The sequence below is a fragment of the Paenibacillus sp. FSL R5-0527 genome (assembly GCF_038008055.1).
Lineage (GTDB): Bacteria > Bacillota > Bacilli > Paenibacillales > Paenibacillaceae > Fontibacillus > Fontibacillus macerans.
This window is the reverse complement of record NZ_JBBOYI010000001.1, coordinates 2,617,814-2,675,484: the sequence shown is the minus strand read 5'-3', so window position 1 is coordinate 2,675,484 and position 57,671 is coordinate 2,617,814. Positions and strand designations below refer to the sequence as shown.

The following is a 57,671-nucleotide window of genomic DNA, read 5'->3' as shown; positions in this document are numbered from 1 at the left end:
ATGAAGCGGTGGACCGGACGCGCAACGTCCTGCAGCAACTGCAAATCCCCGTCTACCGGGAAAAAAGCAATCAGGGACTCGTCCGCACGATCGTCGTCCGCTGGGGGTTCCAGTCGGAGCAGCTCCAGGTCACGCTGGTGACGGCAAGCGACAAGCTGCCCCGCCAGGCCGAGCTGATCAAAGCGCTGCGGCTGGCGATGCCCGATCTGACGAGCATTGCGATGAACGTCAACCCGAAAAACACTTCGCTGGTCTTCGGCAACAAGACGGTGATCCTGTGGGGCGAAGACAGCATCCAAGAGTCGCTGGGCGACCTGGAGTTTACGTTGTCGCCCCGGGCCTTTTTCCAGTTGAATCCGATTCAGACGGTGAAGCTGTACGAGACGGTGCGCGCCGCCGCCGGGCTGACCGGCCGGGAAACAGTCGTCGACGCCTATTGCGGCACCGGCACGATCGGCCTGTGGCTGGCGCCTTACGCCCGGGAGGTGCGCGGGATCGAGTCAATCCCCGAGGCCGTCGAGGACGCGAAAGCGAACGCGGCCCGCAACGGGCGGGACAACGCCGCCTTTTACGCCGGCTACGCCGAGGAGCTGCTGCCCCGCTGGGTGAAGAGCGGCTTCGCGCCGGACGTCATCGTCGCCGATCCGCCGCGCACCGGGCTCGCTCCCCGCTTCCTCGAAGCGGTGCTGCGCACGAAGCCGAAGCGCTTCGTTTACGTCTCCTGCAACCCTTCCACCCTGGCGAAGGATTGCAAGGTGCTGCTGGACGGCGGTTACGCCATTGATTGGGTGCAGCCGGTCGACATGTTCCCGCAGACGAGCCATGTGGAGTGTTGCTCACTGTTGGTCAGGAAAGACTAATAGTTGAGGTGTATTGGCGGAAATAGTAAAGAGGGGCGATACGCCCCTCTATTTTTCTGCCCTAATATGTACTGTCAGTCATGCAGTTAATGACGTAGACGTTAGCGGACTTTCCACCTCGCTTTATGTCTATTTGACTATGTACAGTAATCAAGCCCTCGTCATTGAACTCTTTAAGGACACGTTGAACGGTTCTTTTCGATACATTGCTTTGCTCAGCTATCTCAGCTACCTTGAGCCAACAAACACCAAAATAGGTACGCGAATTAAGTTGCAGAGTATTGAGAACAGATTCCATTGACGAGGTAAGTTCATAAATTTCATAAATCTTGGAGATAGTTTGGTTAAGTTCTTCTTCGTTGTTAAAGGTTTGGTAGCGTCTATAATCATGCCAATACTTTTCTGTTCTTTTACGAAATAACCTAGGTTGTAAATTACTCATGACTACCTTTTTCCCTTTCTTTTTTAAGTAGTTTGAGTGTTTTGAAATTGATTATCGTTGTTATTGTACAAAGTATTGCTACTGCGATTGAAATAATAATGATTAATAGATTCAACATAATCACCCCTGAGTCAAGTTTTTCTATTCATCAAATACAGTATCACACACTTAGAAAAATGACAAATTCTGGATATTTACAATACGTTTTTTCTATTGTATAATACAGCTTTTTCATTTTAAGGGGACTCAAGAAGGAATAATGTGCGTCAAACACCATTTCAGAAAAATTTTGTGCGTAGCAGTCGAGGGTAAACTCTGCCGCACTAACAAAAACCGATTCATTCGACACCCGGTAGGTCTAATTAGAAGCCCTTAAAGCCCCTTAGAGCAATTAAAAGAGCCGCCCATGTTTGGGTGGCTCTATGTTTATTCTTTGCCATTCTGTCAGTTTTACTGAATTAAGTTACCTCAATCATAGGTATTTGCCTTCAACCTACCCCAAGAAACCATCAACTACTTTTTGAATTTCTCTCTTCCAAGCAGGAGCATGTGCATTTCTAGGAATTAAACATGTGTCCAGTACCCTTCTGAACTCTTTATTGTCATAGCGGTTCGTAACATATTTTTCCATCATTAAAATGAATTGCTTTAGTGTAATCGGTACAATGTTAATGAAATCTGGTTCGTCTCCTGTGTACCAAACGCCAACACGGAATGTTTCTGCTGTATTATTATCAATGGAACGTGCTAAGAACAATCCGTAAACAGGTTTTCCACTTGCCGCGGCGACCTTTGCTTTTTCTTTTGCAACGTGCCTACGGACTGGTTCGCCTTCTGCGGCTTCTTGGCGTGATGAAGTTGTTAGAGTTACCTCCACTACCAGAACATAGTCCTCAAATTCGAATATCAAATCGGGACCGCCACCGGGGGCACAACCTAACGGGAAAAAGTCTTGGTCAACCTTAAATCTCCTTGCTTCATGCGGTTTGTTTACAAGTTGATTAATAGCTAGAAACGCTCTCCATACCGCCCATTCCAAGTATGCAGGTTCGTCTTCAATATCAATATCATACGTTTCTTCATCAATCGGTTGCTTATCAATCTTTTTGAGATAAGCAATAATTTCCTTTACTTGTTCCTCTTCATCTTGTTGGGACGCATAATTCTTTTCTAGGACTTGTTGGTATAATACCTCAAGTCTAAGTCGTACTTGATTCAAATCAGCAACTTCTTGCGTCTCTGGTATAGTCGGTACTAATGCTTCATCCATACCGGAGTCAATGAGAAGTTGACGGAATCTAACGATTTCTTCTCTAGCCGTAATTTCATTATCAGTTGGAAGTTGAGAACCGTTCCAAAGACGAGTTAGATATTCTTTGCCGTTTTCTTTACCGATAATCCGACGGTCAACTGAAATGATTGCGTTGATTATTGGTAACTTTTTATCACTAAGAATAAGCCGTTTTCCCTTTAATGAGACAAGTCCCGTTAATCGTGGGTATCTGAAATTCACGTCAGCGTAATCCTTTAGCGAATCCCTTTGTAAACCAACACTAGCGGCAATACGTTCTAACAAGGCGTTATCCACTCTACGTTTTGCAACTCTACCTGTGACCGCATTTCTTTCGGCTCTAAATTCAAGGATTTTTTCAACAACTTCATCAACAGACTTGTGGTCTCGATAAATTTGCACTATCCCCATTTCAACTTTGCTTAAGCCTTCCGAGTTTTCAAGTGAACCCAACCTTTGAAGCACTTGTAAGATAAAAATAAATGGGTTAAAACTTTCTTCGCCGTTAGTCGGTTCAATCACAGAAGGAATCTCATATGCAAGTAATGCTCTTAGCATACATTCTTGTTGTTCCTGAACTGTTTCGGCGTTTATCATTCTTTGACCACTTGGCGTAATCTCATAAGCGCGACCAGTCAACCCGTACTCTGGATTTTCAGCCACAACTTCTAAAATTGCAGGGTCTTTTTCGTCCGGTCTTAAATCTCTTTTGAATTTATGCGTGATAAATCCAAGTTGAGATAAGCAGGAACGCCATTTACGTCCCATATCGCTGTAATCTCTCTGCTTGTTTGCAATTTCAATAACGCCTGCTCTATCAAGTTCATCAGCAAATAAACGCTCTTGCGATTTACCGATGATATTACCGTTTAACGTATTCTTAAGTACAATCAAACCTTCACGTATTCGTAAAGGATTTCTTACAGTTGTATTACCAAAATGCCACGGAGAACTCATACGGCACACCTCGACAATTGTTTAGTATCCGACAAAAATGTACTCTTGTACTTCATTGTTGTTGTCGTCAACTTTATGACCTTGATTTCCAAACGAATATCTATGGTCAATCTGGTTGACTTCAACTTTATCTTTATATTTACAAAGAAGTTCAATCATTTCTTCCATTGAAGGGAACGCATTTGAAGAATAGGAAACCATTATGATGCTATCCTTGTGTTTAGCAAATAACTTGTCAAATGCATCGTAAGCACCGACCTTTGTTCCAAAAGGCGTAGGATACTTCTTGAATTTTTTGGTTTTTGTATCCTGTTGGATTTCCAAACCTTCCCACCGTTTCGATAGCCCTTCAACAAAATGATAGCGTCTCGTGTACTCGTTATCACTCAACGGGCTGTAATACGGTGGGTCGATATAAACTAAATCAGCGTGTCGTCTAAGTTCCATAGTATCCCTATTAGTGGATATGTTTTGTTTGCCGTTATCAAATACTGCATTATTGTACGCTTCAACGGATTCAAGGAAATGTTCTTTCAAACTTTTTTGTAAATCCTTACGTCCATCATCATATCGATACCCGACGTAAGTAAAAATCCCCCTAGGTCTTCGTTTCAAGCAAGCACGAGTTAAAGCCGCGATTGCCAACGCTCTTTTATAAGGGTCTTGCAACTTTTCAATTCGTGCTCTCAAATCGTCTATGAAAATGTTTTCTTCGTCAGAAAAATAAAGACCCTTGAATGTTTCATAAACAAATCCATTACCGTCGCCTTCTTTTAGCAAGAAATTGACGTCTTTTTCGTCTAGGGTAACGGAATTGTTTTCAACTATCGCTTTTGTTACGTTAGCAGAAAACGTCATAAAGTCATTCGAATAAACGGTTTTACCTTTCGTCTTAAACATGTAGCTTACTACGCCACTACCACTAAATGCGTCCAACACCGAATCGAATCGGAACTGAGAAGCAATATCCCAAATACTATCAAGTAAATTGTTCTTACTGCCCATATATCTTGTGCCGGGGAATCGGTCTAACTGCGTATTTGGAATTTCCGGTTTTACAACCTTGAAACTCCTTCTACGTGGTTGTGCCACTACCAATACGTCTTGTCCGTCACGTTTACTTGCATCCGAATTGATATAACGCTTCGTCTTGTGAACTTCAATTTTGTAATCACGGTATAACTCGTAAACTAATGGATGATTCGAGTTAGTCAGAACAACCGTACAACCCAATTCGTAAAGTCGATGAACTTCATTTGCTAATGCAACGTGGTCTTCTTCGTAAAAGAACTCCTTCGTATAACGTTTGAAATCCGAATAAGTAGAAATCGGAAGGTAAGGAGGGTCTAAATAAATGAAATCATCCGGTTCGGCGTAGTTGTTCAGAACTTCCAAATAATCGCCTTCAACGATTGTGGTATCAAATAACGCAGAACTTGCCGCTTTAAGCCCCTCAACATCACAGAAATTAGGGTTCTTGTATTTGCCAAATGGAACATTGAACTGACCTTTTTTATTTACACGGTATAGCCCGTTAAAGCAAGTTTTATTCAAGAATAGGGTTCTTGCCGCACGTTCAATATGGCTTAAATGCGTCGGGTCTTGGCTTCGAATGGAGTAGAAAAATTCCTCTTCATTTACAAAACCCCCAAGACATTCGATTAGTTCATTAACATTATCCCGAACAGTTTTATACAAGTTTACTAAATCGGGGTTAGTATCTGATATAACTGCGTTATCCGGTTGCAAGCCAAAGAACATCGCGCCCCCACCGAAAAAAGGTTCAATGTATTTGTTGAATTTATTCGGAACATGCCGTGCAATTTCATTCCAAAGTTGTTGCTTTCCGCCTGCCCATTTTAATATTGGTTTGGCTATCGGTTTTTCAATCTGCTGAATAAGTAATTGTTGTTTCGGGACAGCCATTATTTATTACCACCTTTATATTCATTCCGTACCGCACTCACAAAATCTATTCTATCACTTGTAAACATCAACTAGAATCCGAACAAACAAACTTTTTTTAAACTCCGTAAATAAATCAATATAACACTTTGAAAATAAGTATGCAAATAAGTAAGTCGCCTTATAAGCCCCTGTACGTACAACGTCGATTCAAAAAAAATTTGTACGGAGCAGACGAGGGTAAACTCAGGCAAGTCAACCAGAAGCGAATCACTAGGCACTGGGTGGGGTCTATAATCCGCCCTAGAAGCTGAACAGAGCCGCCTTCTTACTTCCGGGTGGCTCTGCATAGCTTTGACCGTATAAAGCCGCTCAACGGCTCTCAGACTGTTTCAGTCACTTGTGTTACTTCTTGCTTTCTCCGATTGAGTTCGCGATAAAGTGACCCCTTACTTACACCTGTCATTTCCTCAATTTGTGTTACCGTAAATTCTCCGCTCGCGTGTAGCTTGATTGCTTTGTCTAGCTTCTTCTTATCCGTCATAGGGCGACCGCCCTTACGTCCACGTGCTCTAGCGGCTTCTAGTCCTGCTACTGTACGTTCATGGATGATTGATTTCTCGAACTCTGCAAAGACAGCCATCATGCCGAACATTGCCTTTCCTGCCGCTGTAGAAGTATCTATGTTATCGGAAAGGCTTACGAACTCAACGCCTTTCTTTTTAAGTAGGTCAAGTGTTGCTATTAGCTTTAGTGTCGAACGTGCTAAGCGGTCAAGTTTGTAAACAATGAAAGTGTCACCTTCACGAAGCATGTCGATAGCCTTTTCAAGTTCGGGGCGGTCATCTTTTCCGCCGCTTGCTTTCTCTGTGAATATTCGGTCATAACCGAACTTTGCCAATGCGTCCATTTGCGAATCGAGTGACTGGTCAGCGGTAGATACCCTTGCGTAAGCTATTCTCATATTTCTCTCGTTCCTCTCGTTTATGTATCTTTAATAAGATTGTATCATAAACGTACTATTTCGTAAATTAGATTTCGAAACGAGTTTCGTAACCGATATTCTTACATAATTGCCTTGAAAACAGACACAATGTGGACTGTTCCATAAACAATCGTTTACGTACCATGATTTTGAATTGAGTGGAAGTTAAAGAGGGGGCGAGAGCAGTATTCCTACGGGTACTGTTCCCGAAGGGGGCGGAATCATCACAATTAGAGGTGAAACCTAACTTTGTCTGTCCTTTTACTGGTAAACGTTTTGGGTCAATGAAAGCCTTGATAAAGGCGGCTGTGTCGCACTTGGTGAAATCAGAGCAGAGGAGAATGGAGAATGTAAAGAAGTGATGGTAAAGCTTTACTTCAATTCAGCCGCCGTTACTTAACTGCCAACGATATTCAACTGTCTTGCTGTACTACTTCTTCTCAGTTCATTCTCTATTCTTATAAGGTAAGTTATTAGGGGAGCAAAATGCCTAGGTTTTACCTAGGGAAAATGAGTATGAAAGGGAAATATATTTCCTTGAATCTCCTATTTGAGGGAAAATAAATTCCATGTACAGGGAAATATTTTTCCTTGTGTATGGAATTTATTTTCCTCTACTGATTAGTTACCCTCGCCAAGTATCTGTTCTAAGGCTTCAAGGCTGAGTCCTTTACGCTCTTGCTTGGCTTCTCGTACTTGTTGTGCCCTCATTTCTTCTTGGCTCATACCCTTTTTGTCTTTGATTGACCGTTCCTCATACACGATAGGTTTCTGTCCGGTCTTTAGATAATCTTCGACTTTGCAAAGTACATCGCAATCAGCCATGAAGAAGGCTCTCGGGTTGAGTTTCTTCGAGTCGTAGCATACAAAGAACGCTTCAATGTGCTTTTTCATGGTGGGTTTTTGTTCGGCTCGATCAAGGTCTCGATAATGGTGCTGTAATTCCTTAATGCAATCCGTCACTGTTTTTCCTTCACGATTCTTTGTACGATGCTTTTTTCCTGTTGCTTTTCGGTACTCACTGAGGAAGTGACTCTCAAACTCTGGATATGACCATAACTGCACATCATCGGGTAAGGCGGTCTCAGTTGGTTCAGGCTTGGCTTTATTGGTCTTTGGTTTGACTTGTCTAGTTCCAACGTAAGCCTTCCCATCAGCTTGAAGTACTTCGCTAAGGTAATTGCGATATGCTGTCAGAATCGTCTCACGATGGCTCTCAGCGGCGCTTTTAAGCCTAGCGGCATAATTATGTTCTACTACTTTTACAGCGGCTGTAAAAGCTTGTAGAAGGCTATCCGCTTTTTGTCCTTTGTATAACTCAGTGTTAGCAATGACTTCATTTTCAGCATGACTGAGAAACACAAACGGATTGTTTTCAGGACGGTCAGTAATACTGAAAACGAACTCACCCCTGTCTCCGCCCTGCATGGAAAAGGTTTCAATAAATCCGTATTCCATCAACCGTTTGGCGTAATTCTTTACTGTCTTGTCATCCTTGTTCCCAAAAACTCTTTTTAGAAGGAGTCTTGGCAAGGCTACTTTTGTTGGAAGTTGGGCTTGAGCAGTATTAACCCGATTCATAATAAGCCCAAGTAGCTTCAATGAATCCCCTGTTAGGCGGCTACAACAAGCTACTTCATTTTCTAATCTAAAGTGCCCGTTATGGTACAGTATGAATCTGCCTGTCATCATCTCCGCCCCCTTCTTTGGATATACGCTGAAACGGATTCCCGGCTTATCATGTACGAGCAGGTCTTACCTTCACCAAACTTAACAGCGTCAAGCTGACGGGCTTGTATTGCTCGTAGAATTGTTCTTTGGCTGACTCCTGCAACCTTGGCGGCTTCTTTTCGGGTGTAAAACTCTTTCATGGTCTGTTCCCCCTTGGAATGGTATAAGTTAGTGACAGCAGAGGGTAAAAAAATAACCCTCTCGTGCTAGTAATCGTTGCAACCTATTGTTCAGTTGCAGTGGGAATTTCCTATAATGAGGGTACACGTTCCTTCTTATTGCCCCTGCCATGACTCAGCAGGGGCTTTCTTGTGTTCATTACCGTTCGGGCGGCTAGTCATTGTCAGGAAAGAGCCTATCAACGTCATAGTTCATTTCCCGTAGAAATGCCTTTAGGTCAGACTCTTCAATCCAGAATGGATATTTACCTACGCCCCGAATATTGCCGGGGATTCGTTCAACATGTAGCTTACCTTGCTTAACCCATCCGTAGACTGCATCTTCGCTTACCATTCGACTACGACTGTGAGCAGATAGCTTATATGCAATTTGCGAGACCGTGTAATACTTCCCCATGACCTAGCGCCTCCCCTCATTGATTGATTGCTCTACGAACGCTCTTAAATCGGCTTCCCGAACTCTCCAAAGCGTCCCGGCTAACTTCATTGCTTTAATCCGCCCTTCACCAAGCCATTTGTAGCAAGTATTCATATCAATGCTCAACAGCTTTGCGACTTCATCGGCGGAATACAAGCGACCTAGATACGTTTTCATGTCTTCCATTATTGCTGACCTCCCGTAGTGTTATTGAGGATGAAGTTCCTGAGACTTTCCTGAGGAATCCTAATTGAGCCACCGACTTTGCAACTTGGGAGTTGTCCGTTATGACACATGCCATAAACCGTTGTATAGGATAGTTGCAGTATGTCCATGACTTCACGGATGGTGAATAAGCGTTCCATGATGACCGCCCCTTTCGGTTGTGAAATTGTTACATACACAATATAAGGAAGCGGATTGCAGGATTAACAAAAGCGCGTAGAAATATTGAAGAATCTTTAATTATCCGATAAACACGGGACATTTAGTTCAGTAAGGGGAGAGAGAACGAAGGTAACTAATTTTTCAGCTTTATTGCACTTTGTGGGAACTTCGTTATCGTTAAATCTGTTGATTTCATCTGCAAATAGACATAATTACGGCTGTCATTTAATAAGAAGATTCAGGTTATGCCGATTGAAAAAAAATATTCATCCAACCGCAATTTTTTCCCCTCCCGGCGCGATGGTTACTGCGAACACGCTCAAGGGGGAGCAGAAAATGAATGTAGAACGCACTTATGATGATGGAGCAATATTCCTAGACTTGTTTATGCCGCTCGTGTACTCGGAAATTGACAGACTGCTAGAACAAGAAGCCAATTCCCAGTATAATGAAGGCAACGCCAATACATCTCATAGTGAAGGAGCGGCGTAACTATGAGATGTGCAGTTTATATTCGTGTTTCTACAGATAAAGAAGAGCAAAAAACGTCATTACAGAATCAAAGAAGCTTGTTCTACGAGTACCTTGAAAAACAAGGGTGGGATGTGTTTGATTTCTATATTGACGTTGAGAGTGGAACAACTGGTAAAAGAGAAAATTTGCAACGTCTGATAAAGGATGCCAAGGAGCGTAAGTTTGACGTTATCGCGGCAAAAGAATTATCACGACTTGCTCGGAATGGTGGTCTCTCTTATCAAATTAGGGATATAGCGATGGAGAACCGTATTCATATTGTCACTTTAGACAATGCAATCAACACGCTTGAGGGTAAAGGGGAAATGTTCGGGCTATACGCTTGGATGTACGAGCAAGAATCACAGCGAACGTCCACTCGAATTAAAGCCGCCCTCAGTAGTAAAGCAAGAAAAGGTGAGTTCAAGGGTTCGGTTCCGCCTTACGGGTACAGGCTGAACAGCGGAAAGCTTATTCTTGCGGAGGACGACACGCCCAACAATGTAAAGCGGATATTCCGAATGTACTTGGAGGGAAAAGGATTCGATGCAATCGCACGAACTTTGACTCGTGAAGGATGTCCAACACCTGCCCAAGTTGTCGGCAAGAAAAATGCAGGGCTATACTGGCAGGGTACTTCTATCAAGAAAATCTTGACTAACCCACATTATGTCGGAGACTTGGTTCAAGGAAGGCAGACAACAGTTAGCGTCACGTCAAAAGTACGTGAAGAAATTCCAAGGGAAAAGCAAATCGTTACTGAAAACGCCCACCAAGCCATAATCTCAAGGGAAGACTTTGAAGCTGTCCAACAATATATGAAGGGGCGAAAGCGGCAAAAAGCTAAGCCCAAAGCTAAGAAGCACCTTTTCACAAACTATCTTTTCTGTGCAGATTGTGGAAAGGCACTATGGTATGTTCAGTATCGCAAAGGCTATGTTTGCGGCAACTACTATAAGCACGGAAAGCATGTTTGTAGTCAGCATAGCGTGAAGGAAAAGGAACTCATTGAGGTTATCCTAACCGACATTCGTAACAATGCTCAGATGCTTAATGAGAACGAGATTATGGGGCGGCTTGAGGTAAAGACCTTACAAGCAAGAAAGCAAGCAGAAAAGCAAATACAGTCTTTACAAAGACGCATTGAAAAGCTAAAGGAACAAAAGACAGGTTTAATCAGACTGTTGGCGAGTGGTACGATTACTGAGATAGAGTATAAGGAAGCAACAGAGAGCGGAAATGCTGAACTGTACAGCCTACAGGAGCAGTTAAAAGGCTTCCAGTCTCAACAAGGGAATAAAAGTACAGGGGAAAGCATTGCTCGATTGAAGAAAGAACTCAAGCATTTCATGAAGCTTAAGGAACTTACTCCTGAAATGGTACATCGTTTGGTCGAAAGGATTGAAGTTCAAGCGGATGGTTCGGTAAACATTCATTACAAGTTTGCCGCCACCGCTCTTCTTACGGCTTAAAATACAGTGACCGACACTCAAGTCATGTGGAGTGCTCAGTGTTACTAACTTTGCGGGGGAAAGAGTAATCCCCCGCTTTATCACGCCCCTATATTCCCGATATTTAAGGGGCGGGCTATGTTGTAGTGAATCTTGATGTTACCGTCGACTTGAACTTCGATCTTATGAATGAGTTTTTGGATGACTTGTTTCAGCACCTGCTCGTCATGAATGTCCAGTTTCGCTATTTTATTGATTTGACGTTGAAAATCTTGCAGATTGCGTTCTGTATCTTTCTTTGATTCGAGAATTCTTTCCAACTCAACCTTACGTTCAGTTAACCGCCTACGTTCGGCTTCGATGGCTTCGTTGGTAGACCTAAATTGCTCAATACCAACAACCTTCTGTTGAAACAAAGTGAGTAGGGAGCGGAATTCACTTTCCAATTTGGCAAGTTGATTATTAACTCCTTGTAGCTCTTTCGTATAAGAGTTTTGATGGATTGCAATTTCCCCGCCCACAACTCTATATAGTTGCTCCAATTTCAAGTTGTTTGAGATTAGTTCTTGTAAGTCATCAATTACAGCCTGACGTAGTTTTCTGTTCCCTATAATGTGAGAAGAGCAGTAAGAAGATGTATGTTTAACATAACCGCCGCAAACATAAGCCCCGCCTTCTTGTCTGTTTCGATCTTTGCGGAACATCATACCTTTACCACAGTCAGCACAACAGGCAATATGAGCAAAGAGACTTTCTTGTCCATTACTTTTATGTCTGCCTTTTGTTCTCATCTTTTCCAAGGCGGCAAGGTGCTCCTCTTTCGTTATAATGGCAGGATGTGCATTTTCGATTACAACTTGCTTTTCAGGTTCAATTGCTTTTCGTTTTTTGGATAGGAAGTCAACAGTTTCTTCTCGATGGTGTACAAGTGCTCCCGTATAAACGACATTCTGCAAGATGACTCGAATACTACTTTCATGCCACATAGTTCCTGCATTACTACCTCCTGATACCGCTCTAGGAGTTGGGATTTTGCGTGAATTAAGATAACTGGCGATTTTGTACCATCCCCACCCCTTGTAAAGGTATAGGTCAAAGATTTCTCTGACGATTGGGCTGTATTGTTCGTCTAAGGCTAGTTGACCGTTTTCCCCTCGTCTATAACCGTAGGCAACTAATGAAGCTTGATACTTTCCTAAACGGGCACTAGTCTGCCTTCCAATCTTAATACGGTCTGAGAGTTTTCGGCTTTCCTCCTCAGCTAATATGGCTTTCAGCCTAAACATCAGCTTCGTATCACTCGTACTAGTATCATAATTATCTTCGGGGAATATAAGTCGGATGCCTAGTCGTTCAAGTTCATCAGCTACAGTCATACTCTCAACTGAGTTTCTACCGAATCGGGAAACTGATTTTGCGATAACCACATCGAACCTTTTTCTTTTAGCGTCATATATCAATTGTTGAATGGCTTCACGCTTTGAGAAAGTTGTTCCGCTAATCCCATCATCAACATACGTTTTAACTAACTGCCATCCTTTTTCGGCTACTAAACCCGTAGTGAACGCTATTTGATTCTCAAGACTGTTACGTTGTTCATCTCTTTTTGTACTAACCCTTGCATACACAGCACAACGCATAGCTAGTAATCCTCCTATATAGGTCTCTAATTTCGCTATACGAGTGCTCCCCACCAAAGTTAAGCCTTAACAATCCCCGTGTTGTCTCGTATAGAGCCAATGAGGGGGTGGAAAGAATGAATATTACTCAACATGAATTTGTCGGCAACCAGTCCCTTCAAGATGTTATGGAGGAACTTGTTATTGCTTTAATTAAGTCTGGAGTGATTTCTATAAATGATGATACAGATAATGAATAGTGAAGGTTCGGGGCACTTTTAAGTGTCCCTTTCTTATGCTTCTATTTGCTTGAACACTCAAGAGATAATTGGCGTATGACATCCCTGCGCTTCAACATTCCCATAGGAATACAATCCTCTGTAGAAATCCTCACGGTCAAGGATTCGCTTTACCTGTACTTTGGTGAAACGGCTACCTTGCTTTGTTTTATAGCCATCGTAATTTAACTGATAGGCGAGTTCGGACAATGACCATTTCGGGAATAGCTCTCGAAGTTCAAACAATCGTTGTACGGCTAGAGCTTCATCCCAGTTGATCTCAATCGATTTCTGCCCCTTTTTTGCATTGTACCCATAAGCAGCCCGTCCCCCAGCATATCCACCTTGTTGAGCCTTTTTACGCCGCCCTCGGCTTAGTTTCAAGGCTATCTCAAGCCTCTGATATTGGTCTAATAGCTCCATCATGCCGTTGACAAGGAAATCACTAGGGTCACTTGTATTGATGCTGTAGAAGGGCTGTTCTATGGCTTTAACATCGACATTGTTCCGTTTAAGTTCTCTTTGAATCAACACTTTGACTATATCCGAACGCCAAAGGCGGGAAGTATTAAGGACAACAACATATTTCACATCCTGCCATTTCAGATCAGACAACATTTCTTGAAGCCCTTCGCGTTCTATTGTTAACTCGTCCTCATCCACTTTAGCACCTGAAATCCCTTCATCCTTGTAAATGCCCAATAGTTCAAGGTTGTTGGAGTCACAAAACCGCTGTATTTCTTCCTTCTGATAGCCAAGGGAATAGCCATCCTTGACTTGTCCTTTCGTAGAAACACGGACATAACCGACAACACGATTTTTCATAGTTATCCCTCGTTTCGTAAATTACAGTTATCGTAACGCCCTTGCAATTATCAACTGCCGCCGCGCATCCTCCAACTCCAAGCGGGCGGGTGGCGGGGCAGTTCACAGGCTTGTCCTATTTAATTGTCAAAGAGCGAAATCAAATTGCTGTGTGAATATATAAATCGCAAGACAGGAAGCATGTAAAGGGGATTACAGGCGGTTTAAATTTATTTTTAAAACGAATCTGCGGAAATTCCTCATAACCCCCCAGTGCCTAGGAAAAGAAAGGACTTCCCACTCGGGCGGGGGGACGGCATGATTCCGACAGGAAATTTTCTGTAGAAGTTGGTGCGCGACTGCGAGGAGGGGGGTATAATCGTACTAGCGGATTGGGTATCTTCAGCTAAGTTCTTTCTTAGTTCCTTCGTAGATTTTTTTTATCCCCCGAAAGCGGTAGTCTAAATAATAGTAATTCATAGTTTTAACTGATAGTATTAACTGATATTGGTATGTCTTCAAAAATGAAAGGGTAATGTGCATTAACGCAAGCTAACATTCAAAAATGCAAATTACCCTTTGAAATTTAACCAATAAACTTCTATATATTCAATGGCATCTAACCCAGAAGATCAAAGGGGTCATCATAATCGTTAGATGACAAAGTTGGTTTTCTATTGTTCATTGTGCTTTTTCTTTTGTAGGTTTTTCCTTTTTTCGATTCTTTCATTTTTTCTATTGCCGTTTTTATTTCCTTTTCCCAGTTTATATCTAGCGATTGCATGGTTAATTGTTCAACATATTCTTTCATGCAGTTCAAGAATTCCAAAATTACATCCTCCTCAAAGGCAAAGCCCATTTCCTTTTGCAGTTTTATTAGAAATTTACCATAGAGGTCATTCTCGGTAGAGATTTTTACATTAACGAATTGTAGCAACTGATTTGCCCACTCAGCGCCCATTGAATTATGGAGTTTTTTTCTAATCACACTAATAGCAAAGAAGAACCACTCACTAAGAATAAGGTATACGTTATTCTTCAAATCAAAGGATGGGAAATAGATTTTGGACTTTCCTTTCCCACCCCTGCTTTTGATAAATCCTTTTTGCTCTAAGCTTTTCAGGTGTTTACTGACAGTCGAAGCAGAAATTCCTAAATATAGGGCTAATGTTTGTTGTGTTGGAAAAGCATAGCCTTTTTCTTCGTTGTAATGGCTGTAGATCTCGAAAAGAACTAATTTCTCCTCTTGTGGTACTCGAATACACCTTCTGACACAATTTGGGGTTATAACATATCCCCTATTGCTGCAAATCTCGAAATCAGCCCCTTCTGCAAGTATCATCAAGTAATCAGGCAATTTCATAGTCTTTTCCTCCTTGTGTTATCTATCTTACTTTCTCTATACGACTTGCAAATTTGACAGTTTAGGCTGTCAAAAAAGAAACCCCGCACAACGGCGGGGAAGATTTATCGAAACAACGGCAAATATTTTTTGTAGTAGTCAGCATGATAATCGGATAACTGCCAACCGTACTGATTAAGGAACTGAGTAACCTTCGCTAATACTTCATTTCGATGGACAACATCATTGTGCTTGGATTTGGCGAGGTAATGAGCAAGGCTTAGCTCCACTTGCTCCTGTGACAACGTGTCTTTGACGTGTTTGACGAATATTTGGACAAGTTCGTCAAGATCAAATCCATGACCGAGCACGTTCTCACGCCGCATCAGGGATAGAACAGTATCTAACGGCAGTCTTTTCACGGATTCGTTCTCCCTTCTGTCGCGGCAGAGGGGGAGTGAAGCTCTTGTTCTGCTTTCCACCTACGCCATTTAAGATACTGAGCCTGAACATCTTTTGCATTGTAGCCATTCTGAATCATGACACTAATGATTTTTTGTGGAATTGAAGCAGTATAGCCGTACAGACAATCTTTAAGTCTCTGGAATGATATACCGTGTAATACTGCAAAAGCATTTTGAGTTAAACGAGTTTTTGCGATGAATTCTTTTACTGGATGAGTCATTTCAATTCAACTCCTTTTCTTTTTGTCTATATATAGATTAGGCAATCAGATATAGGAGATAACATAGGAATGTATTCTTTCGGCAGATCAAATTCTTGGAATTGTCATATTCAAGTTTAAAATGCTTAGCTTCGCTATATCAATTTTCTTCAGTTTGTGGTGCGTGGTGCGTTATTTTAAGGAGTGAATATCCACACCGAAACACATCAAATGTAGTTATGATGCTTACTATTTTGTATAATAGAAATAATTGGAATATGGGTAGAGGAAGAGGGATAGAGTGTGAGGAAATCGTCAAAAAAAAAGAAGCGCAACCAAAAACCTGATCAATATACTTCATTTGGTCCATTGGAAATGGCCCAATTCGGAAATACAGTTGTGATGAGGAACAACATGAGCGAGGAAGAGCATGAACTTCTAATGATTAAGCTCGCAAGTGATTTTCCGAACACCTACAGAAAGATCGATGAACTGGTAAACAGTATTCGTAGTCTAGTTATAAAATGTGATCCTCTTCAATTATTGGTTCAGGGTTATTATGGGATGTTGTTTTCAATGCTTGATAAATCTTCTGAATTTCAGTTTGACTTCAATGATACGGTTGCCGTAAGAATGGTTGATTATGTTCAAAGTGTAATTGTATCAACTCCCCCCATTGAAAATAGAGAAGAACCAGAAGACCAGGTAATGAATGAGTTATCAACAAAGATATCTGAGCTATACAGTAGTTTGCATTATTTTCATATGACCCACAGTGCATATTTAAAAGAAAATGATCCTAATTATGATCCTGAGTACGATATGCTGTATGTACAAGCTCAAGAATTAAGAACTACAGTTAGAGGCGATAGGTATGCTGTTCATGAAATTGAGCATTTACGTGATTTATTAACCCCACATAATGATGTATTTATTGAATTGTTTGATATTGGGATTGAGGAATTTTTGAGCGGAATAAAAAAGTTGCAATTTTCTTTAATGCAAGGATTTAATCAACTAATGATAGATATGGAGGAGTTGAGAGAACAGACTTTAGAAGCTGTCGAGCAAAAATTAGCGATAGAACAGACATTTAGTGATCCAAGAGAAGCAATGGATGCAGTAGTATATGAAAAAGGCTTAGGAGATTTAAAGGAATCTGTAACCAATAGGTTATTTGGTTTTGATCTGTTCGATGTTAGAAAAGTAACAGGATTACCTGAATCATTGTTAAGAGAATTAGCTTGGAAGCCTGGAGAAGAAACTGACTTTTTTGCAGCAGGAGAGTATGCTGGGTGGCCATTAAGAAGATTACCTATTGAGATTAGGCCTTTTATTAATATTGATAATAATTTTTACTGCTTTGATTTGTATAGTTTATTTGATAATTTGTACAGAGTTATTCAAAGGCTAATACTCCGTCTGAAGCCAGATTATAAACAAGAATGGAACGTAAAGCAGAAGGAAGTTTCTGAAGTACTCCCCTTCAAATTATTTTGTAATCTGTTAAGTGGAGCAGAAGTAGTCCGATCTATTTATTATCCTAGTAATACAGGTAAGTCAGGAAAGAAGGAATGGTGCGAAAATGATGGAATAATCATATTCGACGACCATCTTATAGTTATAGAAGTTAAAGCGGGATCATTTACATATACACCACCTAGTACCGATTTTCCAGCCTACATTCAGTCAATTAAAACTCTCATTAAAAGCCCGCGGGATCAGGCAAAACGGTTTATTGATTATTTATATGGTGCTGACACAGTCACAATATACGATGAACAGCATAACCCCATACGCAATCTTAGGAGTGCAGATTTTAGACAAGTAACTATATGCGGTATTACTATCGATAATTTCAATTCTCTTGCAGCTAGAGCATCAAAACTTACTCCACTGGGGGTTGAACTCAACCTAACACCAGTTTGGAGCATATCAGTTGATGATTTAAGGGTTTATATAGACTACTTTGACTCTCCAAGTATGTTTGCACACTTTATTGAACAAAGATATAAAGCTGCACAAACAGAAGAAATTGAATTATTTGATGAATTAGACCATTTAGGCATGTATATAGAGCATAATCACTATGTTACTAGAGCAAGGGAAAATGGCGGACACCGAGTTTTATGGAATGGATATCGTGAACAATTGGATAACTACTTTGTGAAATTAATATTTGACGGAGAAAATCCAGATAAGCCCAACCAACATATCCCTGCTATGATAGAAGATATTATTAAATTGATAGATAAACAAGCTAAAAAAGGAAGATGTAAAGTTGTTAGTTCTATCCTTGATATGGACAGGGAAACAAGAGATCAGATAGAAGCACAACTTAAAACTGTTTTAAAAAGACAAAGTGAAACTAGAAGATTTATGCCACTAAGTATGTTTGGAGAAGTGAAAATAACCATTGCTTGTAAGCAAGAGGGTATTACATCTTTTTCAAATCAGGATGCATGTGACTATATATTAGCCACGTTACTTAGAACGGGTGACATTGAAAGACTAGGTCTTTTTCTGACTTATTCAACAGATAATGTACTTGTTGACGTGGACTTTGTTTTCCTTTCTAAAGGAGACATACCAGATGAAAGGATGGAGGAAATAGAAAAAAAGTCAGTTGATTATGCTGAATCAAGAATAGCATCATTTAAAAAACAAAGTGGAGTTAAAAAAATTGGTCGAAACGATATATGTCCATGTGGTAGTGGAAAGAAATTTAAAAGATGTTGTGGCAATTGAAAAGAATAATACACATATTTATAGTTCAAAACAAAAGACCGAATGAAAACTGTTCCGAGTTACTTATTTACACTTAATAGTACCAAAATCAGGGTGGTGACTTTTTTTGAAGCCTAATAAGTATATAGAAAAACTAAAACAAATTGATACACTATCAGACTTAATTAAGCAAATTAAGTTAATTTTCGAGAATTTTGAAGATGATAATTATATACCTGCAATAATTGAAGAAGGTAGTTTTACAATAGACCATGGAGAAGATTTGTATGTAAAATTAGTTTTAAAACACCAAACAATTGAAATAAATGAAACATGGCTGAAAGATAATATGGCTATTGGACTTGATGAACCGACTACTATTACGGATGAAGTTAATGAGGCTGCTTTCATCCACAACATTATTACTTATAGAAAATATAAGTCAAGGAACTTATATCAGCTTAATCCATTACTAATCTCAGATCAAATTAATGAGTATGAGTACACTAATTCGGATTATGTAAATGCCTTTTTTAATGACGAATATTCAAATTTGCAGGGTCTACCAGTATTAAAATCGACCAATGACATCAAATTGCTTGTACTAAAGAAAGTTTTTAATAGCTATATAAATGATCCTGAGAGTAATATTTATCCGAAATTCGAGTTGGTAGCAGAGTTTGAATATCGGACTCATAACAATCATTTCGTTGATTTAAAATCTGAATCGAATAAATTGACTGATGCATTTCTTAAAGTGGATAAGGCAGATAATAAAATCTATATTCTCGGAAGCATTAAAATATCGTTACCTAATAAAGAAGGTAAACAGAATAGTAGGAATATTCAAGTGATTGACTTGGGCGATTTTAAGGCACGGAACCATAATCCAGGGCACTATAATGGCGATACAATAGAGGGATTCATTTGCTTTAAGCCAGAGGTATTAAACGTGCTTAAAGATTTTTACTATTTTTATGATCTTCAAATGATCGATAAAAATAATTTAGAGAATAGTTACTTAGTTGACGTCCTAAAAGATAAAGTCGTTTTTTGGGAGGCTGAGTATAATAAATTGCCTACATCAATTAAAGATAAAATAGATAAATATAATTTTGTTCCTCAAAATACAAAAAGCATCATTAGTCCAGCGATGTCGGCAATGCAGCTTGAAGTAGATTGGAATTGGGATCAAAAATTAACTCCAGAATATTTGCTTGCTAATCTGATAAGAGAAAGAGCATTTAATAGGGCAATAGATCTAGGTTTATCATTTATCGAGCCACAAAATGCGGCAGATTTGAAAGAGTTCATAATAAAAATAGAAAGTCTTACAAACATTAGGCTGGAGAGATTTAATTTAAATTCAGAAGAAGTTAGACAATTAATTAATATTCGGGACGGTGGTAGCTGGGATATACCCTCTGCTGACTTGAAACTTCTCTATCTAAAATATTGTTATGCGATCCAAATGGAGTATAGAAAATGACTTATATTAACGATTATTCGAAGCAATTAAGGTTTTTAATCGGTATGAATGGTTCTGGAAAAACTTATGCTTTAAATAAAGCATTAAAAGAGCAAGAGCAACATGCAATTTTAGTTACAGAAGATGGAATGCCTATAATACCTAGACATTTGAATCAAGTATCTGTAAATCTCGAAAAAATGTCTTACAGCTATACGAATGAGGCCTCGCGTGGCCAATTAGGAAGAGCAACTGAAGAGGAAAGCATATCCGATAGAGTACAGAAAATAATTTTGTATTGTAATGACATTAAAAGAAAACTAAACCTCTTCAAAAAGAAGTCTAAAGGGCAAGAAAAATTATTCAATATGATGGAAATATTTACTAATTATAATTTAAATCATATTAGAGCCATTTATTTTGATGAGCCAGAAAATTTTTTGGATGAAGAGTTTTTAAAAGTAATTGCAGAGTTCTTCCGTTTATTAGTCGATAGTAGTTTTATAGTAAGAGTGGCGACACATAATTCCCGACTACTTAACATATTAAAGGTCAGTTTAGAGGATATAATTTTCTTTAATTCTCATACCCAATTCCTAGTTTCGAATGATGAGATGAAAGAATTATACAGTTTGGCATCTTCCGAAATAGAAGAAATACGGGAAGCTAACAAAATGCTTACTGATGCTTCAATTAAATACAAATTAGATTTATTAAACTACCCTCAAGCCTTTGATAATTTTGTAGAACAATCTTTAAAAAGTGAGGAGTTCTACAGATGTTTATTTTATAAGAAGGTAATCATTGTCGAAGGGAATTCAGATATCGTAGCCTTATCTTCAATGAAAAATGAATTTGAGAGCTCGATAGAAATTTTTAATCCAAATGGCAAGGCGTTTATTCCTTTCTTTGTTCATTTGTTTCTAAAATTAAAAAAAGAAGTTGTTGTAATAATCGATGATGATATTTCTGAGCAGGACGAGGATACGTCTTTAAAGCATCCCGTTGCAATAACTAATTTACTGAAAGATTATGCGGCAAAGGGTGATATTAGACTCGTTATACACACGCCTGATTTAGAAGGGTTTTATAATATTGATCTTGATGAAATTGGAAGAAATTTAGGTATGTCTAGGTCAGTTCGTAGTTCTAATAGAGGCTGGTGCAAAACTTTAGCTGCTTTTATTTTCTTTAGTGACGAAGACAACAAACAAAGATTGAAAAATCACATATTTGGTACTGAAAAGGACACTTATTTCGAATTTCTTTAGTTGATTTTTAAATCTGTATGAGTATCTCTATCTCAAGCCCAAAGTTGATTCGATTGAAATAACTTAATTGCTATAGTGCAATGAAGTTGGAGTAATGATTTATACAAATAGAAAGTGGGGGCACATCGTATTAAAATATTCGTACACACTGGATACTCCACACATGTGGAGTGCGTTGTCCTATTGCAGCGGAAAAACGGTTAAATTATTGAAAGTGGAGGAGGCCGGACACCGGAACGAGGAACCGCCGGCCTTCAAAATAGCGGCACTTTTAGTACTTATATTAAGAGCCTTAGCATGTTCAAGCCCATTAGTGGATTTTTTTGTCCTTATTTTCATACGAATGGTCCAAAACGGGGGCATTCCTTGCGATTCGTGAAAATAGCGACATAAATTCCCTCTATTTCTCTCAAATGGACGGATATCGGCAGAATAACGACATTTTCTGTCCTTAAAAGGTTTGTCAGCAACTGACTGAAACTGGTGAATTGAAGAAGCAGCTCATTAAAAAAGATCAGGCTACCGAAGTCCTGGTCTTTTTTTAATGGAACTGCTAGAGTTGACAACGCACACTAATTCGACTAACATCTAATTAAACAATCGACTAATTTGATGCCTCTTAAATTTGTTGGCTGAGGGAGGACGAACCTTTTGGATGATAACGATAAGCGCTTTAGGGAGTCCGTCATTAAAAATTTTTTTACAGCCGAAGGACGGCTAAAGAGCATTCCCGCACAACTCAAGAAGAAGCTTGTTGTACTGGAACGGATAGCACTAAAGCTAGAGCCGGGACGAAAGTACAGTGAGAAGGAGATGAATGAATTGATTAAGGGTTATCATGACGACTATGCGACAATACGCAGGGAATTTATAATTCACCGGTTCATGTTTCGGGAGAACCAAATTTACGAGCTAAACCCGCAAGAACTATGGACAAAATGGGATGAGCTTTCATGATGAAGTTAGGTGCTAAACCGGCACTTATTTATGATTAGCTACGATCAGCGGCAAACGTAACACCGGCCGATTCTCTCGCCGCTTGCACGATTTCCATGACGCTCCGGCTTTGCTCCAGCAATAGCTCCGCGGCCTGCGTGTCCTGCCGTGCAATAATCCGTTCAAACTCCACGAACTCGTCATACATCCGGTGCGCGTGATTTTTATGATCCACTTTTTCCGGCAGCGCTTGACGATGGAGAGTATAGGTATACGAATCGCAGATATTCGCCGGACTGTTCATCTGAATGACGCCCTTGTCTCCTTGAATGCTGTAGAAGGCAGAAGCCGAGCTATCCTTGGCGCCAACGCAGACGGCCTTAAAATGTCCGTAATCCAGCAGCAATACGCCGGAAGTGTCAATCCCCCGCTCGATATTGGCCGTATATTGCACATGTTCCGGGCTGCCGAACAATCCGGTTACCCAGTGGATGTTGTAAATGTTGATGTCCATCAGCGCTCCGCCGGACATTGCCGGATCAAACGCGGGCAGCGTGTTCCCTGCTTTAAAAGCGTCATAACGGGAGGAATATTGGGAGTAGTTGCACTGCACGATTTTGATATCGCCAAGCAATCCCGCACGTTCTTTTATCGATTTGTAATTTTGCAGATGAATCGTTGTGACCGCCTCCAGCAGCATCAAGCCGCGCTCGCGCGCCAGCCTGTCCAACTCCAGAAACTCCCGCAAATTCGATGTAAAAGGCTTCTCGCAAATCACATGTTTGCCCTGCAGCAATGCCTTTCTGGCAAAAGAATAGTGCAGATGATTGGGCAGGCCGATATAAACCGTATCCAAATCATCCTCCAGCATCCTGTCGTAATCCGTGTAAATCTTCGGAATCCGATACTGCTGCCGTAATTGCCCCAGTTTCTCATAGCTTCTCGGCGTGCCGCAGATGGCGATGACGGAAATGTTAGGAATCTCATGAATAAAACTCAACAAATCCAACACGATCTTACCCGCGCCCGCTATTCCCAATTTCATCTTGTCCGTACACTCCTTATCCTTTTAATTTAATGACTCCATTATAGGAACATAAACTCCCGCTCGTATAGAGACTGCCGCCAGAATGGTACTTATGTTCAGCCGTGCCGATGGCGCTCCCCCTAATGCTGAACCAAAAGTTCATTTTCTATGCTTCTGAGCGAATCCTTTGGTACAATAAATCTTGAGGTGTGGGGCTGATGAAAATACTAACATTGCTGAAAGAGATGAGAGGTTTTACGCCTAACGAACAGAGCATTGCCGCCTACGTTCTGCAGCATCCGGAGAACTGCCTGTCCTTAAGCATCCATGAGCTTGCCCGGGCGGCTTTCACCTCGCATTCCGCCGTGGTTCGTCTGACGCAAAAGCTCGGCTTGGCCGGTTTCAAGGAATTCAAAATCAAACTGGCCCAGGAACTGCAGCAATCCCTTCAGCAGATTTCCGGCGTAGATCCAAACCTGCCTTTTGGGGTGCATGAGTCTTCCATCCAGGTAGCCGAAGGGATGGCCGAACTGCTGAAGGAGACTATTGAGAAAACATTTGTTTTGCTGGATCATGAGTTGTTGAACCGGTCTGCCGAAATGCTGAACCGTGCGAAGCGGATTTTTATGTTTGCCCTGGGGGATTCTCAAATTCGTGCCCAGAGCTTTCAAAATAAACTGATTAAAATCAACAAATATGCCATTATTGCCACCGAACTGGCGGAATGGGCGCAGCATACCGTGAATATGACTCCGGAGGATTGCGCCGTTTTTCTGACGTATCACAGTAAATCGCCCATCTATTTGAAGGCCGCCCGGCATCTCAAAAATACCGGAGTTCCCATGCTGACCATCACCTCTTCGGCCCGCAGCGAACTGGCCGCACTCAGTACGGTTTGTATTCAGGTGCCAAACGACGAGTTGTCCTATACCAAAATCGGGACCTTCTCTTCCCAGATCGCATTTGAATATGTGTTAAACGTGCTGTACTCCTGCATTTACAAACTCGACTACTCCAAAAACAGGCAGACCGCCCTTCAATCGCTAACTGCCTTTCAAGCGTTCGACATGATGCAAAATCTTTGAAAAATGAGGATATAAATCCTAGACGGAAGGAGCAGCAAACATGGAAACTATGAATGAACCGCAGCGGATGGAGCAGGCTTTGCAGCAATTGGCGCGGTTGATCCTTCGCCACGCCCCGTCGAACGGAACGCATCGGACGGTGATGCCTTCTTTGACGCTGATGTATGCCGCGCATCCGGCGGAACCGCTGGAAACCGTACACAAGCCCTCCATTTGCGTCGTGGCGCAAGGGGCGAAGACGGCCACATTGGCTGAGGAAACCTACCGTTACGATCCTTCGACTTATTTGGTCACTTCCGTCGAATTGCCGACCATCGGGAGAATTGTCGAGGCTACGCCCGAGATCCCCTATTTAAGTTTAAAGCTGAGCTTCGACGCCGACGTCATTCTTGAGATTTTGAACAAAATGGATCTGCCCGTTTCCGCTCCCGCGGAAGCCGGCCGCGGCATCAGCGTAAACCGGATGTCCTCATCGCTGCTCGAAGCCGCCGTGCGGCTCATGCAGTTGCTCGATACGCCTGAGGATATACCGGTTATGGAGCCGCTCATCGTCCGCGAAATTCTGTATCGAATGCTTCAAGGGGAACCAGGGGCTCTCCTCCATCAATTTGCAATCGTCGGCAGCCATGGGTACAACATCGCGCAGGCGATCCGGGTGATTAACCGGCAATATGACCGCCCGCTGGCGGTCGAGCAGCTCGCCAAGTCCGCGAACATGAGCGTGTCGGCGTTTCACAAGCATTTCAAACGCGTCACCGCGATGAGTCCGTTGCAATACCTGAAATCGGTGCGTTTGCAGGAAGCTCGGCGGTTGATGTTGGCGGAGTCCATGCCGGCATCCGATGCGGCGTTCCGCGTCGGCTACGAGAGCCCGTCCCAGTTCAGCCGGGAATACGCCCGGATGTACGGAAAACCGCCGATGCGGGATGTCCAGGAGTCAAAAGGGGTGGGTTCTTAGCTCACCGCCGGATTTGATCCACCTCTTCCCTTGAACTTGCAGCGCACAACATGGATGACCGTTTAGGCTTGAGTGAAACGGAAATTGAGGTCTTGAAGAAACAGCTTCATTAAAAAAGAAGATCAGGACGCCGACGTCCTGATCTTCTTTTTACTTATCGAGAGGCAACCTCCTCCGCCGCACCGGCAATATCCTTCGCGGTCAGCTTGTAGAACTGTTTTAGGTATTCAAGCTTGCCGACCTGGCCGAATTGTTCCCTGACGCCGATCCGCCGCATTAGGGTAGGGCAATGTTCGCTGAGCACCTCGGCCACGGCGCTTCCCAGTCCGCCGATGACGTTATGGTTTTCCGCCGTAACGACCGCTTTGGTTTTTTCGGCGTACTTGACGATTAACTCTTGATCGATGGGTTTGATCGAAAACATATCGATCACGGTGGCTTCGATGCCCCGCTCTTGAAGCAGGTCAGCCGCTTTCAGCGATTCGGCCACCATAATCCCGCTGGCGATGATGGCGACATCGCCTCCTTCACGGAGAACCTTGCCTTTCCCCGCTGCAAACACCTCATGTTCCGGGTAAAGTTTTACGGCATGTTTGCGGATCGTGCGGATATAATGAATGCCGTATTCCTGTTCTATTTTGCGCAGCAGGTAACGCAGCATCGTGGAATCGCTCGCCTCATACACCTGGGCCCCCGGAATCAGCCGAACCAGGCCAAGGTCTTCGAAGGCCATATGGGTTCCGCCGTTATGCTCGGCGGTCACGCCGGCGTCGGAGCCTAAGATTTTGATGTTCGTTTTCGCGTAAGCGCCGGAAACGAACAGCTGGTCAAAGGCGCGGCGGGTGGCAAACTGGCCGAAGGTATGGACATAAGGGATCTTGCCCGTCAGCGACAGACCGGCGGCAACCCCCATCATATTCGCTTCCATAATTCCGGTGTTGATGATTTGCCCCGGAATCTCTTTCATTATTTTATTCGTCGAGATCGCGCTCATTAAATCGGCTTCCAGGCCGATGACATGGGGATTGGCCTTGGCCAGCTCCAACAACGTATTGGCATACATTTGGCGCATTTCCACGTTTTCCAGTTCATAGTTTCCGGCAACTGCGTTCATCATAACTCCACCGCCTTTCCAAGTTTAGCTTCCAATTCCGCAATCGCCCTTAAAATAGCGGCTTCATCGGCTTCGCTGGGACGGATGTGATGGTTATCGGCCTTCTCTTCCAAATAAGGAACGCCCTGCCCTTTAACCGTATCCAAAATAATCGCAACCGGCTGATCCCCCTGCGCTTTTCCTTGTTCAATCGCTTCATAGATTTCCCGCAACGAACCGCCGTCCACCTTCATCGCGTAAAAACCAAAAGCGCTAAACTTCTCCGCAAAATCGAGCGGATCGATAATGTCCTTCGTTAAGCCGTCCAGCTGTTTTTTGTTGTCATCCACAAAGACAAAGAGCCGGTTCAGCTTATGATGCGCCGCGAATTGAAAAGCCTCCCAGCACTGCCCTTCGTTTAATTCGCCGTCCCCTACTATGCAATAGGTGTAATTGTCCTTAGCCGATAGTTTATGAGACAGAGCTACCCCAACAGCCGCGGAAATGCCTTGGCCTAAAGATCCGGTGGTCATATCCACGCCCGGCGTTAAATTTTTATCGGGATGCGAAGGGAGCTTCGTGCCGTTTTGGTTTAACGTATACAGAACTTCTTCGGGAAAGTAGCCTTTAGCCGCCAAAGCGGCGTACAGCCCCGGTCCGCCATGGCCTTTGGATAATATGAAATAATCGCGTTCCTCCCACTTCGGGTTTTGCGGATCGACTTTCATCACTCCGCCATACAATACGGCCAAAACCTCAACGATGGACAAGCTGCCGCCGTAATGGCCAAAACCAAGGTGATGCAGCTCTTTTAACGTTTTTAAGCGGATTTCATCACGAAATAATTCCAGTTTCTGCATATCCAAGTCCATTCGTATTTCCTCCTCTGGTATGTCTGGCATTTAAGCTTCCATCTGCTTTGAATCCTCGTTCGCTTTGCTTTTCTTAAAGAACCCGAATACCACGGCCAGCAGCACCAGTCCAACCACCGTTACGGTGACGCCTGTGGCTCCCAGCGATTTGGCGATATTTCCAAGCAGAATGCCGGAAGCCGCAAAGTCGGTATCCGAGAACGTCGTGCTGGCAAAACCGAGGTTGCCGAGAACCGGCATTAAGAATACGGGAAGGAACGTAATGATCAGTCCATTCACAAAAGACCCCAAGGTCGCGCCGCGAACCCCGCCCGTGGCATTGCCGAATACCCCTGCGGTCGCCCCCGTAAAGAAATGGGGAACCACGCCCGGCAAGATGATCACGGAGCCTGTCACGGCCAAAATCACCATCCCCACGATCCCGCCAAGAAAGCTGCTGAAGAATCCGATCAGCACCGCGTTTGGCGCATAGGGAAAAACAACGGGACAATCGAGAGCAGGCTTGGAGTCCGGAACCAGCTTGGTGGAAATCCCTTTGAAAGCGGGTACAATTTCCGCGAGCACCAGCCGAACCCCGGAAAGGATCACGAATACCCCTGCCGCAAAGGTAACCCCCTGGATGACGGAGAATACAAGGTAATGCGTGCCGCCGCTAAGTTCTTTTTCCACATAAGCCGGGCCGGCAAAAATAGCAATGATAATATAAAGAACCACCATCGTTAACGAAATGGTCACCGAACTGTCGCGCAAGAATCCCAGCCCTTTGGGAAAGCTGATCTCTTCCGTGGAACGGGAGCCTTTCCCGACAACCTTTCCGACAAGCCCGGAAGCAACGTAACCTATGCTCGAAAAATGCCCGAACCCTACGCTGTCGTTCCCTGTGATTTTCCGCATAATCGGTTGGCAAATGGCCGGAAACACCGCCATGATCAAGCCTAAAGCCAGGGAACCGACGATAATTAGCGGGATTCCTTCCAGGCCGGAAACCACCAAGATGACAGCAAGCATACAAGCCATATAAAGCGTGTGATGACCCGTCAAAAAGATATATTTCAGCTTTGTAAATCGGGCAATCAGGATGTTCGCGATCATGCCGAAGAACATAATGAAGGCGGTGGCGCTGCCAAATTCATTTAAAGCCATGGCCACGATGGCCTCGTTGTTCGGCACAACCCCCGACACATGGAAGGCGCTCTGAAACATTTTTCCGAATGGATCCAGAGACTGAACAATGATTCCGGCCCCGGCGGAAATGACCAGAAAACCGAGGAACGTCTTGGTGGTACCTTTCACGATCTCGCTTGCCGGTTTTTTCTGAATAATCAGCCCCACCAGAGAAATCAGCGCAACCAGGACGGCCGGCTGGCTTAAAATATCCATCATCAATTTGAGAATTCTTTCGCCCATAGCAGATGTCCCCCCGTTATTAAATCATTCCCTTGGCTTGGAATACGTCCTTAAGTTTGGCGCGCAAACCGTCCATATCGATAATGCTGTCGATCACAATCACCTCTCCCAAGTGCCCCATTCCTGCGGCAATATCCTTGGCGGCGATAAACAGATCCGCGGAATCCGGCGTAGCCGAGCTAAGGTCGGAATGGTCCACTTCGACACCGCTTAACCCCAGCTCCGACAAGATTTGTTTGACGTTCATCTCCAACATAAAGCTGCTTCCCAAACCCGTACCGCAAATCGCTAAAATTTTCATAGCTCTTCTTCCTCCCGTTTCCATGTTTTAAACCGCGGCAGAATATAACTTGAATAAGTCAAGAAATGCTTCTATCGACGCTTCCTCTTTGAGGAGCTCAATGTTTTTGGGGTCGCTGAGAAGTTTCGTTAATTGCGTAAGCGCTTTAAGATGGGTCTTGTTATCATTGGCCGCAACGCAAAACAACAGCCGGACAGGGTATTTTTCGTCATTCAAAAAATAGACCGGCCGATTAAGCTTTAAAAAGCTCATCCCCACCTGGTTCACGCCCATTTTGGGACGCGCGTGCGGGATCGCCACTTCATTGCCAAGCACGACATACGGCCCCATGGTCTTGATATTTGCAATCATCGCCTCGATATAGGAGGACTCGATGGCTCCTTTCTCCAGCAGCGGGTTTGCCGCTACTTTGATCGCCTCTTCCCAATCCGAGAGCTGATCAACCACTTGGATCGTTTCTTCTTTTAATAAATCGTTTAGCACAGGTTGGCTCCTCCTCTGGATATCTATTTTTCTATGGAACGTCAGTTGGCTTAACGCATCCGTTAATCCCTTTTCGTCGAAAATGTCGGCGTAACGCCCAATCGTTTGGATCAGCTCTTTTAAGGACAGGTCCTGGTACCCGATCCCAAACAGCTGCCGATACACTTCATTGACCAGCCTGTTTTTTTCGTTGGGCGTCATAATCGGCTTTACATAAAAGCACGGGAGCTTGGACTCGAGCTCGATCGTCGAAAAGATCAGATCATACGGATCGCCATTCTCTGTTTGGTACTCCTGTAAGGACAGCGTTTTTTCCACGGTGATTTCCGAAAACAGCGACTCGATCTGGTGCTTCACCATCAACGAAGAGCTGACCCCGCTGGGACAAACGACGATCGCTCGTTTCTTTTTCGGCATGGCGTGCTGCGGTTTGGCCAGCAGCGCTCCAAAATGCATCGTAATAAAGCCGATTTCTTCCTCCGGAATATTGATGCTTAGCAGCGATCCGACCGGCTGAAGCAGTTCCTTGATTATGGTGTAAAGCTCGTGATGTTCCTTCTGAATCTGCTCGAGCAGCGGATTATGAATCGGAATCCGGTACTTCATGCGAAAATAAGCCGGCTTAAAATGCTGATATAAGGTGCGGATAACTTCATCCTTTTGTTCGAAAACAATCGCCGCCTTATATTCAAAATCGACGACCAGCTGTTCACATAAGTGAAAAAGCAAGTCCCGGCTCCCTTCTTGAACCGCGCGGCTGCCTAAAGACAAACCTAACAATTGGGTGGTGAAATAACACAGCTCATGTTCATCTTCCTCGAATCCCAGATGATCAAATAAGGTTTTGGCCACGGGCCACATGGGATCTCTGCTTAACAACTCGATTTCATCGCTATGAAATTGAACGGATTTTCCTTCTTTGTGACGGTAAGCGTAAAGAACAAGAAAATAAGCAAATTGACGTACACGTTCCTCCACAAAATCGAGCTGAAAAAGCTTTTCCGCTTGCACAAGCGCACGGTGAGCCGAATCTAAGGGAAGAAGTTCTTGCCGATCCCGCACCAGATAGTGGATTAGTTTTTCAAAATACGGTATTTGCATCATCTGCGCTAAATGCTGCTGGACAAGGATTCGCTTATCGGACTCGGTCCCCCGAAGATGGTAGCCCTTCTGCCTGGAATAACGAATTTCAACCAGGAAAGGGCGGTTCATTTCGTTGGCCTTTTTCACATCGGAAATCACCGTGTTTTTGCTTACCTGGAGCAGCTGCGTCAAATGTACCGACGAAATATGCTCTTGCCGTATAAAGAGATACAGGTAAATGAATATCAAACGTTCCTCTTCCGTTAAAAAGAAATCCTGTTTGCGGTTCTCCAATTGCTGCTTTCGGCAAAAAGCCACCACCTCTTCCGGTACCATGATATGGTTCATTCCTTTGTAAGGAATGGCAGGAAGTGCTCTCTCCTTCAACCAATAATTGATTTTGTCCAAATCATAGGAAATTTGCCTTTTGGTTAATTGAGAGTGCTCCATGACTTGATTCATGGTTGTATGCTTCACTTTCAAAAGGTGCTTCAGTAAAAGCGCAGGACGTTTATCAATCATCAATGGAACCACCTCCTGCAATGATCATATAATAAAACGCTTTCATTTTGGGAAATCGTTGAGAACAAACGATGGCGGGGAGTGAGGAACAAAATTGGGCTGAAGTTGGGTTTGGGTAATCCGGTCATAATGAATGCCGCTGTCGGGAGGTATTGGGCAACCGTTAGACATTGAACTCCCGTCTTTTCGGCTAAATAAGCGTGTTTACAACCGTTAGCAAAAAACTAAAGGCCTTGGATGCCAATCTCAAACTCATATCCGATTCGAGAAATTTACAATGAAGTTCTGATCCATCAATATTTCGTCCAATAATCTATATTACCGCTCGAGGCGCTGAATTTTGGGCGTTGCGGCTGATCCCGTTCCCACGCCTCCAGAATAACTATCGTATCCAACCTGGGATTGTCCGGCCAAAAGATATACCGCTGTTCCACCAACCCACGCAATCCGGCAAATATATCCTGCTTGTTCCTGCCGGTCTTAATCTCCAACTCACCGATCGTAGGCATCCGTTTCCGCTGCGTCGAATAGCTGTATAGGATACGAAGCAATTTCCGTTCAAGGTCTGGAAGCATTTTAAACACTCCTTTCGAATAAGAACACATGTTTGTATTATATACGAATAATCGTTCCGCGTTCAATCAGAAAAAACAGTAATTCTCCTCTAAAAGTATCTAATCCGAAAAGAAGGGTGATTGATGGTGAAGAATTGTTGCGACTGCCGTCTTAAACGAAACATTACGAACGGAATTGAACCAACAATGACGCTAAGGAATAAATAAAAAGAAGCATTAAGCCCATATCCGATTTGAGAAATTACAATGAGGTTTTGCGGGATATTTCTGTAGGCGAACCGGTATTTTTAACTAAAAACGGCAGAGGGAAATTTGCTATTGTCGATATAAGTGAATATGAAAAACTAACGGCTTCTCTAAAACTGATGTCAAAGCTTGCTCAAGGAGAGCAATCAGGGAAAGAAAAGGGATGGATGACTATAGATGTGACAATTACCTGATATTTTACAGATATGAAGATGGAGTAGTTTATGTGGTTAGAATTTTATACGGCAGACGGAATTTCATACGTGTTTTGTTTAGCAATTTACTTGAGGAAGAAAAATAAAATTTATTCTACTTAAATGGTTCAACCTAATCATCAGTGCTTGACAGTCAAGCCGACAACAGACCGTGGTCTGGAGCGAGACTCGCTATCCGGAGGCTTTGCACGATTATCCCGTTTGATCATGTGACTTGGCTTTCTGAACCAAAGGGATAATCGTGCAAAGTGGTTTGGAGATACCCCCCCCCCCCATCTCCGTCATCATTTATTATGTCAAGCACTGATTTTCGTCTTGAGCCACTTAAATTAACATAGAAATAACCGGGACAAGGGCTAACCATTTATCGGAACCTGCGTCCCGTTTTTTTATTTTTCCTGCCACTGCGTTAAATTAATTCTCCCTCCCCCTCCCCCAATAATTCACCAACGGAAATATCCAGCGCCTTTGCAATAGCAACGCCTACGTAATCCTAAAAGTGAAAGATTATTTTTTTACTGCGAATGTCGAACTAAAACAAACCGATTCCGCGTTAAAATGGAGACGAAAAGCGCTAGCGCGGAGGAGGAGAAGAACAATGGAATTTCCATTATGGTTTCAAGTCGCAATTCAGGAAAGGTTGAACCACATTACAACGCGTATCAATCGTCATCCCGAATTACGCAGACTTCGTGCCGAAGAACGCTCGGCTCTTGAGGCGTTGCTTTCCGGTACGGATCAAACGAAGTCGCCGGAGTATAGGACTGGGAGGACAAGCATCAATTCAGGCAGGGTTTAGAAAATGAACGTTTGTACATGCAAGGGATGATGGACGGTGTGCAACTTGCAATAGCGTTGTTAAAACCAAACAGAACACCAAATCCGGCAAAATCGGATACAGAAATTAAACTGTAAGGTGTTTAGTTGCTATTTTTACGCGTTAGCGGTCAAGTATACAGAAACAGCCCGCTCGAGAGTGGGGGAGGCCAAAATGGTTAGGCCCAGCTTCCAGTTATATAGCAAAGAGGGATGCAAAATGCCACGAAATGCAAAAGTGCATGCGATTTTTGTCGAAACTCCTCAATAGGGGCAGTTCAAATGCAAATATGCAGTTCATTTCCGGTCAAAAGATACTTTTTTATCTAATCGACAATTTTCAAATGCACTTTTGCATTTCATCCGCTCAATAATAGCGATTTACGAAAAATCAACTGCACTTTTGCACTTGGTTACCTCGCCCCCTCCCCCTGTTTGAAGGTTTTCCCCTATTACAAGTTGAATTTAATTTTGAAAGAGTAAAGATAGATTGACGGAGGGGAACCATGGGACAAAGAGCAAATCTGATTATAGTTAGAAATAATTATTACGAGTTGTATTACAGCCACTGGTGCGCAAACACGCTGCCTAAAGATTTGTTTTGGGGGGAGCAACATGCCGTCAAATTCATCGAAATGCAAAAGCAGGTGGAGGAATCCGGATGGTTGGATGACGAAAAAGTACTGCCGGACAACTGCAATTCCAGAACATTGACCAAAATCAATTAATGCAAGATTTAAAGAGCCAGCTGCTTTGGGAATCGTCAAATCCGGTAGATACTATAACCAACTTTGCCAAAAAAGAAGCCGAGGCAGGAAGAAACGTAGAAATAAACCCGCACGCTTTGCGATACGATACATATGAACTGTCCAGTAAAATTAAAGAGGAAATGCTGCAACGCGCTATAGATAGCTTGCGTTAAACTTCTGGAACTGCCGCCGCAAGCTGTGCAGCCGGTCCGCCGACGGCAGCAGGTCCCCGGGGCAGCGCATCTCCCAGCACCCAGGCTCCCCGATATTCGCAGGCCGTCAGCCAGGCGGCCATCGCTTCAATCGGGACGGTGACGGCCCCGCCATTCCCGGGGGGAGCGCGCCCCATCCGTCTTCTTGTCTATTTGATCCCGGAATGAATAAAGCTGTCGATAAACTGCCGCTGGAACGCCAGAAAAATGATCAGGAGCGGCACGATCACCAGCAGCGTGGCCGCGCTGACCTCCGTCCACTGTACGCCGACTTCAAACGATTGGGCGAAAATGGACAGCCCCACCGTTAGCGGCCGGTTTTCCACGGAATTGGTCACGATCAAGGGCCACAAAAAATTGTTCCATTGATAGCTGATGGACACCAGCGCAAACGCGACATAGGTTGGCCTGGACAAGGGAAAATACACCTTCCACAGCACTTGCCAACGGTTTGCCCCCTCCACAAGCGCCGCTTCGTCAAGCTCGTAAGGGAGCGTCTTGAACATCTGCCGCAGCAGGAAGATGCCGAAGGAGGAAGCCAGATAAGGCAGCATAATCCCAAGCTTCGTGTCGAGCAGCGAGAACTGCTTCAAAATGTTATAGTTCGGAAAAATCAGCACGTCCGCAGGGATCATAATCTGCGCCAGGAACAACAGGAACACGAGGCTGCTCCCGACAAACGGAACGCGCGCAAACGCGAAAGCCGCCATGGTTGCGGTCAGCATCTGCACCGCAAATACGCAGAACACGATGAGCAGCGTGTTCAGGTAATACACCGCAAAGGGGGCGGCGGACCACACCGTCGCGAAATTATTCAAGGTAAAATCCGCCGACCAAAAGCCGGATAGCGCCGCCTGCCGCGGGCGAAACGCCGTCACCGTCATCCAGACGAGCGGCACCAGCCAGATGACGGCCAAGAGCAGCATGAGAACATTGCCGATTTTCGGCGCAAGTTTCTGCAGCATAAATACGCCTTTCTTCCCGGACGGCCATCCGGGATCAGTTATAATGAATTCGCTTGTCGAGCCCGAAAAACTGCGCCGCCGCAAACAGCAGCATCAGCCCGATCATAACGACGGTCAGCGCGGAAGCAAGCCCCTGGTCCCAGAAGCTGAACGCCGTCTCGTAAATGTAATACAGCAGCAGATTGCTGGCATTGTTGGGACCCCCGCGGGTCATGATCATCAGATGATCAACAAGCTTGAACGCATTCGTCAGGGCGATAATGCTGACGAACAGCGTCGTTGGCATCAGCAGCGGGAACGTGATTTTACGGAACACCGTAAAGGCTCCGACCCCATCCATCTGAGCGGCCTCGTAAAGGTCGCGCGGGATATTTTGCAGACCGGCCAGATAAAAAATCATCAGGTACCCCGATTCCTTCCAGATAATCATGATAATCATCGCCCACATCACCAGCCCCGGCGTGCCCAGCCAGTTCAGTTCGGCTTGCCCCGTCCAGGACAACAGCCTGCTCACCAGGCCGTATTCCGGCGTGTAAATGAACAGCCAGATGTTTGCCGCCGCGATCATCGGAATCAGTGTCGGGTAAAAAAAGCCCGTCCGCATCAGCGCTTTTCCCCGGATCGCTTTGTTGGCAAAAACCGCCATCAGCAGGGCGAGGCCGATTCCCGCAGGAACCGTCCCCACCGCAAACAGGGAATTGTTGCGCATCACCTTCCAGAACACCTCGTCCTCCGCCAGCCGGCGGAAGTTGTCCAGCCCGGCGAAAATCGGCTCCGGCGTAGCCAGATCGGCCTGAAAAAAGCTCAGGCGCAGGGTCAGAAAGATCGGGTAAAACGTGAACAGCGCCAGGATCGCCAGCGACGGCAGCAGCAGCAGCCAGGCGAATCCGTTGTTTCCGAGTCTGATTCCTTTCATGGCTATTTGTTAAAAGACGCCAGCGCCTGATCCGCCTCCGCCTGCGCTTTCTTCAGCGCGTCGGCCGGGGTCATATCGCCCGTCAATGCCGCCTGTACGGAATCGTTCAAAATTTTCATCACCTTGCCATTGTTGTGAGTGGACAGCTCGGCCGCCGCGTATTCCAACTGATCGCGGGCCACGACCGCCGCCGGGAACCCAGCCGCGTACTCCTTCATCCGTTCCGTCTCGTATGCGGACTTGCGCACGGCCACATAACCGGTGTCGATGCTCCACTGGGCGGCGCGCTCGGGTTCGGTCATAAACTTGACGAATTCCCAGGCGGCCTGCTGCTTCTCGGGCGCGATATCCTTGAAAATATAGAAGTTGCCGCCGCCCGTCGGGCTGCCGTACTGCTTCTTCGCGGGCAGGAAGCTGACGCCGAAGTCAAAGGTGGCGTTCTTTTTCACGTTCGACAGGTTGCCGGTCGTATGATACATCATCGCCGTTTTGCCTTCCAGGAAATCGGATGGTACGGTGCTCCAGTCGGTGACACCCTCCGGCATCGCCTTGTGCTTCGCGGCCAGATCCAACCAATACTGCAGCCCCTCCACGTTTTCCGGCGTATCGAACATGACCTTTTTGCCGTCCGGGGTCATCAGATTGTCACCGTTTTGCAGGGCAAAGGTCTGCATCATCCAGTAAGCGAAGCCCGTGACCGGGATTTCCAGGCCGTAGCGCCCGTCTTTTTTCAGCTTAACCGCGTATTCCTGCATTTGCTCCCAGGTTTCCGGCCCTTTTTCCGGATCGAGTCCGGCTTCCTTGAACATCTCTTTGTTATAGTAAAGCACGATGGTGCTGCGCTGAAACGGAATGCTGTAAGTATGGCCGCCCGTTTGCGAGTTGGCCATAAACGCCGGGTAAAAATCCGCCAGATAGCCGCCCTCTTCCTTTGCAATAAAATCGTCAAGCGGAAGAATCGCGTTCATATCCAGCAGGCTAAACAGCTCGGTCGACTGCAGCACCGCCACATCCGGCGGCTGCTTGGCCTGAACGCCGGCTTGCGTCTTCACCGCGGTGTCGGCGTAGCTGCCGGTGTACACCGGGGTCACGTCGATATCGGGATGCTCCGCTTCAAAGTCCGCCGCCATCGCCTCGATCGTCGCGGTCAGCGGCCCGCCGACCGCGATCGGATAATAGAACGTAAGCTCGGTCTTTTTCCCTGCGGACGCCTCCGCTGTCCCCGCCCCGTTCGTGGACGCATTCGTGCCGGAAGCGGACCCGCCGTTGCCGCCGCTTCCGCTTCCGTTGCCGCCCCCGCATCCCGCCAAAAGCGACAATCCCAGCGCAACCGCCAGCACTTTCGTACTCCATTTTTGCATCACGTCAATCTCCTCCATATTTCATATATTGGTGTGCGGAAGAATCGCCGCTTATAGAGGTTGTTCAATCGGTGCTGAAAAGCCGACTTTTTGAACTCGCACATATAGGGACCGGCATTTCTTCCACTGTAGCAAACTCGTTTATTTCCATGATTAGCACCGGGTAAAAACGCGGTTAAATTCGGGCCGGCAGTTTCAAATCTCCCCGGCCTGCCCAAGCAGTTCGTCCAGCGTGGTCCAGACAAAATCCGGCATGACCGGAAACTGTTCCAGATCCCCAAGCGAGGCGACCCCGGTCAGCACAAGCGCGGTCCGCATGCCGTGGCTAACCCCGAACACGATGTCAGTGTCCAGCCGGTCCCCGATCATGAGACAGCGGTCGCCGCTCGTACCGCTCCATTCCAGCACCTTGGCCGCGAAATAGGCGGACGGCTTGCCGATGACTTCGCCTACCGTCCCCATGCTCGCGGCTTCGATCGCCTTGACCATGGACCAGGTGTCGGGAATCAGATCCCCGGCCACCGGGCAGTTCGGATCCGGATTGGCGGCGATCAGTTGCGCACCGTTCCGCACCGCCTTCATCGCCCGGTGCAGCTTACCGTAGTCGAACTCCCGGTCCATGCCGACCAGCACATGCGTCGCCCGCGCCGGATCGTCCGTCGTTTCCACTCCGGCCGAGACGAGTTCATCGCGCAGCGCCTTCTCCCCGGCAACGAGTACTCGCACCGCTCCATGTGATTCCAGAAAGTAAGCGGCGGACATGAACCCCGCCGTCACGATTTCCTCCTCATGCGCGGCAAGGCCAAGCTGCAGCAGTCGGTCCCGACATTCCCCGCGGGTGCGGATGGTCGTATTGCTCAAAAACCTTACTTGTTTGTTCAAGCTTCTTAAATGGCACAGCGTTTCCTGCACGCCGGGCAGCAGGATGTCACCCAGAAAGATGGTGCCGTCCAAATCGAAAAAGTACGTTTCAAATGACAGCGTGTCCGGCAATGAATGAGCAGCCTCCTTTGGTGCGGACAACACAAAAAAGCCCGTTATGCGGCGCACGGAAGCAGGTTTGGCAAACAGGCCATTCCTCCGGTACCGCATAAGGGCTTTCTCCTCGTCTCCGACCCTTAAATGATGATGTTATTGAAAAAACTTCTTACTTTATAATAAACCTTCTGTGTTATCCCCGTATTAACGTCATGTTAACGGTTTGCAAAAGAGTGCGCAGGCTTCACGCCCATCCCGTAACCTTATTTCAGAAACCCGGCCGCATCGAGGAAACGGTCCAGTACGACCGCCGACTGCGCGCGCGACGACGGGCTTGCCGGTGCCAGCCTGTTCCCGGATATGCCGTTAAACAAGCCCGCCTCAAGGACCAGGCTCCATTCCGCTTGTCCCCATTTCACCTCGGAGGCGTCGCGGAACCGCTCAAGCGCGCCGGAGCCTCCCGCAGCCGCGCCTTCGCCGCCAAGAGCGGCCAGCTTCATGGCCCTGGCCATCATGACCGCCTGTTCGCCGCGGGTAACAGGAGCGCCCGGGCGGAAGGTTCCATCGGCATAGCCGCTCACAAGCCCGGCCGCAGAAGCGGCCCGCACATACGGAGCGAACCAATCATCCGCGCCGACATCGAACAGCGCCGGAGTCGGCGCGCCCTGCTCCGCAGCGGCCGTGCTTGCGCTATCGCTTAGCCCCAACGCGCGCACCAGCATCGCCGCAAATTCCGCCCGGGTCACGGCGCGGCCGGGTTCGAACGCTCCGCTGCCGGTGCCGCTCAAGAGCAGCCGGTTCGCCAGCTTCTCGGCGGCGGCTTCGGCCCAGTGGCCGTTCATGTCGGCGAAGTCCTTATTCATGGCGACGGCCGTATAAATCCCGTTGCCGCCATGGGTCAGGACGACTTCCGAAGCGTCAGCCGCATACCGGCCCGGCGTGAAGGCCAGCGCCTTCCGTGCCGTGTCGTACCGTGCACCGGCGATTTCCATGGTATTTCCATTCCCTTTGATGCCGATATACTTGATGCTGCCAAGGAGCGCAAACGGTACGGCGGACTTGGACGAACGATCCGCCGCCTGCAGGCCGAACTCCACCACAGGCCCGGCCAGCGTTCCGCCCGCACGATCGGCGGCGTTCCGTACGGCTTCCGCCTCAGCGCCGTCCAGCCCGCGAACGGTGACGATCAGCTCCAACGCGTCCGCGTTAACGCCGAGCGCCCTGGCCGCCTGTGCGGCATCGAGCTGCCGCAGCGGCAGTCTGTAGCCCGCGTTCAGGTCGGTGTTAACCGCCGTAAGCTCCGCTCCGCTCATTCCGGCCGCTGCGGCCAGCGCGGACAACGGCAGCGTCAGACGCTCGCCCGTAAACCTGACCTCAACCCGCCGGCCGTCCCGGAACGCCTGCTCCAGCTCCGCGGCCGAAACCGCGCCGCCGGCGGCTTCCATAACGCCTGTCTGCTCTGCTTGACCTGGCTGCGAAACGCCGCCGGTTTCGGGCGCTCCGCTATTTCCGCTGTTCGTTCCGCCAGCGCTGCTGTTGCCGGGCGAACCGCCGCCGCTGCTGCCGCCATTACCACTGCCCCCGCCGTTGTTGCCATTGTTGCCGCCATTGCCGCCACCTCCGTTGTTTCCTCCGCTGTTATTGCCTCCTCCGTTATTGCCTCCTCCATTGTTATCGCCGCCACCTCCCGGCGGCTCACCGCCGCTGTCTCCACCGCCGTTAACGGCGATTTCCACGGGCTCGGAGTACAGGTCGTAGGTGCCGCCGCCGTCGATCGCAGCGGAATAACGCAACAGCGCGTAGGCTTTACCGGCTCCGACCGCCTTTACCGTCGCCCCGTCCGCCTGCACCGCGTCAGCCCCGGCAAGCAGCACGACTTCAGGCGCGACCTCTGTCTTGTCGCCTTTGTACGTCTCCACCTGGGCGCTTAAAGTCCGGCTCTCCCCCTTGTTCAGGGTAATGACCGGCTCCCGGGCGGCAAGCGAAGCGGCCCAATCGGAAGCGTAATACGTATAATCTGTGGTAATGCCAAACGCGCCCATTTTAAAATACTTGACGATATCCTCGCGCTTATTTAGCGTCCACGGGGAAATCAGGAGCCCGCGGTGCTTGGCCGCTTCCATAAATTTCGGACCCAGCCCGTTATAATCGGTATTATAAGTCCAGTTCTGCTTGGATAACGCTTTGAGCGTGTCGCGCAGCGAACCCTCCACATTGTTTTCGCTGGCGATATAGCCGGTCAGCAGGCCGGCGTTCATTTCCGGCATCAAAACCGCCAGCCGGTCCAACTGCGCCGGATAAAAGGACATGACATTGACGATATCCTCGGCGTTATGTTTTTTCACGGTGCTGACAAAAGCATCCACCGCCGCCGGCGTCTCGGTTTTGATCTCGGCGTACACCATCCGCCCTCTGGCGCGGGCCAGCTCCAGCTGTTCGTCCAGCGTCGGCATCCGGACTACCGGAAAGCCCTGCGGATAAGGCTTGTTGGCGTTAAACGCCTTAAGCTCGGCCAGCGTATGGTTTTCCACCGGTCCATAACCGTCCGTTGTCGTTTCCAGCACGGAAGAGTGCGAAATGATCAGGTAGCCGTCTTTGGTCAGGAACATGTCGTTTTCAATGTAGTCGGCTCCGGCGTCCAAAGCCAAGGTATTGCTTTCGATCGTGTTTTCCGGCGATACGGAAGGCATGCCGCGGTGCCCGATCATATAGACTTTCCGCACCAGCGTCGTGTCCCGTCCGTACAGCTTCAGCGCTTCATGCGCCTCGGCCGGCTCGGCGGCCACCAGCCCGTTGACCCCGGCCGTAATCATGCGGTGCAGCGGTAAGACCCCGCCGGAGGAGTCAGGCGCTTCCTTGCTCCAGACCATGATCGCTAGCTTCTGCAAGTAGGACACATTCTCGCGGGTTGCCGCGCTTTGCGGCAGCAGCGCGATCCGCGCCTGGCTCGCGGCCGTCTGCCTGCGGATGTCCAGCAGTTCCTCCCGGGAAGGATTGGCGATGGAGGTGAAATCCAGAATGCCGCGGATCATCGGGTATGCCGCACGGGCTCTTTTGACCAGATCCGCCCGCTCCGAAACGATAAACACATCCTCCAGCCCACGAGCGCGCAGTTCATGAACCAGCCGATCCACGGCCAGCTCTTCGGTGACATAAAAAGCCGGAATGACCTTATCGCCGGCCGCGGCAAGCGCCTCCTCAAGGCTCGCTATTTCCCGGCCGCCGCCGGGTTCCGTCACGCTCAACTCCGCGTTCAGGTGAAAAATCGCCGTGGCGGGCAATTGGCTCCCCGTCAGCTTGGCCAGGTCGCCCTGACTTGCAATGTCGGTCACAATCGTTGGCGCCATAGCAATCCGCGTTTCCGGCTCCGCCACCTTAATGAACGGTTCGATCGCCGGAGCGGGCAGCGGCTGTTCCAGCAGCGTCACCCGGATGTTGTCGATTCTCATGTCGCTGCCGTCCGCCTGGAAGCCGATGCCGCCTTTATCGTAGGCGGTTGCCTTGAGCGAATCGATCATCATCAGCTCGCCCACCCATTCCTGGACCCGGTTCCCAAAGGCTTTCACCGTATAATGCAGCGCCTTCCCTTCCTGCATCGGCTCCGTGTAGGAGCCGCGCTCCATCACGTTCCACTGGTTCGACGCCGTGCGTTCCGCGAATTCAACACCGTTGTATGCGGACGGGTCTTTACGGACGGCCATCTGATAATAAGGATAGTTCCCGTCTTGAATCCGGAACATGATCGAATTCCAGCGCCCGCTGTTATTCGCGGCCGCATTCGTGATGTCCGCCTCGATCGTATAGTTGCCGAACAGCTTCAGATAATCCGGCAGCAGCACCCGGGACGGGTTGTCCGGAGATGCGGACGCCTGCATCTCGAACGCTCCGGCTCGCACTCCAGCTTTGCCCTCGGATGCTCCCTGAAGGCGGGTCCAAGCCTCGGGAAACGTGCCGTCCGCCAACTGATCTAAATTCTCTTCATACAGAACATATTCCCCGTCTTCCGCGGCCTTGACCACGACGATTAGGCTGAGCTCGGCGTTGTCCTTGCGGACCTTCACCTTGTATACGCCGGGATGCTCCGCCATCAATTCCCCACCATCTACACGGATTGCCCCGCCGCTTTCGGCGGACCATTCCACAACGTCACCGCCTAGCTCCGCCGAGGAATAATCGCTGGATTCAGCCGTGAACATGACGGACGCCAGCTTGACCGGGGTTCCGGCATCCGCCAGCAGGTAGCCGGTATCATGCGCCAGCTTCAGCACCTTCGCCCCGGTCAGCGACGGCGTCACCCGGACGGCTTGGCTCGCTTCCGCCTGGTGGTATACCGCGGTTATGGTCGCCTCGCCTTCCTTCAACGGAACAGGCTGATTATCAACGATCTTGACCACGCTCTCGTCCGAAGAATAAAACTTGAGCTCCTCCCCCGTTACAGGCTCTTCCAAGCCGTCGGAGTAGTACACGGTCCCGGTCACCGTCAGCGGACCGGCCAGCGCTTCCGCCGCAGCCGGCAGGTTTAGGTCAAGCCGGTCCGCCGTGATGCGCGTAACCTTCAGGTTGTCGAAGGAGACCGTCATCTGGTCGGCCTGAAAACCCACTTTCCCCCGCTCCAGCAGATCGCTCTCCAGCGTCCTGTCCATCAACAAGGTAAAGTCCGCGTCGTCCTTAGCCTTGATGTATTCCTTGACGTTATTGCCGAACACCCGGACCTTCATCGTATAATCCTCACCCAGCTCAAGCGGCCGCCATGTTCCGTTCGCCGGGACGGACCAGTTGTTGTCGGGCTTGCGGTAAGCGAACTCGTACGTGCCGTTCTGGCGTACGGCCATTTGATTATAGGGGGCTTTGCCGTTTGCGGGGACCCGGAACATCAAGGCCGCCCAGCGCGCCCCGTTCAGTACGCTTTCAATGCGGACATCCGCCTCCACCGTATAATTATCGCTTTGAACCGGCGCCGTAATCCGCGCCTGCAGCCCTGCTCCGTTACCGTCAAAACGCAGTCTGCCGTTCTGATACGTTTGATACACCGTGTCCGTTACGCTGTAAGTATCTCCGGTGACGGTAGCCGTTTCGTGAACCACCCGGAACGCCGGGCTGCCCGCATTAACATCGGATATCCATCCGGGCGGTACGTTCCCTTCCTGCAAATCATCGAAATTTTCTTGAAACAGTACCGGATCGACGGCTCCGGACACCGGGCTGTCGTAGTCCAGGTTCACCACCCCATAACCCGAGGTATCGTTCCAAAAGCTCATCGTATTGTAGGCGCTCCAGTAGCTTGTCCGCTGTTTGGCCGTATCGGCGGCATCATAACGATTGGTGACGCCCACCTCAAGACCGAGCTGCCGGTTCAAGCGGGGATCCGTATTCAGCATATCCCACGGCACGGCAAGCTCCGCGGTCCATCCTTCCGGCGTGGCCTGGATGGCACGAAGCACCTTCCTCTCGTCCTTCCCCGCGTGATTGTTTAAGGCCGCGCCAAACCGGAACTCCGGCGTGCTTGAGCCCTCCGCGTACAGGAGCCCGATCTGCATATCGTCCTGCGCAAACGGCGACGACCGGTGCAGCGCCGGATCGAAGAACAGGTGCAGGCTGTCCTGATCAAACCAATACCCGGACGCCCCGCTAATCGGCGTGTCATCCTCGATCCGCACACCTATGTATAAATAGGTGTCGTCCCACAGCAGGCCAAACCGGCTGTCGTCGCTTGCGGACGGATCGGTATGCGCCGCGAGCGGCTCGCTCACGTTCCAGAACGATTCGTCGAGCCGCCCGTCGATCACGGGGGCCGTCAGGGTCCGAGCGGCGCGTATCTCCGCCCTCCCCGGTTCCGCCGCCGCAACCTGCGCAGGCCTAAGTCCAACCTCCGCGAGTCCGGCCAGGAGCGACAGAACGGCAATCATATTCAACAGCTTTGTTGCTTTGTACATTCGCGTATCCCTCCTTGTAATAGTGCGAGTTCAAATAGGTTGAAAGATGCGGCACAAACGCCACTCGTCCGGCTAAAGCGGCAAGGCCCAAAGCTTTTTGGGCAGCACAAAAAAACCCTTCTTTTCCGCTCCCGCGAAGCCATGGACCAATCCGGTCCGTTATGCCTTGCGGATAACGTAAAGAGGGTTTTCTCCTTGTCTCTACCCGATATTCTATTGCTTTGATAGCTTTAAGGGGAGCCGTCTGCCCAGCCGAACGCGGGGTTCTCCAACATCTGACGATATCTTCACTTTAACGGGGATTTATTAACGTTGTATCATTGCCGGGTAAACGGATTGTCAATTCGTCTCAGGTTACATCGGAGTCAGTAATTGAATTTTTTTAAGTAGGTAATACTGACAGCAGCTGTCAGTGTAATTGTTTTATAATGACGAAAAGCTTCGAAATAGATGCTTGATCGATTATACGAGGAGGAAGAATAATGACGAAATACACTGGAGCAACCGGTAACTACACCAAAAATGGAGTACCTAACGGATTTACGTCGATAACACCATTTATCGTAGTGAATCATCCTGCTGAAGCCATCGAGTTCTATAAATCCGTTTTTCACGCCAGGGTTAAGGATATTACGGAGTTTTCGGATGAAAACGGCACTAAAATAGTGGTTCATGCGGAATTGGATTTTGGAAACGGATGTTTGCAGTTGGGAGCCGCGAACCCGTCCTATAAACTCGTTTTGCCGCCTGGCGAGGATAATGCCTGCTATTCCTTGGGCATTTATGTCGCTGACGTGGATCAGGTGTTTGAAAATGCGGTGGCCAAAGGTGCACGAGTCAGAGAAGCCGTTACTAATTTTGTTTCAGGCGACCGGTTCGGAAGTATTTGGGATCCTTTTGGGGTCAGATGGAGCATCATGACCAGGGTTGAGGATTTATCCGAAGAAGAGAGCACCCGGAGAGTGAGAGAATGGGCTAAAAGTTTGAACGGTAACTGAAAATAATTCAGGGGCAATATTAAGAAGGCTCTTATGGCGGAGCCTTCCGAAAGCCTGCCGTTTAACAATTGCTTCATGTAATCCATTGCGAACTCTCTCGTCAATTGGCGATCAAAAACAAGCGCAACTAGTGCTTTTAACGCTTGTCCCCGCGCGTATTCGTTGGCCTGCGGACTTTCGATCAGCCGCATGAGCGGTTCGGGATCGCCGTTATACACCGAGGCGAGAATTTGCCCCAAACCTTCCGCTATGGTATCTCCGAGTATCTCATCCGCCAAATTGCCGGTCTTCAGCAAGATCTCAACCAACAGCGGATAAAGCTCCTTCACGCGAAATTGGGCCAACAGATACATCGCAAACAGATGATCATACCGGTAGGGCTCGCCAAGAAACGTTTCTTCGTCCTCTTTCAACTCCTCCATAATTTGCAGCAAATAGGGAATCGCTTCATCTTTACGATCAATAATTTACTGTAATTGTTCCCGGGGAAATTTACCGTACGAATACCGGCTAGATTCGATTAAAGTCTTCATGTGCTTAACAACATCTCCTGTTTGAAGTACTAAAAGAATTTTCAATCATAAGTCTAAATCTTATAGTATATTAAAAGACAAAGCCCGGACATACAAATCTTACCTGGGAAGTAGGTTGGGAATAACAGGAGGAGCTATGCAACTGCAAGGAAACCGGATCATTGTCAAAATCACTGAGGAGGCCAACGCCATCTGCGTAACTTGCATTAATCCGGGAGAACTGGCCACCCAGATGCCTTATGAAGCCGGCGCCGAAGCAGTCTGGTCGGTTTACCGTGGAGCGTAGATTCCTCTGCAGGATATCATTGAACTGGTAAGATGCATCATTCATCTCTCGAACGCTTCGTGCGTGAAAGAAATCAACGTGCCGGCCATGCTGGACGCGGATGCCTGATTTTGGGCTCAAAACTAAAAGCGGCGCTTTACAAAACAATCAAGCGTTTCATGTTGAATAATCTCAGCGGAGAACATAACGGAAAAAAATGTCGCTATTGGGGCGATATCCCCCATGTTGAATCCAATAGAGGAAATTTATGGCGCTATTTTCTTGAATCACAGGGAGTTGAACCATTTTCACACCGTTCAAAGGGCAATAAGACCATAAAATACCGCTAATGCTAATGAACTTTCTCCATTGTGGAAAATAAGACCCTAAAGTTCCGTTATTTTCAACACTGATGATTAGTCGTTCCAATAGCCAAGCCAGCCGTCAAACACCGATTTCTAGGTGTGTCAGATTTTACGGGTTATTCTTTGACCGCCACCCATACGGTCCAGCGGTCTTGTTCCACAATGGGGGCTGTGGATTTCGGCAATTTACGGATAATATAAGCGATAAGTTCGGACAGCTCTTCATCGTTGAGTTCGAAAAGCAAGGAGCGCCCTGTGCGGGCGCGCAAATCCTCGCTTAACCCGCCGATATCGTCATAAATCCGCCTCGTCTCCCACAGGGAAACGGTTTTCTTCAAATGAAACCCGTTTCTCTCCAGCGCTTGCCGTACTTTGGATGAGGAATGGCGGCGCGCCGTTTCCGCTTGGATCAACCGGGGGTATTTTTCGAAAAAATATCCCCGGATATGACGGCTGTCCCCCGGAAGCAGACAGTCTTCAGGCGTGCGGTCCTGGACAATCAACTCCCCGCCGGGTTTCAGAACCCGCCCCGCTTCTTTAAAACAGGCGTCCAAATCGCCCAAATGATGAATCAGCGCCCGTTCCAGCACCATGTCAAATTCACCTTCGCACAAATCCGTACAATACGCATTCCCGTACACCAAGGAAATCCCGTCCATCCCCGCGCAATTCTCCGCCGCTCCTTGTAACATCGCCTCGGAGTAATCCACTCCAACAACGCTGGCCGCTCCCATGCCGAGTAAAGCCCTGCTGTAAATTCCGCCTCCGCAGCCGATATCGGCAACGCGCCGATTCGTGACCTCGACCGTTTCCCGCATAAAACCGGTCCAAGAATCGTCTGCATTTCTGCCGGCATAGATCCTTTGATTTCCGGGATCGTTAAATTTGATGGGCATGGGGACCACTCCTCGCTTAAATTTCATTGTATTTAGTTTCACTTGATGAAACCGAGTTTTATTCTATTATATAAAAAAGAGCCGGATACTTCAATTCGCAAAAAAGTTATGTAGGTAAGTGCAAAACATACAATTATTTTCGGACTATTTTTTGCTATCTCCGGTTTAATTGCAAAACCTGCAGTAAAACCCGAGCAAAATTCGGTTTATTCCTCTGTACCCTGTTTTTAGTGTACTTTTTACAACTATCGCTCCCTTTCGGATCAGGCACTCAATTCCAAGTGTAGGAAATGCAATTATTTATGATCAACTCCTATTCGCCATGTACCGGGGGCTTATTCGGCTGCCGGTTCGTGGAAACTTTCTGCAAGAACAGCAAGCCCCCGCGGGTTCGCTGCCGGATGTATACCGGCCCGTTCCTCGCGAGGGCCCTTAATGAAACGTGTTAACGGCACTTCAAAGCTAGTTTTCGCGTTTCCCCTATTTAAAACTCTCGATAAACCGGCGGGCCGCTTGCGAAAGCGGCATATTCCGCATGTTCATGATGCCGACCTGGGAGGGCGGCAGTTTGACGTCCAGCCTAATTTCGAACAGGGAGCCCTCCTCCAGCTCTTTGGACACGAATTCCCGCGCCACGTAAGAAATCCCCAGTCCCCTGCGCGCCATCTCGATCAGCAGCCCCACGCTGCCGACCTCGATTTCGGGTTTGAGCTCAAAGCCATAGTCTTGAAACAGCTCCGTAATGGCCATCCGCGCCCGGCTGTTGCGCGAGAACAGAATGAGCGGATACTTTATCAGTTCCTCCAGCGTCAGCACCTTGTCCCTGAGTTCCTCATAAAAACGGCAGCCCGCCACAAAGCAATCCTGCAGCTCGATTCCCTGCCGAACCTCAATCTGCGAATCCACAATCGGCATCCGGGCGACGCCCAAATCGATTTTCCCCTCTTTCAGAAACGTCATAATCTCCGGCGTTGTCCCGTGCAGCAGATGAATGCCGATCCCCGGGTACCGAACATGGAATCCCTCCACAAAGGGCAGCAAATAATGCTTGAACAGCGAGTCGCTGCCGCCGATCCGCAGCTCGCCGCTGTCGAGATTTTTCAGCTCGGCCATTTTCTGCTCGGCTGTCGTCATTAAAATATGCGACTGCTCGATGTAGGAAAAAAGAACGGCGCCCTCCTGAGTTAAAGAAACTCCCTTGGAATTCCGGTAAAACAAAGTCAGCCCGAAGCTTTCCTCCAGCTGTTTGATCGCGTGGCTTACGCTCGGCTGAGTGAGGTACAGGGCGTTGGCGGCTTGCGTCAGGCTGCCTGTCTTGGCGGCCCAATAAAACACTTTGTATAATTCATAATTTATGCTCATAGACGTGATCTATATCTCCTGTCAAATATATTAATTACATATATGAAGTCTATTCGTATTATAGTGGATTATGAAAAAAGATACCATAGCTTACAGATAGGAGATAGGGTTATTTGATCCCGTCTTCCGTTCATCTAATATGACCATAGAGAAGCTATGCGAGAGGAGAGAAACGTATGGAAGCCAGCACCTTTGTTTTGTTTGGGGCGACAGGAGATTTGGCCAAACGGAAAATTTATCCGGCCCTGTTTAATTTATATCTCGACGGCAAACTGCCGCAGGTTTTTTCCCTGATTGGCCTTGGCCGAAGAGAGTGGTCCGATGACACCTTCCGGGCGAACATCGAACAATCTCTGCGCAGCTTTTCCAGACGGGATGCCGATGATTCCGGGGCCTTGGCCCGTTTCCTGGGCATGTTCCGCTACCAGGTGCTCGACGTGGACCGTAAAGAGGATTACCAAACTTTGCTGCGGTTGATCGAGCAGCGGGAGCAAGCCTTGGGGGCTGCCCCGAACCGGATGTTCTATTTGTCGGTGGCGCCCGAGCTGTTCGAAACGATCAGCACCAACATTCAGGAAAGCGGACTCGGCTCCGCCAAAGGCTGGAAGCGGCTGATCATCGAAAAGCCGTTTGGACGCGATTTGGAATCCGCCCGCCAATTTAACGCGCAGCTCGGCAAAGCTTTTACCGAAGAGGAAATTTACCGGATCGACCACTATCTCGGCAAACGGATGGTTCAGAAGCTGGAGGTGCTGCAGCAGACGAATCCGGTGCTGCAAGCGGCATGGAACAACCGTTACATCGCCAATGTGCAAATTACGGCCAGCGAGACGGTCGGCGTCGAGGAGCGGGCCGGTTATTACGATAAATCCGGCGCCGTCAGGGATATGTTCCAAAACCATATGCTCCAGCTCCTGATGATGCTGGCCAGCCATCTGCCGAGCAGCAACAGCATGGAGCAGGTCCGTCAAAACAAAAAGCTGGTGATGGAATCCCTTGAACCGTTGTCGGTTGAAAATGTGGGAGTAAACGTGGTTCGCGGGCAATATACTAATGGAGTCATTCAAGGCAAACCCGTCGCCGGCTATACATCCGAGCCCGGCATCGCCAAGGACTCCCGCAACGACACATTTATCGCCGCCAAGCTGCAGATCGACGATGCCTTTTGGCGGGGAATCCCGTTCTACATCCGGACCGGGAAACGCATGAAGGAGAAATCGACGCGGATCGTGATCGAATTCAAAGAGCCGATCAAACAGGCCGCCGCGAAAAAAGGCGGGCAGGCCCCCAATCTCCTGGTGTTTGAAATCAGCCCGAACGAAGGCATTTACCTGCAATTGAATTCGGGGGGAGTTTCCCATAAACAGGATCTTACCCCGGTGCTGATCGGGTCGGAACAAACCGGCAACGCGGTTCCCGAAGCATACGAAAACTTGATTTTCGACGCTTTGCGCGGGGATTCCACTTATTTTGCGCATTGGGACGAAGTAGAGCTGTCCTGGAAATGGGTTCAACCGATTCTGGACGCTTTTGCGGCTGACCGGGTTCCCCTTCACGATTACCCGGCCGGCTCCTTCGGTCCGGAGGCAGCGAACGAATTGCTCGCGAAAGACGGGTATCGTTGGTGGTTCGACGGGGAGGCCGGCGCCGGCGCCGCAGATCCATCCGCCGCAAACGGCGTTCGGGAAGCCTTGTCGATCAAATAAAGCCAAAAAATCTAAAATTGGAGGTAAGGACGATGAAATTTTTTATCGACACAGCTAATGTGGAAGACATCAAAAAAGCTTACAAAATTGGTGTTTTGTCCGGAGTGACGACCAATCCTTCCCTCGTTGCCAAGGAAGGCGTGAAATTCGAGGACCGGATTGCCGAAATCCTGCAGACCGTACCCGAAGTCGAATCCGTCTCCGCCGAAGTGACGCCCGACGCCCTCACCGCAGAAGACATGATCGCCGAGGCCAACGAGCTGATCAAAATCAACAACAACGATCCCAAGATTACGATCAAGCTGCCGATGACGCTCGCCGGGCTGGAAGCCTGCCGTTATCTTTCCCAAAAAGGCGTAAAAACCAACGTGACGCTCATCTTCACCGTCAACCAGGCGCTGCTCGCCGCACGCGCGGGCGCCACGTACGTATCGCCGTTTCTCGGCCGCCTGGACGATATTTCCGAAGACGGCGTGCAACTGGTATCGAAAGTCGCGGAAGTATTCCGCATTCACGGGCTGGAATCGCAGATCATCGCCGCCTCCGTACGCCACCCGGACCATGTGACCCGCGTCGCGCTGGCCGGCGCGCATATCGCCACGATTCCGTTTAGCGTGATCGAACAGCTGACCAAACACCCATTAACCGATCAGGGATTGGAAAAGTTCGCTGCCGACTGGAAAAAATCGCTGTAACCCCGGACTCCCGGGTTCCTCCTTATGGACCGCCGCCTCGGCCTCGCTGGGGCGCGGTCTTTTTGCGTATCGGAGCATGTCCCCGGCCAGGATAACTTGGACACTTTCTCACCAGCAAGGCAGAAATTCACGAAACTTTGTCGATCTCACCAGCAAGGCAGGAACTTTACGAAACTTTGTCGAAATTTAACCTTAACAAACTAGCAGACGGTTGCTGGAATAACGTGAGCATGGCGGCGGGCGGCGGCTCCTCTTGCGGAACGAAACATAAGGGCGAAAAATGTCGCTATTTCGGCGATATCCCCCAAGTTGAGTGAAATAGAGGAAATTTGTAGCGTTATTTTCTCAAAACGTAAGGAAATGACCCTTTTCACAACGTCCATAGAAAAATAAGGAAATTCAGCTAATGAAGATGAACATGGCCCGTTCCGGAAAATAAGACCATAAAGTTCCGCTATTTTTATGAGGTGGGTAGGAACCCATCCGCAAATTGCCGCGTTTTTCCAAGGTCGGTCCGCTAGATTTAAACTCGAGGTGACAAATGTTTTGACTATTCTGAAAAATGATTGGGCCCCTTTCCTGGAGGCCGAATTCGCGAAACCGTACTATTTGAACCTGCGCAAATTTCTGGCGAACGAATATAGAACACGCACGATTTATCCCGACATGTACGATATTTTCAACGCGCTCCATTATACTTCTTTTGCCGATACGAAAGTCGTCATTTTAGGTCAGGACCCGTATCACGGGCCGGGGCAAGCCCACGGGCTAAGCTTTTCCGTGAAACCGGGAATCAAGCCGCCTCCATCCCTGCAAAATATTTTCAAGGAGCTGCAGGACGATCTCGGCTGCTCCATCCCCAATAACGGCTATCTCGTTCCATGGGCCAAGCAGGGCGTGCTGCTGCTCAACACGGTGCTGACCGTGCGTGCGGACACGCCGAACTCCCACAAGGATATGGGCTGGGAGAACTTCACCGACAAAGTGATCGAGACGTTGAACCAAAAAGAAGAGCCGGTCGTGTTCCTGCTGTGGGGCAGCCATGCCCAGAAAAAAGCGGCGCTCATCAGCAACAATAACCATCACCAGATCCGGACGCCGCACCCCAGCCCCTTGTCCGCTCATCGCGGATTTTTGGGCAGCCGGCCTTTTTCCCGGGCAAATCAGTTTTTGCGCGCCAAGGGGCTTCCCGAAATCGATTGGCAGCTTCCGAATTTGTAACTCAACTTTCGCAAAACGAAAACCAACTTAAAAGCAGGTGGAGCAAATCCCGCGAAATGCAAAAGTGCAGGCGATTTTTGTCGAAACTCCTCCAAACCGGTGATTCAAATGTAAAAAGTCAGTTCATTTCCGGTCAAAAGCTGCTTTTTTATCATCCAGCCCTAAATGAGATGCACTTTTGCATTTCAATCGCTCCAAAATGGTAATTTACGGAGAATGGAATGCACTTTTGCATTTGATCCTATACGACCGTCTTCTTCCCATGAAAAACGTTATATTTTTTTCGGTAGATGGTGGATATCCCCAATTACATCAAGGGCCCTGCTTGCCAATTTCATATAGCGAAAGTTGAGTCATGAATTTCAACCTTAGAATACGCTTCGCACGAGTCCCCCGTCGATCCGCAATGCGGCGCCGTTGATCGCCGAGGATAGCGGGCTGCTCAAGTAAGTCACGAAATGGGCGATTTCCTCCGGACGGATCAGCCGCTGGATGATCGAAGTCGGCCGGTTTTCCGCCATGAATTTCTTTTCCGCCTCTTCGATCGTCAGCTGCTCGTTCGGGTACAGCGTGTCCAGCATCTTCTCCACCCCTTCGGTCAGCGTCGAGCCGGGCATGACCGTATTGACCGTGACGCCGGTCCCTTTCGTCAACTCGGCCAAGCTGCGGGACACCGAAAGCTGCATCGTTTTTGTCGCGCTGTAATGCGCCATTTCCAATGACGGCATCACCGCGGCTTCGCTGGCGACGAAGATGACCCGCCCCGTCCCTTTTTCCAGCATCCGTTTTAAATACCCGCGGGTCAAGCGGACGCCGCTCATCACATTGACTTCAAAAAACTTGAACCATTGCTCGTCGGGGATATCGAAATACTCGGCCGGCTCAAAAATCCCGAGATTGTTAATTAAAATGTCGAGCTCCGGGTAATCGTCCATCACCTTGTTGCACCCATCCTCCGTGCCCAAATCGGCAGCCGCCGGTCTCAGCACCGCCGCAGGATACCGCGCTTGAATCTCCGCGATGGCTTGATTTACTTTCTCAACGCTTCGGCCATTTACAAGCACGGCCGCGCCTTCCGCCGCCAGCGAAGCGGCGATCGCTTTGCCGATGCCGGCCGTGGACCCGGTAACGAGCGCCGTTTTCCCCTGAAGTTGCAAATCCATAATCCATCCCTCCGTAACTCTCCTGATATTTTCTGATCTATATAAGTTGAACTATTGATAGTACGGATCAGGGCAGCCGTGTGAAATGTTCTTACGATCGCTGTTGTTCGCGGATTTCTCTAATTAAACTAAATTCAGATATTGTAGAAATCCGCTCACAAAGGCGACCACTGCCGTTTCTTCAGAATCATTTCCCACTTTTGCCTAACCTCCGCATTTTTTAGTTCAACTTATATATTATGTTATTATGCACTCATAGATCGTGAAATTAACAGTACTCACTTTGCGGTAACATAGGCACCTAGAAGTACCTTTAGCTGGCCGCCGGAACAAGAACCGGACCCGATGAACCAGTACTGACTTTTACTGCTGCTTCTCCAAGCCTTCGGCCAAAGACACAAGCTTGTTTACCGTCTTCCAATTGCGAACGGTGGCGGATTCGTCCAGCTTCTGCAGATTCGCCGCCAGCTTGGAGTTGCGGACGCTGTCGGAGAACAGCAGATAAACCTCCCGGCCGGCCGCGCGGAACTGCTCCTTGTCGTTCGCGTAAACGGCAAATCGCTCCAGCGCCTCCACCGAAGGCTCGCCCGGCAAAAACGCTACGTACAAGCATTCTCCCACCGAAGTCGATTCCGCCGCGGATACTTCCTCTGCCGTAAACAGGCAGTCTGCCGCTGCGCCTCGCAGCTCCGCAGCCGTTCTTAAGACGACAGGGACGTCCAAGCCGAAGTCCTGGCGGATAATCTGTTCGATCCGCACGCGCAGCGCTTCCTCCTCCTCATCCGATACGAACAGCGCATTTCCGCTTTGAATATAGGTTTGCACCTCTTTTAAACCGTTGTCCGTTAAAGAACGTTTCAAATCCGCCATCCTGATCATGTTTTTGCCGCCGACGTTAATGCCCCGCAGCAGCGCGATGTAAATCGTCATGTTTCGTCCCCCCTGAATTTAGGTTACTCTTAAATTATTGAGACCGCTCTATAGCGTTCGTGTCTTGTTGTCCCCTGCATGCTGCTTTGCACGATTATCCCTTTCGTTCAGGGGCAAGGGTGGGGATTCTTTCTCATAAACCTGTCTAATGATCTCGAGCCTGTCTGCTTCTCCCCATCATATTTTCTTCTCCAGAATTGATCTTCTTCCCTGCTTTCTGATCAAACGGGATAATCGCGCAAAGCGTCCGGATAGCGGACGTTGATCTGCCTGCCGGCCAACAAACCGGCCTTCCCTGTTCTCAAGCTTTCAAGGCCCTTCCGCATTTCTTGCCATGATCGATTGCCGATATGACTGTCAAGCACTGATTATTAGGTTGAGCCTTAGAAGACTGCGAAGGGGCCGCGAGTACGGCCACAAATAGAGACCCCCCATATAGGTAACAGACGCCCAGCATTCGCATAGTGTATAGGAAAACCGTTCATAGAAGGGAGAACGTTTCCTTGTTTAATTACTACTATCGGCAGTGCCCTGCAGAGCACTACCCTTATACGGTCCAGCCCGGAGATACGCTGAATTACATCGCCTTCCGGCTGGAATCGAGCGTGTCCCGTATCCTCGCGGCCAATCCGGGAGTCGACCCGAACAATCTCCAGATCGGCCAGGTGATCTGCATCCCATCCTGCCCGCCCAATCATTTCTCAAAAATCATTGAGCCCGGGGATACGCTGTACGCCATAGCGCAAGCCTACGGAGTCCGCGTTTCAAGTATTTTGGAGGCCAACCCGGGAACGGATCCGAATGCCTTGCGGGTTGGCCAGCGCCTTTGCATCCCCGCGATCGGGGCCGGAGGAGCGGCCGATATTTCGGGGGTTCGCGAGACGCTCACCGCGATGCAAAGCGACATCAACATGCTGAAGGCCGAGAGCAGCGTGCAGCAGACGGAAGAAGCCAACTACGGCTCTTCCAAGCAAACGACCCGCGTGCTTAGCGTAACGCCCCGCGAAATCCGGTTCGAGGCCGTTCCCGTCACGTTCGCCGGCTCCTACCGCGGCCATTACACCGGAGGCAGAAGCTATCCCTACTACCTGGATGCCGCCATGGGAGGACGGCGGGGAATCACGGTCAAAGACAATTTCGGAGTGTGGCATTCCTTCAGTTACACGGTGGAGACAGAGGCACAATAGATGTTGAATGACACGTCTGCGGGAAGGTATAATAATAAGGATCACATTCGCATTGGAGTGACTTTTGAATCATGATCCATTACATTCGCTTACGTTAATGAAAGGTACGGATGGCGTAAACTCGGCTTTTTTTTGAATTGTAGCTGCCGGGTTTATTTATCTGTGCCTTTTTTCATTCACGTAAATACGAATGAGAATGGGGTGATTCTATGTCCGCCAATGGAAAAATTACTGCATGGCAATCCCTTTTTGCCGAATATGCGCATCTGTTTATTTGCCCGATCTGTTCCGGCCGCATGGCCGTTAACCATTTAAAAAGCCTGATCTGCCCGCAGGGGCATTGCTTTGATTTGGCCAAGCCGGGGTACGTGCATCTGCTGCCGCGCGCCGCCAAAACGACTAAATACGACGGGCGGCTGTTTGAAGCGCGCCGGCTTCTGCATGAGCGCGGTTATTTCGAACCGCTGATCTCCGCCCTTTGCGGCGAAATCGCCAACCGGCTGCCCGCCTTGGCTCCCGATAAACCTGTAATCATGGATGCGGGCTGCGGCGAAGGCTCCCATCTGTCCGCCATTTTGCATAAGTTAGGGACCGGACCGCTGGGCGCTCCCCTGGGAATCGGCATCGACATTTCCAAGGAAGGCATCCGCCTGGCAGCCAAGCATGCCGCAGCAGACGTCCAAAACGGCCGTAAGGAGCGTCACGATATCCTATGGTGCGTTTCCGACTTGGCCCAAAACCCCTTTGCGGACGGGGGAATGCACGGCATTCTCAACCTGCTGTCGCCTTCCAATTACGCGGAGTTTAAACGTCTGCTTGCGCCCGGCGGGCTGCTGATCAAGGTCGTTCCCGAAACGGAGTATTTGCAGCCTTTGCGCGCACGGTTTTACGGAGACAGCGCGAAAAAATCGTACTCGAATGCCCGCACCGTCGAACGGTTTGCCGAGCATTTTGAGCTCGTCCTTTCCCGGCGGATTCAATATCCCGTCACGCTGCGGCATGATGAGATCGGGCATTTGGTAGCGATGACCCCCTTGCTTTGGAATCTGCCGGCGGACCGGGCGGCCCGCGTCACCCGGCAGCCGGAGCTAACCGTAATGTTCGACTACCGAATCCTAATCGGAACAAATCGATGCTGTGATTGATACATGCCGGACGCGAGTACCCGAGGAGCATAAAAACCCGGGTGCTCGCGTTTTTTTTCCGCCAGAATGGGAATAAAAATTAAGGTAAACCTATACTGGAGGGGATTGCCTGATGAAGCTGACGCCGCAGCAGCGCGTTCAACTGCATGGGTTCAACAATCTGACCAAGACGTTAAGCTTTAATATGTACGATATTTGTTACACCCGGACGAAGGAAGAGCGCGAAGCGTATATCGCTTATATCGACGACGAGTACAATTCGGACCGTCTGACGAACATTCTTGTCAACGTGGCGAACATCATCGGCGCCCATGTTCTGAACATCGCCAACCAGGATTATGTCCCCCAGGGGGCCAGCGTCACGATGCTCGTCTCCGAAGGCCCGGTGGTGGAGGTGCCTACCGAATCTTTTGCCGAATCTCCCGGCCCGCTTCCCGAGTCCGTCGTCATGCAGCTCGACAAAAGCCATATCACCGTCCATACGTATCCGGAATACGATCCGAACGAAGGCATCAGCACCTTCCGGGCCGATATCGACGTCTCCACCTGCGGTGAAATTTCTCCCTTGAAGGCGCTCAACTATCTGATCCATTCGTTTGATTCGGACATCATGACGATCGATTACCGGGTCAGAGGGTTCACCCGGGACATCAACGGCCAGAAGCTGTTTATCGACCACGCTATCAGCTCCATTCAAAATTATATTCCCGACGAAGTGATCGAACTTTATCAAATGATCGACGTCAACGTCTATCAGGAGCATATTTTTCATACGAAATGCAGGCTGAAGCAGTTTGATTTAAACAATTATTTGTTCGGTTACACGAAAGAGACGCTGACGCCCGAGGAGCAAAAGGAAATGACGGAAAGGCTCGTTGCGGAAATGGATGAAATCTTCTACGGCAAAAATATCGAGCCGGCCCGGGCATAGGATGCCCCCCAACCTAAAGGCTGCCCCTGACCGGATCAGGTTAAGGGCAGCCTCTTCTATGCACGGAAATTCGAACGCCTTAAATTTTATAAATGGTAGTTCCAAAGTAATATTTTGTAGATTTTTGATAAATATTAGTTGTTGATTATAGAATTCCATGACATCATTTGGTATATTATGGGTAGGTCGGATAACTTATCCTCTCGCTAGTCTGTTACTCACCCCCTTATATTGAAACTGAAAGTGAGG

51 protein-coding genes and 2 pseudogenes (1 of these 53 cut by a window edge) are annotated in these 57,671 nt (G+C 47.8%); 22 read left to right on the top strand and 31 right to left on the bottom strand.

Features of this window, described 5'->3' with window-relative positions; genetic code table 11:
- On the top strand, positions 1–860 hold the 3' portion of the coding sequence (gene rlmD / locus NYE69_RS11725; RefSeq protein WP_340926333.1) for a 23S rRNA (uracil(1939)-C(5))-methyltransferase RlmD. Its footprint begins 616 nt before the window's first position; the window shows 860 of its 1,476 coding nt (coding positions 617–1,476); its start codon lies beyond the left edge, outside the window; it ends in the stop codon at positions 858–860.
- A 61-nt stretch (positions 861–921) separates the two neighbouring features.
- On the opposite strand, the gene NYE69_RS11720 is transcribed toward rlmD, so the two are convergent.
- The 8 genes from NYE69_RS11720 to NYE69_RS33680 form a co-directional block, all read right to left on the bottom strand.
- Complete coding sequence (locus NYE69_RS11720) at positions 922–1,302, bottom strand: helix-turn-helix domain-containing protein (protein WP_185134720.1); 381 nt, start codon at positions 1,300–1,302, stop codon at positions 922–924.
- Positions 1,303–1,795: 493 nt separating this feature from the next.
- Positions 1,796–3,550: an AlwI family type II restriction endonuclease gene (locus NYE69_RS11715; RefSeq protein ID WP_101808207.1), complete on the bottom strand. Its 1,755-nt coding sequence runs from the start codon at positions 3,548–3,550 to the stop codon at positions 1,796–1,798.
- 21 nt (positions 3,551–3,571) lie between these two features.
- Positions 3,572–5,476, bottom strand: coding sequence for a Dam family site-specific DNA-(adenine-N6)-methyltransferase (locus NYE69_RS11710; RefSeq protein ID WP_185134721.1), 1,905 nt, complete (start codon positions 5,474–5,476; stop codon positions 3,572–3,574).
- A 361-nt stretch (positions 5,477–5,837) separates the two neighbouring features.
- Positions 5,838–6,419 (bottom strand): recombinase family protein, encoded by a 582-nt coding sequence (locus tag NYE69_RS11705; protein ID WP_101808206.1) that lies wholly within the window; start codon positions 6,417–6,419, stop codon positions 5,838–5,840.
- Between the two features lie 642 nt (positions 6,420–7,061).
- A complete protein-coding gene (locus NYE69_RS11700) occupies positions 7,062–8,132 on the bottom strand; it encodes a hypothetical protein (protein ID WP_185134722.1) in 1,071 nt (356 codons plus the stop codon).
- Complete coding sequence (locus NYE69_RS33685) at positions 8,129–8,311, bottom strand: helix-turn-helix domain-containing protein (RefSeq protein WP_185134723.1); 183 nt, start codon at positions 8,309–8,311, stop codon at positions 8,129–8,131. The genes NYE69_RS11700 and NYE69_RS33685 overlap by 4 nt, the downstream gene beginning before the upstream one ends.
- 439 nt (positions 8,312–8,750) lie before the next feature.
- Positions 8,751–8,954, bottom strand: a complete 204-nt coding sequence (locus tag NYE69_RS11695) for a helix-turn-helix domain-containing protein (RefSeq protein WP_260410748.1) — start codon at positions 8,952–8,954, stop codon at positions 8,751–8,753.
- The gene (locus NYE69_RS33680; protein ID WP_185134724.1) at positions 8,954–9,133 is read right to left on the bottom strand and encodes a helix-turn-helix domain-containing protein; all 180 of its coding nucleotides are present in this window, start codon (positions 9,131–9,133) and stop codon (positions 8,954–8,956) included. Before NYE69_RS33680 ends, NYE69_RS11695 begins: the two co-directional genes overlap by 1 nt.
- 358 nt (positions 9,134–9,491) lie before the next feature.
- Between NYE69_RS33680 and NYE69_RS11690 the strand changes: the two genes are divergently transcribed.
- Positions 9,492–9,647 carry a hypothetical protein gene (locus NYE69_RS11690; RefSeq protein ID WP_340926328.1) on the top strand — a complete coding sequence of 52 codons (156 nt, stop codon included), beginning with the start codon at positions 9,492–9,494 and terminating at the stop codon, positions 9,645–9,647.
- A gap of 2 nt (positions 9,648–9,649) precedes the next feature.
- Positions 9,650–11,140 carry a recombinase family protein gene (locus NYE69_RS11685; protein ID WP_185134725.1) on the top strand — a complete coding sequence of 497 codons (1,491 nt, stop codon included), beginning with the start codon at positions 9,650–9,652 and terminating at the stop codon, positions 11,138–11,140.
- 80 nt (positions 11,141–11,220) lie between these two features.
- Here the strand turns inward: NYE69_RS11685 and NYE69_RS11680 are convergent, their stop codons facing one another.
- Positions 11,221–12,759, bottom strand: a complete 1,539-nt coding sequence (locus NYE69_RS11680; protein WP_340926327.1) for a recombinase family protein — start codon at positions 12,757–12,759, stop codon at positions 11,221–11,223.
- Between the two features lie 116 nt (positions 12,760–12,875).
- Between NYE69_RS11680 and NYE69_RS11675 the strand changes: the two genes are divergently transcribed.
- On the top strand, positions 12,876–12,998 hold the full coding sequence (locus tag NYE69_RS11675; RefSeq protein ID WP_340926326.1) for a hypothetical protein: 123 nt from the start codon (positions 12,876–12,878) through the stop codon (positions 12,996–12,998).
- Positions 12,999–13,055: 57 nt separating this feature from the next.
- Here NYE69_RS11675 and NYE69_RS11670 read toward each other — a convergent pair whose 3' ends face one another.
- The 4 genes from NYE69_RS11670 to NYE69_RS11655 form a co-directional block, all read right to left on the bottom strand.
- The gene (locus NYE69_RS11670) at positions 13,056–13,841 is read right to left on the bottom strand and encodes a recombinase family protein (RefSeq protein ID WP_340926325.1); all 786 of its coding nucleotides are present in this window, start codon (positions 13,839–13,841) and stop codon (positions 13,056–13,058) included.
- A 598-nt stretch (positions 13,842–14,439) separates the two neighbouring features.
- Entirely contained in the window at positions 14,440–15,183 is a 744-nt protein-coding gene (locus NYE69_RS11665) for a helix-turn-helix domain-containing protein (protein ID WP_340926324.1), read from the bottom strand.
- A gap of 104 nt (positions 15,184–15,287) precedes the next feature.
- Complete coding sequence (locus NYE69_RS11660) at positions 15,288–15,584, bottom strand: hypothetical protein (RefSeq protein WP_251243957.1); 297 nt, start codon at positions 15,582–15,584, stop codon at positions 15,288–15,290.
- Positions 15,581–15,847 carry a preprotein translocase subunit TatA gene (locus NYE69_RS11655; protein ID WP_340926323.1) on the bottom strand — a complete coding sequence of 89 codons (267 nt, stop codon included), beginning with the start codon at positions 15,845–15,847 and terminating at the stop codon, positions 15,581–15,583. Before NYE69_RS11655 ends, NYE69_RS11660 begins: the two co-directional genes overlap by 4 nt.
- Positions 15,848–16,240: 393 nt before the next feature.
- On the opposite strand from NYE69_RS11655, the gene NYE69_RS11650 reads away from it, so the two are divergent.
- The 4 genes and pseudogenes from NYE69_RS11650 to NYE69_RS11635 all read left to right on the top strand — a co-directional run.
- Positions 16,241–18,574: an SEC-C metal-binding domain-containing protein gene (locus NYE69_RS11650; protein ID WP_340926322.1), complete on the top strand. Its 2,334-nt coding sequence runs from the start codon at positions 16,241–16,243 to the stop codon at positions 18,572–18,574.
- A gap of 106 nt (positions 18,575–18,680) precedes the next feature.
- Complete coding sequence (locus NYE69_RS11645) at positions 18,681–20,042, top strand: hypothetical protein (protein ID WP_340926321.1); 1,362 nt, start codon at positions 18,681–18,683, stop codon at positions 20,040–20,042.
- Entirely contained in the window at positions 20,039–21,292 is a 1,254-nt protein-coding gene (locus NYE69_RS11640) for a TOPRIM nucleotidyl transferase/hydrolase domain-containing protein (protein WP_340926320.1), read from the top strand. The genes NYE69_RS11645 and NYE69_RS11640 overlap by 4 nt, the downstream gene beginning before the upstream one ends.
- 657 nt (positions 21,293–21,949) lie before the next feature.
- Positions 21,950–22,249, top strand: a pseudogene (locus NYE69_RS11635) (DUF2087 domain-containing protein); the annotation flags it as partial.
- 34 nt (positions 22,250–22,283) lie between these two features.
- On the opposite strand, the gene NYE69_RS11630 reads toward NYE69_RS11635, so the two are convergent.
- On the bottom strand, positions 22,284–23,273 hold the full coding sequence (locus NYE69_RS11630; protein ID WP_328273116.1) for a Gfo/Idh/MocA family protein: 990 nt from the start codon (positions 23,271–23,273) through the stop codon (positions 22,284–22,286).
- 200 nt (positions 23,274–23,473) lie between these two features.
- On the opposite strand from NYE69_RS11630, the gene NYE69_RS11625 reads away from it, so the two are divergent.
- Together NYE69_RS11625 and NYE69_RS11620 are read left to right on the top strand one after the other, a co-directional pair.
- Complete coding sequence (locus NYE69_RS11625) at positions 23,474–24,340, top strand: MurR/RpiR family transcriptional regulator (protein ID WP_340926319.1); 867 nt, start codon at positions 23,474–23,476, stop codon at positions 24,338–24,340.
- A gap of 49 nt (positions 24,341–24,389) precedes the next feature.
- Entirely contained in the window at positions 24,390–25,298 is a 909-nt protein-coding gene (locus NYE69_RS11620) for an AraC family transcriptional regulator (protein WP_328273118.1), read from the top strand.
- 154 nt (positions 25,299–25,452) lie between these two features.
- Here the strand turns inward: NYE69_RS11620 and NYE69_RS11615 are convergent, their stop codons facing one another.
- From NYE69_RS11615 to NYE69_RS11590, 6 genes are all read right to left on the bottom strand, one after another.
- Positions 25,453–26,415 carry a transketolase family protein gene (locus NYE69_RS11615; protein WP_340926318.1) on the bottom strand — a complete coding sequence of 321 codons (963 nt, stop codon included), beginning with the start codon at positions 26,413–26,415 and terminating at the stop codon, positions 25,453–25,455.
- Positions 26,412–27,263, bottom strand: a complete 852-nt coding sequence (locus NYE69_RS11610) for a transketolase (protein ID WP_340926317.1) — start codon at positions 27,261–27,263, stop codon at positions 26,412–26,414. Before NYE69_RS11610 ends, NYE69_RS11615 begins: the two co-directional genes overlap by 4 nt.
- A gap of 30 nt (positions 27,264–27,293) precedes the next feature.
- Positions 27,294–28,670, bottom strand: a complete 1,377-nt coding sequence (locus NYE69_RS11605; protein WP_155620529.1) for a PTS ascorbate transporter subunit IIC — start codon at positions 28,668–28,670, stop codon at positions 27,294–27,296.
- A gap of 19 nt (positions 28,671–28,689) precedes the next feature.
- Positions 28,690–28,971: a PTS sugar transporter subunit IIB gene (locus NYE69_RS11600; RefSeq protein ID WP_036624963.1), complete on the bottom strand. Its 282-nt coding sequence runs from the start codon at positions 28,969–28,971 to the stop codon at positions 28,690–28,692.
- 27 nt (positions 28,972–28,998) lie between these two features.
- The gene (locus tag NYE69_RS11595; protein ID WP_340930376.1) at positions 28,999–31,059 is read right to left on the bottom strand and encodes a BglG family transcription antiterminator; all 2,061 of its coding nucleotides are present in this window, start codon (positions 31,057–31,059) and stop codon (positions 28,999–29,001) included.
- Between the two features lie 293 nt (positions 31,060–31,352).
- Positions 31,353–31,634, bottom strand: a complete 282-nt coding sequence (locus NYE69_RS11590) for a hypothetical protein (RefSeq protein ID WP_340926316.1) — start codon at positions 31,632–31,634, stop codon at positions 31,353–31,355.
- A gap of 203 nt (positions 31,635–31,837) precedes the next feature.
- On the opposite strand from NYE69_RS11590, the gene NYE69_RS11585 reads away from it, so the two are divergent.
- From NYE69_RS11585 to NYE69_RS11580, 3 genes are all read left to right on the top strand, one after another.
- Positions 31,838–32,074 (top strand): type II toxin-antitoxin system prevent-host-death family antitoxin, encoded by a 237-nt coding sequence (locus NYE69_RS11585; RefSeq protein ID WP_213510504.1) that lies wholly within the window; start codon positions 31,838–31,840, stop codon positions 32,072–32,074.
- On the top strand, positions 32,044–32,181 hold the full coding sequence (locus NYE69_RS33675; protein WP_213510470.1) for a type II toxin-antitoxin system RelE/ParE family toxin: 138 nt from the start codon (positions 32,044–32,046) through the stop codon (positions 32,179–32,181). Before NYE69_RS11585 ends, NYE69_RS33675 begins: the two co-directional genes overlap by 31 nt.
- A 1,236-nt stretch (positions 32,182–33,417) precedes the next feature.
- Positions 33,418–33,639, top strand: coding sequence for a hypothetical protein (locus NYE69_RS11580; protein ID WP_213510471.1), 222 nt, complete (start codon positions 33,418–33,420; stop codon positions 33,637–33,639).
- Positions 33,640–33,829: 190 nt separating this feature from the next.
- Here NYE69_RS11580 and NYE69_RS11575 read toward each other — a convergent pair whose 3' ends face one another.
- From NYE69_RS11575 to NYE69_RS11550, 6 genes are all read right to left on the bottom strand, one after another.
- Positions 33,830–34,009 carry a hypothetical protein gene (locus NYE69_RS11575; RefSeq protein ID WP_213510472.1) on the bottom strand — a complete coding sequence of 60 codons (180 nt, stop codon included), beginning with the start codon at positions 34,007–34,009 and terminating at the stop codon, positions 33,830–33,832.
- A 12-nt stretch (positions 34,010–34,021) separates the two neighbouring features.
- Positions 34,022–34,837 carry a carbohydrate ABC transporter permease gene (locus NYE69_RS11570; RefSeq protein ID WP_278738270.1) on the bottom strand — a complete coding sequence of 272 codons (816 nt, stop codon included), beginning with the start codon at positions 34,835–34,837 and terminating at the stop codon, positions 34,022–34,024.
- Positions 34,838–34,871: 34 nt separating this feature from the next.
- Complete coding sequence (locus tag NYE69_RS11565) at positions 34,872–35,753, bottom strand: carbohydrate ABC transporter permease (RefSeq protein ID WP_340926315.1); 882 nt, start codon at positions 35,751–35,753, stop codon at positions 34,872–34,874.
- A 2-nt stretch (positions 35,754–35,755) separates the two neighbouring features.
- Positions 35,756–37,114, bottom strand: a complete 1,359-nt coding sequence (locus NYE69_RS11560) for an ABC transporter substrate-binding protein (RefSeq protein ID WP_340926314.1) — start codon at positions 37,112–37,114, stop codon at positions 35,756–35,758.
- A gap of 195 nt (positions 37,115–37,309) precedes the next feature.
- Positions 37,310–38,107, bottom strand: coding sequence for an HAD-IIA family hydrolase (locus tag NYE69_RS11555; protein ID WP_340930370.1), 798 nt, complete (start codon positions 38,105–38,107; stop codon positions 37,310–37,312).
- Positions 38,108–38,355: 248 nt separating this feature from the next.
- Positions 38,356–44,025 carry a glycerophosphodiester phosphodiesterase family protein gene (locus NYE69_RS11550; RefSeq protein WP_340926313.1) on the bottom strand — a complete coding sequence of 1,890 codons (5,670 nt, stop codon included), beginning with the start codon at positions 44,023–44,025 and terminating at the stop codon, positions 38,356–38,358.
- Positions 44,026–44,507: 482 nt separating this feature from the next.
- Here NYE69_RS11550 and NYE69_RS11545 point away from each other — a divergent pair, with 482 nt between their 5' ends.
- On the top strand, positions 44,508–45,023 hold the full coding sequence (locus tag NYE69_RS11545; RefSeq protein ID WP_213510477.1) for a VOC family protein: 516 nt from the start codon (positions 44,508–44,510) through the stop codon (positions 45,021–45,023).
- Between the two features lie 56 nt (positions 45,024–45,079).
- Here the strand turns inward: NYE69_RS11545 and NYE69_RS11540 are convergent.
- Positions 45,080–45,487 (bottom strand): annotated as a pseudogene (locus NYE69_RS11540) (DUF1186 domain-containing protein); the annotation flags it as partial.
- Between the two features lie 205 nt (positions 45,488–45,692).
- Between NYE69_RS11540 and NYE69_RS33670 the strand changes: the two are divergent.
- Both NYE69_RS33670 and NYE69_RS11530 read left to right on the top strand, forming a co-directional pair.
- Entirely contained in the window at positions 45,693–45,842 is a 150-nt protein-coding gene (locus tag NYE69_RS33670; RefSeq protein ID WP_445744766.1) for a hypothetical protein, read from the top strand.
- A gap of 32 nt (positions 45,843–45,874) precedes the next feature.
- Positions 45,875–46,171, top strand: coding sequence for a hypothetical protein (locus NYE69_RS11530; RefSeq protein WP_340930606.1), 297 nt, complete (start codon positions 45,875–45,877; stop codon positions 46,169–46,171).
- A 131-nt stretch (positions 46,172–46,302) separates the two neighbouring features.
- Here NYE69_RS11530 and NYE69_RS11525 read toward each other — a convergent pair whose 3' ends face one another.
- Together NYE69_RS11525 and NYE69_RS11520 are read right to left on the bottom strand one after the other, a co-directional pair.
- Positions 46,303–47,082 carry a class I SAM-dependent methyltransferase gene (locus NYE69_RS11525; protein WP_340926312.1) on the bottom strand — a complete coding sequence of 260 codons (780 nt, stop codon included), beginning with the start codon at positions 47,080–47,082 and terminating at the stop codon, positions 46,303–46,305.
- 480 nt (positions 47,083–47,562) lie between these two features.
- The gene (locus NYE69_RS11520) at positions 47,563–48,444 is read right to left on the bottom strand and encodes a LysR family transcriptional regulator (RefSeq protein WP_155620513.1); all 882 of its coding nucleotides are present in this window, start codon (positions 48,442–48,444) and stop codon (positions 47,563–47,565) included.
- Between the two features lie 176 nt (positions 48,445–48,620).
- On the opposite strand from NYE69_RS11520, the gene zwf reads away from it, so the two are divergent.
- The 3 genes from zwf to NYE69_RS11505 all read left to right on the top strand — a co-directional run bounded on the left by zwf (position 48,621) and on the right by NYE69_RS11505 (position 52,066).
- Positions 48,621–50,150 carry a glucose-6-phosphate dehydrogenase gene (gene zwf / locus NYE69_RS11515; protein WP_340926310.1) on the top strand — a complete coding sequence of 510 codons (1,530 nt, stop codon included), beginning with the start codon at positions 48,621–48,623 and terminating at the stop codon, positions 50,148–50,150.
- 32 nt (positions 50,151–50,182) lie between these two features.
- Positions 50,183–50,845 (top strand): fructose-6-phosphate aldolase, encoded by a 663-nt coding sequence (gene fsa, locus NYE69_RS11510; RefSeq protein WP_124331719.1) that lies wholly within the window; start codon positions 50,183–50,185, stop codon positions 50,843–50,845.
- A 546-nt stretch (positions 50,846–51,391) separates the two neighbouring features.
- The gene (locus tag NYE69_RS11505) at positions 51,392–52,066 is read left to right on the top strand and encodes a uracil-DNA glycosylase (RefSeq protein ID WP_036624989.1); all 675 of its coding nucleotides are present in this window, start codon (positions 51,392–51,394) and stop codon (positions 52,064–52,066) included.
- A 368-nt stretch (positions 52,067–52,434) separates the two neighbouring features.
- On the opposite strand, the gene NYE69_RS11500 is transcribed toward NYE69_RS11505, so the two are convergent.
- A complete protein-coding gene (locus tag NYE69_RS11500) occupies positions 52,435–53,229 on the bottom strand; it encodes an SDR family NAD(P)-dependent oxidoreductase (protein ID WP_036624991.1) in 795 nt (264 codons plus the stop codon).
- Between the two features lie 363 nt (positions 53,230–53,592).
- The gene (locus tag NYE69_RS11495) at positions 53,593–54,159 is read right to left on the bottom strand and encodes a DUF1697 domain-containing protein (protein ID WP_340926303.1); all 567 of its coding nucleotides are present in this window, start codon (positions 54,157–54,159) and stop codon (positions 53,593–53,595) included.
- A gap of 503 nt (positions 54,160–54,662) precedes the next feature.
- Here NYE69_RS11495 and NYE69_RS11490 point away from each other — a divergent pair.
- The 3 genes from NYE69_RS11490 to speD all read left to right on the top strand — a co-directional run bounded on the left by NYE69_RS11490 (position 54,663) and on the right by speD (position 57,422).
- Positions 54,663–55,346, top strand: coding sequence for a LysM peptidoglycan-binding domain-containing protein (locus NYE69_RS11490; RefSeq protein WP_340926302.1), 684 nt, complete (start codon positions 54,663–54,665; stop codon positions 55,344–55,346).
- A 209-nt stretch (positions 55,347–55,555) separates the two neighbouring features.
- Positions 55,556–56,491 carry a putative RNA methyltransferase gene (locus tag NYE69_RS11485; protein WP_213510485.1) on the top strand — a complete coding sequence of 312 codons (936 nt, stop codon included), beginning with the start codon at positions 55,556–55,558 and terminating at the stop codon, positions 56,489–56,491.
- A 112-nt stretch (positions 56,492–56,603) separates the two neighbouring features.
- Entirely contained in the window at positions 56,604–57,422 is an 819-nt protein-coding gene (speD, locus tag NYE69_RS11480; RefSeq protein WP_213510486.1) for an adenosylmethionine decarboxylase, read from the top strand.
- Positions 57,423–57,671: the final 249 nt, after the last annotated feature.

Excerpts from the sequence above, each read along its gene's own strand:
- NYE69_RS11720 (WP_185134720.1), bottom strand. The coding sequence starts at position 1,302 with ATGAGTAATTTACAACCTAGGTTATTTCGTAAAAGAACAGAAAAGTAT.
- NYE69_RS11715 (WP_101808207.1), bottom strand. The coding sequence starts at position 3,550 with ATGAGTTCTCCGTGGCATTTTGGTAATACAACTGTAAGAAATCCTTTA.
- NYE69_RS11710 (WP_185134721.1), bottom strand. The coding sequence starts at position 5,476 with ATGGCTGTCCCGAAACAACAATTACTTATTCAGCAGATTGAAAAACCG.
- NYE69_RS11705 (WP_101808206.1), bottom strand. The coding sequence starts at position 6,419 with ATGAGAATAGCTTACGCAAGGGTATCTACCGCTGACCAGTCACTCGAT.
- NYE69_RS11700 (WP_185134722.1), bottom strand. The coding sequence starts at position 8,132 with ATGATGACAGGCAGATTCATACTGTACCATAACGGGCACTTTAGATTA.
- NYE69_RS33685 (WP_185134723.1), bottom strand. The coding sequence starts at position 8,311 with ATGAAAGAGTTTTACACCCGAAAAGAAGCCGCCAAGGTTGCAGGAGTC.
- NYE69_RS11695 (WP_260410748.1), bottom strand. The coding sequence starts at position 8,954 with ATGGAAGACATGAAAACGTATCTAGGTCGCTTGTATTCCGCCGATGAA.
- NYE69_RS33680 (WP_185134724.1), bottom strand. The coding sequence starts at position 9,133 with ATGGAACGCTTATTCACCATCCGTGAAGTCATGGACATACTGCAACTA.
- NYE69_RS11690 (WP_340926328.1), top strand. The coding sequence starts at position 9,492 with ATGAATGTAGAACGCACTTATGATGATGGAGCAATATTCCTAGACTTG.
- NYE69_RS11685 (WP_185134725.1), top strand. The coding sequence starts at position 9,650 with ATGAGATGTGCAGTTTATATTCGTGTTTCTACAGATAAAGAAGAGCAA.
- NYE69_RS11680 (WP_340926327.1), bottom strand. The coding sequence starts at position 12,759 with ATGCGTTGTGCTGTGTATGCAAGGGTTAGTACAAAAAGAGATGAACAA.
- NYE69_RS11675 (WP_340926326.1), top strand. The coding sequence starts at position 12,876 with ATGAATATTACTCAACATGAATTTGTCGGCAACCAGTCCCTTCAAGAT.
- NYE69_RS11670 (WP_340926325.1), bottom strand. The coding sequence starts at position 13,841 with ATGAAAAATCGTGTTGTCGGTTATGTCCGTGTTTCTACGAAAGGACAA.
- NYE69_RS11665 (WP_340926324.1), bottom strand. The coding sequence starts at position 15,183 with ATGAAATTGCCTGATTACTTGATGATACTTGCAGAAGGGGCTGATTTC.
- NYE69_RS11655 (WP_340926323.1), bottom strand. The coding sequence starts at position 15,847 with ATGACTCATCCAGTAAAAGAATTCATCGCAAAAACTCGTTTAACTCAA.
- NYE69_RS11650 (WP_340926322.1), top strand. The coding sequence starts at position 16,241 with ATGAGCGAGGAAGAGCATGAACTTCTAATGATTAAGCTCGCAAGTGAT.
- NYE69_RS11640 (WP_340926320.1), top strand. The coding sequence starts at position 20,039 with ATGACTTATATTAACGATTATTCGAAGCAATTAAGGTTTTTAATCGGT.
- NYE69_RS11630 (WP_328273116.1), bottom strand. The coding sequence starts at position 23,273 with ATGAAATTGGGAATAGCGGGCGCGGGTAAGATCGTGTTGGATTTGTTG.
- NYE69_RS11625 (WP_340926319.1), top strand. The coding sequence starts at position 23,474 with ATGAAAATACTAACATTGCTGAAAGAGATGAGAGGTTTTACGCCTAAC.
- NYE69_RS11620 (WP_328273118.1), top strand. The coding sequence starts at position 24,390 with ATGAATGAACCGCAGCGGATGGAGCAGGCTTTGCAGCAATTGGCGCGG.
- NYE69_RS11615 (WP_340926318.1), bottom strand. The coding sequence starts at position 26,415 with ATGATGAACGCAGTTGCCGGAAACTATGAACTGGAAAACGTGGAAATG.
- NYE69_RS11610 (WP_340926317.1), bottom strand. The coding sequence starts at position 27,263 with ATGGACTTGGATATGCAGAAACTGGAATTATTTCGTGATGAAATCCGC.
- NYE69_RS11605 (WP_155620529.1), bottom strand. The coding sequence starts at position 28,670 with ATGGGCGAAAGAATTCTCAAATTGATGATGGATATTTTAAGCCAGCCG.
- NYE69_RS11600 (WP_036624963.1), bottom strand. The coding sequence starts at position 28,971 with ATGAAAATTTTAGCGATTTGCGGTACGGGTTTGGGAAGCAGCTTTATG.
- NYE69_RS11595 (WP_340930376.1), bottom strand. The coding sequence starts at position 31,059 with ATGATTGATAAACGTCCTGCGCTTTTACTGAAGCACCTTTTGAAAGTG.
- NYE69_RS11590 (WP_340926316.1), bottom strand. The coding sequence starts at position 31,634 with ATGCTTCCAGACCTTGAACGGAAATTGCTTCGTATCCTATACAGCTAT.
- NYE69_RS33675 (WP_213510470.1), top strand. The coding sequence starts at position 32,044 with ATGGATGACTATAGATGTGACAATTACCTGATATTTTACAGATATGAA.
- NYE69_RS11580 (WP_213510471.1), top strand. The coding sequence starts at position 33,418 with ATGGGACAAAGAGCAAATCTGATTATAGTTAGAAATAATTATTACGAG.
- NYE69_RS11575 (WP_213510472.1), bottom strand. The coding sequence starts at position 34,009 with ATGGGGCGCGCTCCCCCCGGGAATGGCGGGGCCGTCACCGTCCCGATT.
- NYE69_RS11570 (WP_278738270.1), bottom strand. The coding sequence starts at position 34,837 with ATGCTGCAGAAACTTGCGCCGAAAATCGGCAATGTTCTCATGCTGCTC.
- NYE69_RS11565 (WP_340926315.1), bottom strand. The coding sequence starts at position 35,753 with ATGAAAGGAATCAGACTCGGAAACAACGGATTCGCCTGGCTGCTGCTG.
- NYE69_RS11560 (WP_340926314.1), bottom strand. The coding sequence starts at position 37,114 with ATGCAAAAATGGAGTACGAAAGTGCTGGCGGTTGCGCTGGGATTGTCG.
- NYE69_RS11550 (WP_340926313.1), bottom strand. The coding sequence starts at position 44,025 with ATGTACAAAGCAACAAAGCTGTTGAATATGATTGCCGTTCTGTCGCTC.
- NYE69_RS11545 (WP_213510477.1), top strand. The coding sequence starts at position 44,508 with ATGACGAAATACACTGGAGCAACCGGTAACTACACCAAAAATGGAGTA.
- NYE69_RS33670 (WP_445744766.1), top strand. The coding sequence starts at position 45,693 with ATGCAACTGCAAGGAAACCGGATCATTGTCAAAATCACTGAGGAGGCC.
- NYE69_RS11530 (WP_340930606.1), top strand. The coding sequence starts at position 45,875 with ATGCATCATTCATCTCTCGAACGCTTCGTGCGTGAAAGAAATCAACGT.
- NYE69_RS11525 (WP_340926312.1), bottom strand. The coding sequence starts at position 47,082 with ATGCCCATCAAATTTAACGATCCCGGAAATCAAAGGATCTATGCCGGC.
- NYE69_RS11520 (WP_155620513.1), bottom strand. The coding sequence starts at position 48,444 with ATGAGCATAAATTATGAATTATACAAAGTGTTTTATTGGGCCGCCAAG.
- zwf (WP_340926310.1), top strand. The coding sequence starts at position 48,621 with ATGGAAGCCAGCACCTTTGTTTTGTTTGGGGCGACAGGAGATTTGGCC.
- fsa (WP_124331719.1), top strand. The coding sequence starts at position 50,183 with ATGAAATTTTTTATCGACACAGCTAATGTGGAAGACATCAAAAAAGCT.
- NYE69_RS11500 (WP_036624991.1), bottom strand. The coding sequence starts at position 53,229 with ATGGATTTGCAACTTCAGGGGAAAACGGCGCTCGTTACCGGGTCCACG.
- NYE69_RS11495 (WP_340926303.1), bottom strand. The coding sequence starts at position 54,159 with ATGACGATTTACATCGCGCTGCTGCGGGGCATTAACGTCGGCGGCAAA.
- NYE69_RS11485 (WP_213510485.1), top strand. The coding sequence starts at position 55,556 with ATGTCCGCCAATGGAAAAATTACTGCATGGCAATCCCTTTTTGCCGAA.
- speD (WP_213510486.1), top strand. The coding sequence starts at position 56,604 with ATGAAGCTGACGCCGCAGCAGCGCGTTCAACTGCATGGGTTCAACAAT.